Origin of the sequence: Sphingobacterium prati (genome assembly GCF_013167215.1) — a bacterium.
Lineage (GTDB): Bacteria > Bacteroidota > Bacteroidia > Sphingobacteriales > Sphingobacteriaceae > Sphingobacterium > Sphingobacterium prati.
In genome coordinates, this window is the sequence record NZ_JABJWY010000019.1 from 1 (window position 1) to 45,795 (window position 45,795).

Genomic DNA, 45,795 nt, shown 5'->3' on the forward strand with positions numbered 1-45,795 from the left:
TTATTCATCCCGAAGACTATCGACCGGATTGCTAAGTCCTGCCTTAATGGCTTGATAGCTTATGGTTGCCATACTGATTAATATGGCCATTAACCCCGCGATAACGAAATAATACCATTGAATCTGGATGCGGTAGCTATAATTCTGCAACCATTTATCCATTACCCACCAAGCGATCGGTGAGGCTATCAGAATGGCAATAAGCACTAATTTAATAAAGTCTACGGACAGCAATGAAGTTACTTGTGTCACACTTGCTCCGAGGACTTTGCGGACCGCAATTTCTTTCATACGTGTTTCAGCCATATATGCAATCAAAGCGAGCAGACCAAGACAGGAAATAAAGATGGTCAAGCCGGCAAAGACCATGGCCAGTGTGCCTATGGCTTTTGTTTCTTTGAATTTTTCTTCGTAAGTCTTATCAATAAATTGGTACTCAAAGGGATAATCAGGATTGAACTTTTTAAAGATTGATTCAATTGTTTTCAGGTTGTCCGAGATATTATTGTTCGTATTCAATCGGTAATGAATCGTTGTAAACCAGGCCTGCGGTCCTAATATTACCATTGGCTTATTATCGCCAAAAGGTGATCCAATGATAAAATCTTTGATTACTCCAACCACAGTCCATTTAGTACCATCACCATCGACAATGCTGTTTATCGGGTTTTTGAGATGCAGGCTTTTTACTGCAGATTCATTTAAAATCAAAGCGGTACTGTCCGTGGCAAATTTATAGATATCGATATCGCGACCTTGGATGAGCGTAAGACCAAGGTTTTTTACAGCATCAGCATCGGTACTAAAACGGTTGTAAGAAATTCGTTTGTCTTCTTCGGTCGGTGTGCCAGATGTGAATCCCCAACCATTGCTGTAAAAATCTGTTACGGGCGACATGTTCTTTGATACAGAAACAACCGCGTTGCTGGCCAATAATTCGTCTCGCAGAATTTTATAATTCTTTTCCAGATCGCCTTTTATGCTGCTGTAAAGCAGGCCATTTTCATTATAGCCACGGTCACGTTGTTTGGTATATTGGATCTGTTTTGCCACAATGACTGTGGCGATAATCAGTATTATAGCTAGGCTAAACTGGATAACCACTAAGATTGAGCGAATGCTGAGTCCCCTTGTCTTGGATACAAATTTTCCTTTCAAGGTTTTGATAGGCTGAAAAGAGGAAAGGAAAAAGGCTGGATAGGTACCTGCTAAAATCCCAGTAAATAACGCAAAGACGATTAAAAACAACCAAGTCTGTACATTTAATAAAGAAAGACTGAGCTGTTTTCCGACGAGCTCATTAAAGAATGGCAGCACAATGACAACGAGTATAGTTGCCAGAACCATCCCAATCATGCTGATGAGGATGCTTTCAATAAGGAACTGCGCCATTAGGCTTGTTTTATTTGCACCGATTACCTTGCGTACACCAACCTCTTTTGCCCGCCGTTCAGAACGTGCTGTACTCAGATTCATAAAATTGATGCTAGCAACCAATAGAATAAAAATGCCGATCCAGGCAAACAGCTTGACGATGTCAATACGCCCTGATGTATAATTTCCTCCCTTACCACTATTGTAAAGGAAAGAATCTGGATAAGGAAAGGCAAAAATCTCACCTGTATTCCTAGGAGAGAGGCGGCCCTCGGCCTTATTGCTTGTATTGATATGATCTCTCAGGTAAGTCCTGATTTTGTCGTTAAATGCTGTTAAAGAGGTGCTTTCTTTTAATAAAACATACGTGCTTATTGAGTTATTGCTCCAGTTGTCGTCTACGTAACCAATTGTTTTAGCATATTCAAAGGGAAGGAGGATGTCAAATTTAAAACTCGAATTGCTGGGAAGATCTTTGAGGACAGCCTGTACAGCGACTTGATTAACCGAATCTATTCTAACTGATTTTCCAATGGGATCCAGATCGCCAAACAGCGCCTTCGCATAACTTTCAGTGAGGACAAGTCCTTTTGGATTATCAAATCTAACATTCTGATCGCCTTTGATAAATGGGAAGGAGAACATCTTGAAGAAGCCGGGATCTACAAAAACAGTATTCGCAATCAATTTTTTTTCTTTAAATGTCGTTAAAAATTGATACCCCTCATTGTACCTTGTAAACTCTTCAATATCCGGAAAATCGGCAGCCAAGGAAGGAGCCAATATTTTTGGCGTATAAGACCAAGCCGATTTATCTCCCCGAAATTCATCGCGATTGTTTAAGGAGTAAATACGGTTGCCCTTTTCATGGAAACGGTCCATGGTCAACATATTTTGCAACCAAAGCGCAATAAGTAATGCTCCTGCCATTCCGATTGCCAACCCTATGATATTGATCAAAGAGAAGGATTTGCTTTTCATCAGGTTGCGCCATGCAATTTTGATATAGTTCCTTATCATGGTTTTCGTTTTGCGTCGTTCGTTTTGAAGCTTTGGTATCCCTCAATTTTATCAATTGGTTGTGCCGATGCCTCTTTATAATCGTTAATTATTCGTCCCTTAATGTTTTCACTGGATTGTGATTTGCCGCTCTAATCGCTTGCGAACTTACTGTCACGAAGGCGACCAATACAGCCGCAATACCTGCTAACGCAAAAATCCACCACTGTATTTCGATCCGATAGGAGAAATCTTGTAGCCACTTATTCATTGCCCACCAGGCGATCGGCGAAGCCAGGATGATGGAAATAATGACCAATTTGATAAAGTCTTTGGAGAGCATTGTGGTAATCCCGCTGACAGAGGCGCCGAGAACCTTACGTATACCAATTTCTTTGGTCCTTAGTTCGGCAATGTAAGAGGCTAGCCCGAATAAGCCTAAGCAGGAGATAAAAATGGCCAAGCCCGAAAAAATGAATGCTAGTTGGGCTGTTTGTTGTTGGTCTTTGAATTTAGCTGCAAATTTTTGATCGACAAACTGATACTCGAAAGGATATGCGGGATTGAATTTTTTAATAATTTGTTCGATTTTTTTGAGCTGATCGCTCATCGAATCTGTGGCATTTGTACGGATAATTAGATTAAATAGCGATGTCTTATTCGCGTATATAAGCATAGGTGTTACCGGATTATAAGGAGAACCGCTGATATAGTCTTTTATTACGCCGACGATGGTATAGGTGTTGTCTCCCCATTTGAGAAAGCTTCCGATAGGATTTTCCAATTTCATTTCTTTGACGGCAGCTTCATTCAGCAATGCAGCAGTACTATCAGCAGCTAATCTCGAATAGTTGATGTCACGTCCTGCGACGAGCTTTAATCCGAGAGTTTGGACAAAGTCACTTTCAGCTCTTCCCAGATTAAAGCCCATTTTTTTCTCTTGCTCAGGAGTAGCTCCAGCCCAAGAAAAACCACCCCAGGAATTTCCAGAACTACCTGTGATTGATGATCCTATCCTTGTGACGGCGATAGCAACTCCATTATTGATCAGTTCTGATTTGATCGCTTCATAATTTTTCCCCATATCACCTTCCATGCCGATCTCTATCAACTGGGCGGTATTATAGCCTACGTCACGCTGTCCTGCATGTTCAATTTGCCGTCTGACAACGATAGTGGCTATAATAAGTATAATAGCAATACCAAATTGAAAAATCACCAATAATTCACGAAAACTCAATGGGATCTTTTTTGAAGGACTAAATATTTTTAATGATTTTATTGGTTTAAAAGCTGACAATACGAATGCTGGGTATATGCCCGACAGCAAGCCTGTCACAAAAGTAAATCCGATCAAGGTGAGCCAGATTGTTGGGTCTGACAATGAAAATGTTAAAGGCTTATCAAAGATTTTATTGAATAACGGCAGGGCAAATGTTGCCAATGTAACAGCAAATACACCTGAGATCATGGCCAAGAGTAGGGACTCTGTAAGAAATTGTGTAATTAAGTTGAAACGCTGTGCCCCCACAACTTTGCGTATAGCGACCTCTTTTGCCCTTTTTTGGCTGCGTGCTGTGCTGAGATTGATAAAATTGATACAAGCAATCAATAGAATTAATAGGCCGATTCCGGCGACAAGTTTAACCTGATCGATCTTTCCGCCAACTGGAATACCTTGTTCAAATTTCGAATGCAGGTGCATTTTGGATACCGGATATAGAAATAGTGATCCTCCCAATTCACTGTTGGTCTTTTTCTTAATGATATCGATAAGCTTATTATTAAAAGCGTCGATATCTGTTCCTTTTTTTAATTGAACATATGTTGCGAATGAAATCGTATTCCAGTTTGGAGAATACTCTTCGGCTTTCACCAAGGGAATTAAATAGCTGAAATCGAAATTTGTATTGCTCGGAAGATCCTCCATAACGGCAGAGACTTTATAAGGCTCCTTATTATCGAGTGTGATCGTTTTATCTAAGGGATCTATGTCACCAAATATGCTTTTAGCCAAGCTTTCCGTAAGAATAATGTTTTTTGTTTCCTGTAAAGCTTGCTCATCATTTCCTTTAAGGAGTTTGAAATCAAACATCCGGATAAAATCTGGATCGACTTCATTTCCTTTGGATTTGATTTTTTTGTCATCAAATGATATCAGTCTAGTGGTACTCCAATACATACGCGCAGCATGTTCGACTTCTGGATAGTCTTCTACAAGAGCAGGCGCTGCTCGTCCTGAGGTAACGTCCATCAGATTTATTTTTCCGTCATCATTTTGATATTTATTCCAAATCTTATACAGGCTCTCTTTGTTGCCATAAAAATTGTCAAACTGCAGTTGATTTTTTACCCATATTCCGATAATCAGTACAGCAGTCATGCCGATGGAAAGTCCAATGATATTAATAATGGAATAGCTTTTGTTTTTCCAAAGATTTCGCCAGGCAATTTTAAGGTAATTCTTTATCATCCTATTAAGTTTTTGACTCTTCCATATTTATGGCTCGCAAAGGCATTTATCCAGATAGATTGCCATATGCTGGTCATGCCACAATAGCAATAGCTATTTCAATTCGTTTGCCATAAGTGTAAGTTACTGATTATTAGTTGTTAATTATTTTTTTAAATCTGATGCATGTTCGGAAACGGACAGTTTGCTGTCCGTCGCCGAACATCTGGTTACTCGTTTCTTAATGTTATCGCTGGATTGGCTAATGCTGCTTTGATAGCATGATAGCTGACCGTTATTAAAGTGATTCCAAGTGCAGTTAATCCGGTAAGGGTAAATACAGTCCAGGTAATTGTAATACGATAGACATAATTGTCGAGCCATGTTTCCATTAACAGATAGGCCAGGGGAGCTGCAACTAGAAAAGCAATCCATGTCAACCAGACATATTCGATGGATAATAATTTCCATAAGCCAATTTCTGAGGCCCCAAGCACCTTTCGGATACCGATTTCTTTTTCACGTTGCTCCGTTAGAAATGCGACCAGAGCATACAATCCAAGACAAGAAATTAATATCGCGAGACCTGTGAAGGTGCTAGTCAGGCTTTTAATCATTTCCATCTGTTCAAATTGTTTGGCATATTCTTTATCCGTAAATGCATAATCAAAAATCAGATCCGGATCAAAGCGATTGAATTGTTGTGCGATTGCTTTCATCGTCTGACTGATGTCTTGCTGTTCATTCAGTCGAAGTGTTATTTTATTTTTTGGCAGAAAATCAAGAAAATAGGCCGTTGGCGTAATAGACTTAAACGGCGATTCAGATAACGTATTCTGTATAATACCGATAATAGTATAGTTGACTCCTCTCTTGGACAATTGCTTGCTCGTCAGCTCGGTAACCCCCATAAATTTGGCCGCGGCTTCGTTGATAATCACTCCCGTAGAATCTGTTCTGAAATCCTTGGAGAAATTTCTTCCCTTCAGAAAATTCCAGTGTACAGTGCTGGCAAAGTTTTCGTCCACGGTGAAAATTCCCATAATTGACCCTTCCTTTGTTTCATTACCTTGCCAGTTAAAGCCACCACCAGTTAAGGAAAGGTGATTGACATAATTCGATGCGAGTGATGCGTCCTGAATCAGGCGTTGATCAATTAGTACTTTTCTCAGGACCTCAAAGTTTTTGGAAATTAATTCACTATTACTGTTGATGTTGACAAGATTTGAACTTTTGTAGCCAATGGGACGATCTTTTGTATAATGCAGTTGTTTTATAACTAGATATGTTGCAATCATCAAAAAAATAGAAATTGCAAACTGCACGACAACCATTCCTTTTCTGGCGCTGAATCTATTTTTGCCTATGTTCATCTTTCCTTTAAGGGCAAGGATTGGATTGAAAGAGGATAAAAAAAGTGCAGGATAGAGCCCGGCCAGAACTCCGATAGTGAGAATCCCCAAAAAGGAGTATAAGTAGAATTGTATGCGATCAAATGGAATGTGTAAAGTGGTATGGGTGATGGTATTTACCCAGGGAAGGAATAATGTCGCAAAGAGCACCGCGATCAAAAATGCGCAAGATACCGCTAGAGTCGATTCAACTAGAAAGCCAGCGATCAGTTGTCGACGATTTACACCAACAGATTTTAAAACGCCAATTTCTTTTCCTCTTTTCAAGCTTCTCGCTGTACTTAGATTGATAAAGTTGATACTGGCCAATAGGATAATAAATACACTGATCCAGGTAAACATCCAGACATACTGAATCCTTCCCCCGATGTTTTTGCCATTTTTGAAAGCATCATAAAGATGCCATTTGGACATGGGGTGTAATAGAACCTCGGGCTTTATATCCGTCAGTTTTTTATTGATAATATTTGTCAGTTTATTTTCCAGCGAAGGAACAAGTGTAGGATTGTCGATCCTTGCAAAAGTGCTAAAATAGCAGTTGGACCAGCTTTCTTCTATTCCCTTATTTCTATCAAGATAATCTACAAATGGAAGTACATAGTCCAGTCCATAAAACGTATTGTTTTCGGGAATATCTTTATAAACACCTTGAATATTATATTGTTCCTCCCCATTCAATTGGATAGTCTTTCCAATGACATCGGTCTTGTCGAATAGTCGTTTTGCCAAGGATTCGGAGATAATGATTGTGGATGGGCTGATGGGAGTAGCACTATCGCCTTGCAGGGATTCAAGAGAAAATAAGTCGGAAAATTTTCCCATAGCATAAAGTCCTGGAGCATTAAGCTTTTTATCGCCTACTTTGATGTTATTGCTTTCCATATTGCTGACCAAGGTCGCATCTGGCATCTCATTGTTGAAATCGGAAGCAATTGTTTTAGCCAATGGAATTGGGGTGGAGCGATCTGTAGACTTCTCGTCATTGAAAGTGCCCGTTATCATTACCTGGTAAATGTTTTTATAATTGCTGTAATGCTTATCAAATGAGAATTGTTTCAAGATCCATAATGTACTTACTAGGGCAACAGTAAAGCCTAATGCTAATCCCAAAATATTTATTGTCGTATTAAGGGGACTCCGCTTTAAATTTCTAAGAGCTGTTTTTAAAAATAATTTAATCATGGCCATGTTTGAGGTTTGTGTTTCTTATTTCGGTGTGTTGCTGAAATTACTTTGTTAGTGAAATCTATTCGTCCCTTAAACTATTTATTGGATTTGCTTTTGCTGCAAAGACACTTTTGGTTGAAAGGACGAGACTCGCAAATGCAATTAATCCTACGGCAGAAAGTCCAAAAATCCAGGGACTGATTGTTGTTCGGTAAACAAAGTCATTGAGCCAGCTTTGCATAAAATAATAAGCAATTGGAAAGGCAACCAAACAGGCTACTGCAACTAGCGAAAGTAGGTTTCTAAGCAGTAAAAATGTGATCTGGAAAACTGATGCTCCTAAAACCTTGCGTATTCCAATTTCTTTTGTCCGTTGGTTTGCTGTGAATATAGCAAGTCCAAATAAACCAAGTCCAGCAATAAGTATGGAAAGCCCCACCGCCCAGGATAAGAGCTTGGAGAGCTGCTTTTCTTGTGTATAGAAGTTTTGGATCACTTCATCCACAAACCTCAGATCTAATTCGTCGTCCGGAAAAACCGATTTGTAGCTTGAAGTTATCTTATCAATTGTGTTTTTCCAGTTTTCGGGATGCGATTGGTCCAATGCGATATGGAGTACATATCCTTCCTTGCTGCCCGTATAAAGAACAGGTTTAACCGCTTGTCGGGCAGAGGCTAAGTCAAAATCCTCCATTACACCAACGATGATGTTTTGTCCATTTTCGAAGGTTTTACCTAGGGCATCTTGTGGATCTTTAATATGTAGTAACTCCAGGCCTTTTCTATTGATCAACATTTCACTTGTTGAGTCCAATAAACGGACATTTCTTCCTGCTAAAAGCGGAATTTGATAGACATCTAAATAATTTTCATCACCCGATCGGCTATCGAATGTCAGCGATTCTTTATTTGGCGATTGATCATAAATTATTGCTGTGGTCATCCAGCCGTTCATCGCCGGAGCGATGTTCCCGAAACTAATGGCCTTGATATCGGTTAGCTTTTTTAGCTCATTTTTAAGTACGGCACCTTTAGCGGAGTTTTGGAAAGCCCCCGGAATATAGATATTGACAATAGCATCTTTCTGAAAACCCATATCTTTATGGGTAACGTAATTGATTTGGCGAACGACAATGAGTACACAAATTAGAAAAGCCTGAGCCATCACAAATTGGAAAATGGTCAGTGCTTTACGTATCCATGCACTTCGGGAAAGATTGGTGTTTTTTCCCAGTTGATTTTTGAGGGCCAATACCGGAGCATATCCCGTCAATACCCATGCGGGGTAAAAACCGGCCAACAAGGTGAGCACAATAAGCTGGGTAAAGAGGAATAATATGATTGCCTTTTTGTCTAATAATTCTAGGTTTAAATTTGGAGGGATAAATCCTTCAAAAACCCGTAAAAACAGAGGCAAAAGTAGTACTGCAAGTAATGTGGCTGTTAGTGTGATCAGGAATGTCTCCACTAAGAATTGTTTAATTAATGTGAATTTGGAACTGCCCAATGTTTTACGGATACCAACCTCCTTAGCTCTTTCAATAGACTGAGCTGTTGATAGATTGATGAAATTTACAGCACCTAAAGCTAGGAGAAAGATCGCAAGTAATATCAGATTACGGAGTGTCTCGGGTTTAGTAGCCCCAAAATTAAAAGTCGTGTCAAAATGGACCTCCGATAAAGGCTGTAAGAGAAGCTTATCCTTAAATGTCTTACCATTTTTGTTTTTATACTTGTTGAGTAGATTTGCAATGTTGCTTTCTACAGCCTTTTGGGTAGTACCCCGTTTGGTTTTGATCAATACCTGATAGGAGTCGGATATGCTGTTCCAAGCTTCCCAATTAAACATTTCCTTCAGCTTGTTGTTCTGTGGAATTGTTTCTTCGGAGATAAAACTATCAAAATTGAAATCTGAGTTATGCCGTGCATTTTCGACCACGCCGACAACCTGCAGGGGAATACTGTCTGCATAGACGATGGTTTTGCCAATGACATCGGCAGGTGACTCATTTCCATAGAATTTTTCCAGTGTCTTTTCCGTCAGCACAATATTGCCAGCTGTATTTAAGCTAAGTGGATTCCCGGATAGCCATTTGCGGGGTAAAATATTAAAATATTGGCTATTGGTTAATATAATACGTTGTTCTTTTGGAAAAATCTGAATTTTGTTGGTTGCAGACGTGATTTTTAACTTTTGAACCTGGCTTCGATAGATCGGAGCTACAGCATCGAGGTTAACCAGCTCGTCCTCCATGGTACGGACTAATGGTACATAAACACCTGCATTTTTGAATTCACCGTTATTGACAACACGATATACGTGCTCTTGATTGGGAACATGCCTGTCAAAACTGTAGTCGTATTGAACCATTAAGAAAATAACCAGTGTTGCAGTAATGCCAATGGCTAGGCTCATGACATTGATGCAAGTAATCAACTTATGTTTTTTCAAAAAACGATAGGCTGTTTTTAGTGAGGTTCCAATCATTGTCTTTTAGTTTTGGAATGGTTAAACAATCTGATGATATAGTTGAAGACCTATTCGTCCCTTAAACTATTTGTCGGGTTCAGTAGCGCGGCTTTAAATGTTTGAAATCCTATTGTGATAAATGCGACCAGCGCGACTGTTAATATCGCTATCAGGTATGCCCACCAAGGCATCTCAATATGATACACAAAATTATTTAACCAATTACTGAACAGATAATAGGCGATCGGTCCTGCAATAAGAAAAGCAAGAAGAATCAGTTTGATATAATTTGATGAAAGTAAATGGATAATGCTCGGGATACTGGCGCCCAAAACTTTGCGGATACCGATTTCTTTGCTTCGGGCTTCGGTGGTATAGGCTGCTAATCCCAATAGACCAAGACAGGCAATAAAAAGGGTAAGAAATGAAAACATACTCATGATATTGGATGAACGGATTTCATTTTCATATTGGTTTTGTACATGTTGATCTAAAAAAGAAAAATCGAATGCAGCTTCAGGTGCAATGGCCGTATATATTTTCTTTATTTGTTCGATATATCCTTGGACATCTGTTGTTTTATAACGAATCAATAAGCTCCGTGGCGATTCAGAGGGATCATTCATAGTATAATAGCTGTAGCCTCCGATTTCAGATTTCAGGTTTGAATAATTGAAATCCTTGACAACACCAGTGATGATCGAATTGCTCGGACTCATCTCGGTGACAATATGTTTTCCAATGGCTTCCTGGGGAGATTCATATCCTAAAAACTTCTGAACTTTTTCGTTGATCAATACGTAGCAGGTGGAGTCTCGACTTCCCCAGATATCGGGTAAATCTGTTCCGGCAAGTAGCTTTAAGCCTAATGTCTTTATTGTTTTTCCATAAGTGACACAGCTCAGGGTGGGTAACCCTTTTTTATCAGTAACTAGTTTATAGGTTGATTTTCCACTTTCGTTACTTCCCGGTATGGACTGTGCAAATGTAGTGGATACTGTATTTGACAAACTTTGAACCTGTTGATTGAGCGCGTTGAGTTTTTCTTGGCTTCGGAAAGAGCGGATAGGGATAGAGACCACATGTTCAGGTTGATAGCCTAGGTCTTTGTTTCGGATAAAATTCATCTGTGTAAGCATCACGCTAATGCCGATGATCAGGATAATCGAAATGGTAAATTGGCATATGACCAATATTTGTCTGACCAGAACTGTTTTTCCTTGTTTGTTATAGCCTTTATTCATCAATGCTATTGATTTGATTTTCGATAAAAATAAGGCGGGGTAACTGCCAGCAACAAGTGTAATGATAAACCAAGATAGCGCCAATATCCCTAACATATCCCAGTTCAAGAGATTTTGGATCGTAATATTTGCACTGCCAATGGCATTAAATACCGGAATCAGAATAACGGAGAGAACCACACCTAGTGTTAGGGCAAATAGACTAATCGTTGCGGTTTCAACAAAGAAACGGACAACGAGCTGGCTGCGGGTAGCACCAAGTACTTTGTTTACGCCTACTTCTTTTGCATTTTTTTGTGATTTTGCGGTAGCTAGGTTCATGTAATTGATACACGCAATCACGATAACAAGAAACGCAAGGATAGATAGCGTCCGAATGGTATCAATGTTTCCCATACGCTTGGTGACGCCCTCCCCGAGATTTGATGAGTAAAGATGTACCTTTAATAGTGGTTGTAAGAAAAATTCGGTAAAATATCGGTGATCTTTTTCGACATATTTGTCAATGAGTTTAGTTGCTTCTTGCGCAACAATAGTTGGATCAGCTCCTTTTTTTAGTAATATATAAGTCTCATAGCTGGCATTACTCCAATAGACATTTTGCCCCATCCATGAATCCATAATATTCATGACCATATTACAGTCCAGGGTGCTGTTGGCAGGGAGATCCCTGAATACTCCGGTTACCTGTACAGTATCTCTTTGGTTGATGGAAATGAGTTTGCCAAGTGCTTCCTGTGTACCAAATAATTTTTCTTTTGAAGATTGGGAAAGGACAATGCTCTTTTTGTTCGAAAAAGCCGTACGTGCATTTCCTTCAATAAACTGGAAATCGAATATGGAGAATAGAGTCGAATCTGCAAGGTATAATTGTTTTTCGGAGAAGTTATTATTCTCGGTGCGTATAGAAGCTGTTGCACCGTAGCCGTCTTTTACGAGACGAACCATATTATCCACCTGCGTAATATCTGATTTCAATGCGGGGCCTACTGCATTGGGCAGGTTGATCATCTTCTCCCGATTGTATTCTGCCGACAACTGCATGTGCAACCGGTATATATTATTGGCTTTTGTATACATGGTATCAAATCTCAATTCCTGTCGGATAAAGGCAAATAATAATAGCGATACACAGATCCCAATAGCCAGTCCACTAATATTAAGGATACTGAAAAATCGATTAGCTCCGATGGTTCGCCATGCTGTCTTTATGTAGTTCTTGATCATGATCGTATGTGTTTGTGTCTGGCTATATATGAAGTTGTTTCTGGATTATGCTATTTATTCGTCTCGCAGACTGTCTACTGGATTAGCTTTAGCGGCTTTAAATGTTTGATAGCTAACGGTGATCAGGGCAATGAATACAGCTGACAATCCGGAAAAAGCAAACATCCACCATTTTGGCTCAATATGGTACGCAAAATTGTCCAGCCATTTGTTCATCGCTATCCACGATAATGGCGTGGCAATACAGATTGCGATGACCAATAGTCGGATAAAATCGGAAGAAAGCAACATCACTAAATTATAGATGGATGCACCGAGAACCTTCCGCACCCCGATTTCTTTGGTGCGCTGTTGCGCCGTATAAGTCACAAGTCCCAGTAAACCTAAACAAGCAATGAAAAGGGCAAGACCTGAAAATGCGGTAAAGAGCCTTCTAAAATTAAAATCAGCTTCGTATTGACGGTTAAAATTATCATCTAAGAAACTATATAGAAAGGGACGGTGGGGGGCGAGTTCAGTCCATAATTTACCAATTCGGTCAATTGTTTGCTGATTGACATTTTGTAGATTCATGGCCAAATAACGGCTGCTACTTGGCTCAAGTCGTAGCGCTAATGGCTCAATTTTGCGATGCAGGGACAGGTAATTAAAATCTTTAACAACACCGATGACAGTACCTTCTTTACCCCATTGTCTGAATTGTTTTCCGATAACATCTTCTGGGTTTGAATAGCCCCATAATTTAGCTGCAGCTTCATTAATCACAAGTGAATGGGCGCTATCTGCTGGAAAATCACGTGAATAAGCTCTTCCCGCAGCCATCTTAATGCCCATGTTTGGGATAAAGTCTATATCTACTTCGTAGAGTGATGGAGCGAAATTGGTCATTTTTCCATCTGTTGACATAATCTCTGTTCCTGCATTTGGAAAAAATGCTCCCGGGACGGTGCGTGAAGCTGTTACCGACTGTACATCTTTATCCTTTGCGAGTGTATTTTTGATTGCCTCTAAGTTATTGTTGACTTTTTCGTCAAAATTGTAATCGATGACTAGCCGTTGTGCTTTTTGAAATCCAAGGTCTTGCTGTTGCAACTGATTCAATTGCGAAAATACGATCACAGTACCTGCAATCAGTGCAATGGAAAGGCAGAATTGAAAAACGACGAGACCCCGACGTAACAATGTCCCGCCTTTACTGTTGCTAAAAGCTCCTTTAAGGACTTGAATTGGTTTAAAGCTTGCCAAAATCAATGTTGGGTAACTTGCTGCTAAAAATCCGGTTAAGGTTGTTGCTAAAAGAAATATTGACCAAGTAGTACCGTTCAATAATGATGAATAGGTCAGGTGTTTTCCAGAAAATGCTTCTAAAAAAGGGAGAAAAGCAAGTACAAGAACAATTGCCAATAATCCACTGAAAAAGACAAGAGCCAGCGATTCAGACATAAATTGGAGAATCAGATTACTTTTATTAGCGCCGATTGCTTTTCGAACACCGACTTCCTTGGCACGTTCCATGGATCTGGAAGTGGCCAGATTCATAAAGTTCACACAGGCAATCAGCAGAATAAATCCGCCAATGATCGTGAAAATATACAAATTTTGATAGCTACCAGTTGCTCCGGGTTGACGATCTGCCGTAGAATGCATATAAGCCTGAAGCATGGGCTCCAGATGGAAACTGTATCTAGAATTGGCATTTTCTTGCACCGGGATATGTCGTTTGAGAAAATCAGGTATCTTCTGATTGAATTTTATAGGATCAAAGTCTTTTGAGGCGAGAAAATAGGTGTAAAAATCCACATAGCCCCAGCCTTCATTTTCAAAGATATCTGGCCTTGCTTTTCGGAATGTACTCATTGAGAGTAGAGCATCGAAGGTAAAGTGTGAGTTGGCCGGTACATCTGCCATCACAGCAGTTACGGTATAGAGACCTGCATCTGCGCGGCCGGCAGCGAGCCCACCTTCAATTGTTTTGCCGATAGGATTCTGGTCGCCGAAATATTTTTTAGCGGTGCTTTCTGTTAATACTACGGAATACGCATTTTTTAGTGCTGTGTGTGGATTTCCAGCAAGAATTTTCCAGCTGAACACGTCAAATGCAGTAGAATCCATGAAAAATACATTTTCTTCCTGGAACCTATTTTCTCCTTGCTTGAGTAGGATGGACGTTTGCCCAGAGAATTGAACGATCTTCTCTATCTCAGGGAAGTCGGCTTTCAGCGCCTCACCAATTGGGGCATTTCCCCAGATTTGATGTTGTTCTGTGCTGCCGACTTCTCTATAGTCATGTACGATGCGGAAAATGCGGTCTTTGTTGACATGATATTTATCGTAGGAAAGTTCATTCTGTACATAAATAACAATTAATAAACAGCAAGCCAAGCCAATGGCAAGGCCTACAATGTTTATGGTGGCATAACCTCTATTATTAAGGATATTACGCCAGGCTATTTTTATATAATTTTGTATCATGGATGCTGTTTTTTAATTTATTCAGTTATCTGTTTCTCGTAATTGCCTTATGAGTACTTCATTATTTTATGTATTCATCTTTAAACCATTTTGAGATTGGCCAATGCCCCTTGTTAGTTAATGAAATAATCGTGTAGAGATCGTAATGGGATCATTTCTGATACCCATCACTTTCTCTGATCACTATTGAGCTTCTTTTATTCATCTCTTAGACTTTCTACTGGATTGCTCAAAGCTGCGCGAACGGCCTGATAACTAACGGTGATAATTGCGATCAGCAAGGCCAAAATACTTCCCAGGACAAATGTTTGTACGTCCAGATCTGTTTTATAGGCAAAATTGCTCAACCATTGTTTCATTAGATAAACCGCGATAGGGCATGCTATCAAAATGGCAATGGAAACGAGTATCACGAAGTTTTTGCCTAATAATCGGACGACGCCAAAGGTGCTTGCTCCAAGTACCTTGCGGATTCCGATTTCCTTTATGCGCATTTGTGCTTCGTGAGTTGCCAGCGCAAACAAACCCAAAGCGGATATAAAAATTGCAATACCTGCAAAAATGTTGAATAGCAGGCCGGTGCGGCGCTCCGATTTATACAAATTGTCAAATTGCTGATCAATGAATGTATAGTTAAAAGGAGTATCGGAAGGATAACGATTATATATTTTTTCTAATGCCTTAATCGCCTCAGGAGCTTTTGTCGTACTTGTTTTGACATATAAAGTACCCGCTCCCCAACGTGTCCAGAAGACCATCGGGCCTATTTTGTCTTTGATGGATTTAAAGTGAAAGTCTTTTACTACACCGATAATCTGTCCCGGGACATCATGAAAACTCATATTGGACCCCACGTATGGCGGTTTTAACCCCATTTGTTTTGCCAAGGTCTCGTTGATGATATATCCAGACGAATCAGCCGGCATGCCGGTAAAGTTTTTTCCTTCCAGAAATTGCATATTCATCAAAGGAATAAAATCCTTATCGATGGTCGCCTGTGCAACAATCAGTTTGTTGTCTTTGGACTTGCCCGGCCACTCTATATCTCCAGTGGCATTTCCGAAATCCGTCATATTGTAAACGCCGGACAAGGAGACAGCTTGTATGGCGTTATTGTTTTTGAGTTCGGTTCGTATCGCATCCATATGTTTATAGGCTTCCTCTGGAAGACCAAGGGTCATGACATGATCTCTGTCATATCCAAGATTGATTTTTTGGATAAAGGCCAATTGGTTTCTGATTACCAACGTACATACAATCAGCGTCACGGAGAGCGTAAATTGGAAAACTACCAATATTTTACGCATCGTATTTGAGGAAATACCTTTTACGGATTTTCCTTTTAACGAATGGATTGGATTGAATGATGAAAGTTGTATCGCAGGATATATGCTGGACAGACCCAATGTCCCTATAATTGCAGCCCCAATGTACAGCCATATTGTGGTATTATGGAAAGAAAAGCTGATTGATTTTTGTGCGATCTGATTATATCCTGTATGAAGAATCAATATAAGAATGAAAGCTATTAGCAACGAGCAAAGGAATACAACAACCGTTTCTGTAAGGAACTGTAGGAATAGGTGGAGACGGTTGGCACCGATTATTTTTCGGATACCGACATCTTTCGCCCGATCCAATGCCCTGGCGGTGCTCAGATTGACATAATTTACCGCACCAATGACCAGCAGCAATATGGCAATAATCCCAAAGATCTGCACCATGCGGAGCGTCGATTTATTACCGTCAGGAGCAATTAAATGCATGTTTTTTAAGGGGTCTAAAACAAATACGGTCGAATTCTCACCGTCGCGAGCTTTGGTATAGGAGTCTGTGACAGATTTCCCGATGACTGCTGCTGAAGCGTAGGGTTTGACCTTAATATAGGTTGAAAAACTGTAACTGCCCATATCTTCATCGATTGTTTTCCATTTGCCATTACCGCCCCAGTTTGTAAATCGCTGTGCATGATAACCCAGTGGGATAACGACGTCGAACTGCATTGAGGAGTTTTGGGGGATATCTTTTAGGACACCCGCCACGGTGAATAGATCTTTCTGATAACGGAAAGTTTTTCCGATAGCCTGCTGAGTGCTAAAAAGTTTTTCGGCTGTCGATGGGGTGATAAGCGCCTGTTTGTAATTTGCTTGAAAACCTGAAAGGGAACCCTCTTGCAACGGGAAATGAAACATGTTGAAAAAATTACCATCAACATAATAGATGTTCATATCTGTTACGGGACGTTTCAGCTTATCATTGACCAGTGTGGTATTATAATCCTGCGAAACGCGCGTTGCGTACTCCACCTCGGGTACATTTTGTGCATAGTTTCCAATCGGACCTGGAGAAGTGCCCCATATAGAACCATTGTGCTCAGGATCTAAATGAGCATTGACTTTGTAGATATGCTCATAGTCCGGATGGAATTTATCAAAGCTTTGTTCATCCTGTACCCAGAGAATAATTAATATCGAGGCAGTAAGACTGACCGACAAACCTAATATATTGATAGCGGTATAGAATTTTCTTTTCCTTAATTCTCTGATTGCGGTTATTAAATAATTCTTTATCATAGAGATAGGCGTTTATTGTATTGATTACTATTGAGCTTCTTTACTGTTTTATTCATCCCTTAAACTATCTACTGGATTTGCGCGGGCAGCATTGACGGATTGATAACTCATAGCTAAAAATGCTACGCCAATAGTTACTATTGCTGGAATGATAAACATCCACCAGCTGAGTTCTATTTTAAATGCAAAGTCTGTTAGCCATTTATCAATCGCTAGCCAGGCAATCGGTGTGGCGATTAGGATCGAGATAACAATTAGTTTGATATAATCTTTTGAGAGCAGTAGCACAATTCCACTAACCGTGCTTCCCAAAATTTTTCGGATACCGATTTCTTTTGTCCGCTGGTGTGTAGTTAATGTCACTAATCCGATCAATCCCAAGCAGCTTAATAAAATGGTAATTGACGTTGACAAATTGATTATTTTATAAAAACGATAATCTTTCTCATAGAGTTCCTTGATCCGTTCGTCATAAAATTGATAGGTAAATGGTGCATTTGGATATACGTTTTCCCATTCATTTTTTATGGATGCGATTGCCTGATGCCATTTTTTAGGATCTCCATTTAATTTGATATTAATATTCTGTAGTGTGCCCTTGTTGGTTGAGACTTGCATAGCAAGGGGCTCTAATGGAGCATGAAGATTAAAGTTGTGGAAATCGGCCAATATGCCAACAATTGTCGTTGGACGATCGTTTACGGTAACAATTGTTCCGACAGCTTCAGCTGGCGATTTAAATCCAAACTTGCTAATGGCCTTTTGATTGATCAGTATTCCTGAGGTTGTATCCGAAAGTTTGAGGGCCCGTCCGGCCAGTAATTTCATCCTAAATACATCTAAATAATTCTCTTCGATATATTTAAAGGGCATATTGACCAAGATCTGGCCTGTATCGCTCTGCATCATGATATTATTTCCCCATTGATCATTATTCATCGGGAGATGACCTAAAGAAACCTGCTCGATTTCAGGATATTTTTGGAGAAGTTCTTTCAACAGAAACGGACTTTTGCCTGAATCTTCTGCTTTTTTATAGGGCAGTTTGAGGGTAACAACAGCACCATCCTGAAAGCCAACATCACTGTTTAAAGCATGTTGTAACTGTAAACCCATGATCACAGTCAGTACAACAAAAGCCTGGGCGATCACAAATTGAAAGACGATGAGAATCTTTCGGAGTGAAATACCACTAAAGGAAATTTTATCGGTCGCATGTATTTTGATGGCCTCAACGATGTGTACTTTGTTGATAAGATAAGTTGGATATAGACTGGAAATTAAAGTCAATAGTGTAATAAGTCCCAATAGAAAGATAAAGACAGGTAGACTATCTGAATAGGAGTTTATATTGTCCGGAAGATATGTACTAAATGTAAGTTCAAATATTTTGACCAATGGCCAGGAGGATAATAGCCCAACTAGACAGGTAAAAAAGGTTTCTTTAATAAATGACAGCGTCAGGTGTCGTGGTTGCTCTCCTAATGTTTTTCGAATGCCGATTTCCCTGGCCCGGGCGGGAACACGGGCCGTAGTCAAGTTGATGTAATTAATGCTAGCCAGTATGAGCAAAAATGCCGCAATGCCAATAAGTCCAAACATGACCTGCTTGTCGCTGCTGTTTAAAATAAATTTATTGAAATGTAGTCCAGTAAGCGGAGCTAATTCGTAACCAGCCGTTATATTGTGCTGTTTAAATTTGTCGCCCACCATCTCACTGAACTTTTTGGTTGCAGCGCTAGTGACTTGCGCGGGACTTCCGTTTTCAGTTAATTTAACATAAACATGGAAATTAGAACTTGAATTCTCCCAGTTGTCTGCTTCCTGAGGATTCGGGTTTACACGGATAAATTCCTTGTTGACAAAACTGCTCGGATAGTCTAAGTCGACGACAACTCCGGTCACAGTAAGGAGCTGATCATCGTATTGCATTGTCCTGCCGAGAAGAGATTTTAAATCTGCATCTGGGAAATATTGCTTTGCACGTGAGACCGTCAGGATGATCTCATTGTTGTTTTTGAGTGCGGTATTCGGATTACCAACAATCCATTTGTAGGGAACAAGTTTAAAATAGTCCGTAGTGGCTGCTACAATTTTGTCCTGCTCATTGAACTCCAAGGTTTCGTTATCGGAACGCCTAACCTTGATGCTTTCAAATGATCGATTAGCGATAGGTGCAACCAATTCCAATCCGGTCAGATCTTTCTTTAAGTTAGCACCGAGATAAGTACCTAGGGGGTAGGGGGTACCATCAAAACGATGGATATTTTCACCTTCCTTAAAGGACGAGTAAAGTTTATAAATCCGTTCCTTGCCGGGATGATTCCGGTCGAAACTGAATTCGTAGTTGACAATCCGAAATACAATCCAGCTTGCGCTGATCCCGATCGCCAGACCGATGATATTGAGGAAGGTAAACAGACGGTTACGTCCCCATTGTCTTAAAATTATTTTTAAACCTTTCATCGTTTTATACTTTAAACTCGTTTATTCAATAGCCCTTTTTCCTATAATTTACATGGACTTTAGATTAAAACATTTCTTATCCTTACAACGTATCTTTGCTAGGATCCTAATGATGTTGTTTCCATGATCACCTGTCCATCCAGCATGCGGATCACACGATCGGAGAATTTAGCGTCGTGTTCACTGTGGGTTACCATCACGATGGTTGTGCCAGCCTCATTCAATTCGGTCAGGAGCTGCATGACCTCATTACCGTTGTTGGAATCCAGGTTACCGGTAGGCTCATCGGCAAGAATTAATTTCGGATTATTGACGACAGCACGGGCGACAGCTACACGTTGTTGTTGACCACCTGACAGCTGCTGTGGAAAGTGGTTGCGACGGTGCATGATTTGTACTTTTTCCAGAACTTCTTCGACACGTTTTTTGCGTTCAGCCGCAGGGACATTGGTATAGACAAGAGGAAGTTCCACGTTTTCAAATACCGTCAGCTCATCAATTAGATTGAAACTCTGGAATACAAAACCAATATTATGCTTACGAAGATCCGAGCGACCGCGTTCTTTAAATTTGGCCACCTCGATTTCGTTAAATAGGTAGCTTCCCTCGTCCAAATCATCCAATAAACCGATAATATTCAGTAAGGTTGATTTGCCACAACCCGAAGGGCCCATTACGGCGACGAATTCACCCTCTTTCACGTGAATATTCAAATTGTTTAGTGCGACAGTTTCGACTTCCTCTGTGCGGTAATACTTTTGAAGATTGGTTATTTTAATCATATTTTTTGCGCTCATGGTTGTATGTTTTGGGCCTTGGCAATCGCTTTAGGCTGTTAATATGCTGTTTAATATATTCTTTTAAATTGTTTATTTGTCTGTTTATTCGTCTCTAAGTGTTTTGGTCGGATTGGCTACTGCTGCTTTAAAGGCCTGTGAACTTATTGTCAATAAAGCTATGATAGTCGCCGTCAGACCACTTATGACAAAGATAGTCCATGAAATCTGGATATGATGTGCATAGTTGGTTAACCATTTACTCATGATTATCCAAGCGATCGGAAAGGCAATAATGCAGGATATTGCCACAAGAATGACAAACTCACGATTGAGCATCTGGATAAGACCTGAGACAGAGGCACCCAATACTTTGCGAATACTGATTTCCTTGGCACGTTGTTCGGTTGCATATGCAGCTAGACCAAATAATCCCAAACAGGAAATAATGATGGACATTAAGGCAAATACACTGGATAACTGCTGTACAAAAAGTTCATCTTTAAATTTATTGTTGAAGCTATCATCCAAAAATTTATAGTCGAAGGGGAAGCCGGGATTATTTTTGACAATAATCTTTTCGATTTGTTGAATGGCATTTGGTAAGTCGATTCCAGCCTTTGTCTTGATGGTCATGATACCATTATCTTTATTCATCGGTAGAAATAGCATCGGCTCAGGATCGGCATATACATTGTTATAAACAAAGTTCTTGACGACGCCTGCAATGGTGAGTTTTTCTTCACCGTAACTGATGATGTCACCGGCAACAAGGCCATCTTTTCGGATAAGCTTTGCAAATGCTTCGTTGATGACAACTGACGTACTATCGCCCATAAAATTTTTATGAAAGTTTCTACCGTCAAATAGCTTTAAATCCAAAGCTGGGATAAGGCCCTCATCGGCGCGCAACATGCCAATTAAAATACTCGCATTTGGATCTTTTCCATCCCAGCTAAAGCCGGATGTATTGGAGTTGATATTAAGGATACTCATATCACTGACACCGACTTCTTGAACGACTCCCGTTGCCAATAATTGATTTTTAATCAGCGGTAGATGTGTAGCCATATCGCCTTGAAGCGCTGTCGTCAATACTTGACTCTTATCAAATCCGAGATCCCTATTTTTGTTGTGCTGAATCTGTTGATAGATAATAATGGTACAGATAATCAATACAACTGATGCTGTATATTGCAAGATTACTAGACCTTTGCGTATTAGACTTCCGCTACCTGCCTTCTGTTTAGCCCCTTTGATCGTTGAAAGCGGCTTGAATGCAGAAAGGAAAAATGCTGGATAACTACCTGCAAATAGTCCACATGCCAATGTTATTGTTGCCAGAAATAAGAGGTGTGAAGGAGCCAAAATGTTCACTTGAAGTTCTTGGCCGATCATGGTGTTAAAAGGACGGATAAAGATGTATATCAGCAATGTGGCCACGAGAGAGGAAATAATAGCCAATACAAGGGATTCTCCCAAGAATTGCGTAATGAGTGATTTGCGGCTTGCACCAACCACTTTGCGCATACCGACTTCTTTTGCTCTTTTTTCGGACCTTGCGGTTGCAAGATTCATGAAATTAATGCAGGCAATCAGCAAGACCACCCAAGCGATAAAGGTAAATAGCCGAATATTCTTGATACCACCTTCTTTTTCGATACCACTGTTATCAAACTGATTGTAGGTAATCCAACGTTCCATTGGATAAAGGTAATTTTGCGAGAAAGTGACTTCACCCTTGGTTTTGTTTTTGACGAAATCCAGCATCAACCTGTTGATTTGTTCAACGTTGGCATTTTCCTCGATTTGAACGAGTGTTTGTAGGCCGTTGTTTCCCCAGTTTTTCAGCCACTCTTGTCCAGCTTCGAACTTTTTAAAAGGGATGAGCCATTGAAAATCATAACTGCTATTTTTGGGTAAATCTTTAATTACTGCTGCTACAATAAATGGCTCGCTATTGTTTGTTTTGACAGTTTTTCCCAATGCAGGGCGATTACCAAATAATTTTTTTGCTGCTGTTTCTGATAATACGATATTATTGACTTGATCGAAGGCTGTTTTTCTGTCACCTTCCAGAAATTCCAAAGATAGTACATCAGCAATGCCGCCATCAGCATAAACCCCAGTTTGAAATATATTATTGTCGCCGACAGAAAACAGCATTGGCGAATTCCAGCTGATGCGCACGGCATGCTTGATACCGGGAATTTCTTTTTCTATGCTTTGGGCAAATGGTCCTGGGGTAGATTCAAATACATAAGTGGCACCATCATATGTCTGTTTTGATTTGACAACGTAGATGTCCTTTTTGTTGGCGAAATTATCGTTGTAGCTCAATTGATTTTCAACCCATAAAAAAATCAACGATGCCGCAGCAATCCCTACCGCCAGGCCAAAAATATTGAGAAAGCTGTAACCTTTGGTTTTCCAAAGATTGCGAAGCGCGGTTTTAATAAAGTTTTTAATCATCGTTCTTATGCTCTTATAATAGCGGCTATTGAAAGGATTGGATGTCTCTTCTATTTCATCTTTTCAATAACCGCTATGCGATTTTATTTTTTAATATTTAGCTCCTGTACCTTATCATAGGTCTCATAACTTGATACGATAACTTTATCGCCAGGTTGTAGACCTTTGATAACCTCATAATATTCGGGGTTTTGCCTTCCTAGCTGGATATCCACACGATATGCTGTGCTTCCATTTTTATCCAATTTGAAGATCCAGTTACCACCAGTCTGTTGATAAAATCCTCCTTTTGCCAATAATAAGGCCTTTGTTTCGTCGCTTAATGCTAAGCGTATCTGCAAGGTCTGACCGCGGCGGATCCCTTTGGGAACGTCATTGATAAATTCCATATCAACCTGGAATCGGCCATTGGTGACCTGCGTGTATACCTTCTTGATGCGAAGTTTATAGGTTTTATCACCGATAGAAAATTCTCCTTGCAAATCAGGAAAAATACGGTTAATGTAATGCTCATCTATATCGGCACGAACTTTAAAACCTGTCAAAACGTCGATTTGACCTAAACGCTCGCCTGCATTTTTATTTTGACCGATTTCGGCATCAAAAGCTGTTAACTGGCCATCGACAGGTGCCCGCACAATCAGGTCACCAATTTTCCTTTTCATTAACTCCAATGCACTCTGTGTACGCTGGTAAGTCTGCTTGTCTTGATTGGTCTTTTGCGCATTGGAGATCTCGTCTTGTTTTAAGATCTGTTTGGTCAAGTGGACACGTTCCTTTTGATAATTATATTCGTTCTTCGATTTCTCGAATTCTTGTGTACCTATCGCTTTTTCTGCAAGTAATTTTTTATTCAGGTTATAGACACGTTCAGCTTCTCGATAGGCCTGTTCTACATCAGCCATCTGATTACGATTGTTGATAGATGCCTGTTGCGCATTCGTCTGGGCGATCTGCGACTGTGTCAATAGGTTCAATACCTGAGTCTCCTGTTGAACCAGTGTGAGCTCTTGATCTGTATTGGATAGGCGCATAATAGGATCTCCTTTTTTTAAGACAGTACCATCCTCAACAAATTTTTCTTCTACGCGACCACCCACAGAAGCGTCTAAATAGATGCTGCTGATTGGAAGAACTGTACCATTTATCGGGATAAATTCTTGAAAGTTTCCATTTTTTATTTCGACTATGGAGATGCGGTCAGCCTCTACATTGAGTTTGCTTTTGCCTGAGGTAAAATAAAAGCTTGCACCGATTAATCCAACAATGCCAGCAACCCCTACAATGGTCATGATACGTTTGCTATTCCACTTCTTCTTTTCTAAAGGTCTGTCCATAATTTAATATCAATTTGGTATGTAACTATGAAAGCTGTGCCAATAATTTAAAAATCTGATTTTTAGTTGTTTATATTGTTTTCCTTTACATTCGGTGTTCGATAGCGGACACTTCTTGTACGGAGACGTACAGCCTACAGTTTTTTACAACTTCTTTAAATAGGATAGGGGGATATAATTAAGACTAATTTCTATATTTAAACGGAGCTTATTCGGTATTTCCCTGATCTTATTCGTAGTATACTATCGATCTTTAAGATGATTACTCGGGTGGATATCTATAACATCAAGTATTATAGGATCATAACGCAAGTCTTGGGGATAGTAATTTTTAATTACAGTAAGTTAGGATCAAGTAGTGATCAAATTCAGCATTTAGACAGTAATTATTCAGTGTTGGTTCAGTACTTGTTCAGTGATCACTCAGTGCAAACTGAACAACTAGTGACTGATTACTGTCTAAAAAATGAATGAAAATTGTTATTAGGTATAAATTGGTATTAGGATGTATCAGTTTTTGCGAGTATCATTGAATTTCAATTGTCCAACTACGCACACCGACTGTCCATTAATGAACATTTTTTTAAACTTATTTTTTGTATCAATTTGATATTTAATGTTTTATTTGTTTGGCATGGCAATGGTCAGCAAGAAAATAAAAAATGGATATGAAGAGAGTCTATATATATACTACGTTATGCTTTTTATTGAGTTATGCCAGCGCAGAAGCGCAACAGGTTGAGCAGGGACTATCGGAAAGGGAGACGGGGATAGCAACGGTTGTAGGGGGCGACGATAAACAAATGACTAAGCGAACTTTAGCTGAATGTATACAATTAGCTGTAAAAGCTAATCCTACTTTGTTGCAGAATGAACTCAATGTAAAACGCGCTGAAGTGAATCTTTCACAAGCAAAGGCGAATCGATTGCCCAATTTAAATGGACAACTAGGTCATAGCCTTACCTCGGGGCGTTCAGTCGATAACTCCACAAACCAGTACATTACCAGAAATAACTCTTCTGGGAATTTCTCATTAGATGCTAGCGTGCCGGTATTTAATGGATTTCGGATATTAAATGATATCCGAATGCGCGCTGATGCGAAGACGGCCGGAAAACTAGAGTTTGATTCTCAGGTTAATGCATTGAAACTTGATGTCATTACGGCTTACATCCAGGTATTGACAGCACAAGATGTTTTGAAGCAATCTGAATTGCAGACCGAAGTGACCCGTGAGCAGGTGCGTCGTGCCGAAGCAATGCAAAAAGAAGGCGCGATTAATCCTGGGGATTATTATGATCTGAAGGGACAACTTGCCAATGATATCAATTCGATCGAAAATAATAAGCAGATTCTTAATATGAATCGTGTGAAAATGGCTGGTTTTTTAAATATTGACGAAGCGCAGTTGGGCGATTTACAAGCATTGGAGTTGACAACTGACGCGCAGAAATTAGATGCCGCAACACTTTATAAATTGGCTACGGAAAACCTGCCGGATATTCCGGCGCTAGATTGGAAAATTAAAGCAGCCGAAAAGAATATCAAAATAGCACAATCATCCTATTGGCCTTCTTTATCGTTAAACGGTGGGTTGAATTCGAATTATTCCAAAAATGGAATGGACGGGGATTATTGGTATCAGATGAAAAATAATGTTGGGAAATACGTTTCGCTAAATCTTTCAATCCCTGTATTTAATAGGTTTAAGGTTAGGAATGATGTTAAATTAGCTAAACTGGATTTAGAAGCAACTAAATTCCAACGGGAGATAGCCCTAAATAATTTAAGAGCCGAGACTTCAAACGCCGTTTTTAACCTGAGGAATGCGAGCAATACGATAGTGCAATTGCATGAGCAAAACACAAATTACGCCGAATCGTTTCGCATCGCCAAGGTTGTATTCGAGCTGGGGAATAGTAATTCGGTCATATTTTTAACAGCGAAGAATAAATACGATAACAGTCAGATCCAATTGGTTGTCAAGCAATATGAATGGTTGCTACAAAAATATATCAATGATTATTACGCAGGCTCGTTAAATTTATAGTTATCTTAGTGTCTGAAAGAAGCCAGGGAATATGAAAAAAGCATCTATTTTAGTTGTCGACGATGACCAAGATTTACTTACTGCAGCAAGGATTTTGCTGAAACCTAAAGTTAGCCATGTTCAAGTCGAATCTAATCCAGAAAACCTGATTGGGCATTTGGAGAAAATGCCTTATGACCTTGTGCTTCTGGATATGAATTTCAAAAGCACGATCAATACAGGAAATGAAGGCTTATATTGGTTATCACGGATCAAAGAAAAGTTTCCGCAGGTTCATGTAATTATGATCACGGCCTATGGCGCCGTCGATCTAGCAGTAAAGTCACTGAAACAAGGCGCTGCTGACTTTGTGGTTAAACCTTGGGAAAATGAGCAGTTGTTGGCAACGATTGAAAGCACACTTGCGGAGTCAAAGAATAGGGAGCGGAAGAATAAAAGTTCGCTGTTACGCTCAAGTACTAGTCCGGATCTCATCGGTAATTCAGTGGTCATGGATGAACTGCAATATAAACTTGAAAAAATAGCACCGACTGATGCAAATATTCTGATACTGGGGGAAAATGGAACAGGTAAAGATCTGATTGCACAGGCTATCCAACGACGGTCATTACGCTCAGATCAAGTGTATGTGAAGGTTGATGTGGGGGCGCTGACAGAAACGTTATTTGAAAGCGAGCTTTTTGGCTATAAAAAAGGGGCATTCACGGATGCACGCGAAGATCGTCAAGGACGTTTCGAAGCAGCAAATGGTGGAACATTGTTCCTGGATGAAATTGGGAATATCTCCTTGCAACAACAAGCCAAACTATTGACTGTGCTGCAAAACCGACAGGTTACACCTCTGGGCTCCTACCAACCGATCCCTGTGGATATTCGTTTGATCTCCGCAACAAATGTATCGCTGAAACATCTGTCGGATGAAAGCCGCTTTCGAAAGGATTTGATTTATCGGATTAATACCGTGGAGATTCAGGTGCCACCATTACGTGAGAGGGGAGAGGATATTAAACTATTGGCTGTACATTTTCTGGATATCTATGCCAAGAAATATAATAAGCGGATCGAGGGATTTGAACCGGATGCTATCAAAAAACTTTTTGCATACCATTTTCCGGGTAATGTCCGTGAGCTGCAATACAGTATCGAACGGGCTGTAATCATGGCTGATCAGGTAAGCATTGCAGGAAATGACCTCTTTTTCTCACCTATTGAACAACAAGCGGAAAGGGTTGTTGTTGAATCTGTATCCAACAGTCAAAATCTGGAAGAATTGGAACGGAAGGCTATCAAATCAGCCATCGAACGTTATAACGGCAATATCAGTAAAGCTGCAAAGGAATTGGGCCTTACACGTGCTGCTCTCTACAGGCGTTTAGAGAAATACGATATCTAGTCTATGAGACATGGAAAGATTTTAAATGCAATTAAGGTTATTTTGCTTTTGGCGGCTTCGGTTGCCGGTGCCTATCTGCTGATGAAACATGAGTATGTGCAGGCCGCATTGGTCTTTTGCATGATGTTTTATCTAGGTTTCAATCTGTATGGTCAATATAATTTCTTAGAACGCCAGCTTGTCGAATTTGCAGAGGCTGTCAAATATAGGGACTTTACGAGGCGTTTTTTGGTGAAAAATCATAAATCAACTGAAGGGCAATTATTTACTGCTTTTAATCAAATTAACGAAACTTATAAGGAGATTAGCATTAAACAAGAAATTCAACATCAGTATCTTGACCGTGTGATCAATATGTTGAATTCAGCGATTATCTTCTATGAAATGGATACTGGAAAAGTGATGTGGGTGAACGATGCTTTCAAGCAGCTTTTCCATTTGCCCCATTTGGGGAATATCGCAGGACTAAAAAAGAAAAATCCTGACCTTTATGAAAAAACAATGCTATTGGACAATGGCCAACAGCAAATGGAACCTGTTCAATCGAGCAAAGGGAAGATCAAGTTGTTGATCCAAAGTTCTAGTTTTGAGACCCAGGATGCCGTATTTCGTATTGTCGTTTATCAAAATATCAATGAAGCCATCGACGAGACTGAGACAAAAGCCTGGCATAAATTATTACGTGTACTTACGCACGAGATCATGAACTCTATTGCCCCGATCAGCTCGCTAGCCGAAACACTCAATGGACGATTGGATCATTTTAGAGGATATGAGGATATTGATGATCTGAAGACAGGTATATCGACCATTAAACGTCGGAGCGAAGGACTCTTGCATTTTGCAAAAAGCTACCGCATGATTAACAAAGTGGATCAGCCACAGGTGGCACCTATTCAGATTTCCCAGCTATTTGAACATATCTATCAGCTGCTTGAGCCGACATTGATTCAAAAAAATATCGATGTCGATATTATCTTAAAGAATACGCGTTTGATACTTTATGCTGATGTCAATCTGATTGAACAAGTTATTATCAATTTGATGTTGAATGCCATAGATGCGGTAAAGACTAGGGAAGATGCATACATTAGTTTGTCTGCATTGGAAATAGATGGGAAGGTGCAGGTTCGCATTGAAGATAACGGGGCGGGAATCCCGGTTGATCTTCAGGAACAGATCTTCACACCATTTTTTACCACAAAGAAAACAGGTACCGGGGTTGGCCTGACGCTGAGCAAACAGATTATGTTGTTGCATAAGGGAACCATTTTTCTCAATAGTGTGGAGGGAGAAGGCAGCGCTTTTGTACTCCAGTTTTAAGTTAAAATGCAAGGTACAACATATCTTAATCCTCTTCCTTTTGTGCTCAAAGTAAAAGTTGCAGCGCTTGTACATTTACGTTGAAATTAAATGTTCCATGTGAAATAATCGCTGAAAGCGGTGTTGTATATACTTTTTTACCAGCTGAAGATGATTAATTATTCCATGACGGAACAAGAATTTAATTGTATATCAGGCTAAATTTTTCGATGTTTGCAGCAAAATGAACTACCACCTGAAGTACTGGCGCCATTATTTCATATCCCATAGCCGGCATGGGACACATTCTCCGTTTGTTTATAAATTGGTGGACGAAGTAATTTATCAGCAAAACGAAGCTGATGCGATTGCAAATTTGCCCCTTGGTATTCGGGAAAGAGGCAGGGTAGAGCAAAAAAAGTATCTGTTAGTCGGCCGTATATTAAAAGCTTTTGCCTATGATCAGTTTGCGTATCTGGCCGAAGCGCCAACAGCAGATTATGAAAAGCTATTGAAAGATGGAACTGGAAGCTATTCCACCCGTAAAATCTATTATATTGATCAGACACACCTTGACCTGAAATTACTGACTTACGTTGCTGAACACGATATATTGATTGTCAATGAACCGCATTTGTCAGGAGAACGGGAAAAATATTGGAACAAGTTAAAAGATGATGATCGCGTGGTTGTCACCGTAGACTTATACCGAATTGGTTTAGTTTATTTCAGAAAGGGACAGCACAAAGAAAATTTTTTGATTAGATTTTAAGGTGGACTGGGGTATTAAGTATTCAGTTTGGGCCTATTGAGGGAGCAAATTGAGGGAGCAAAATTATGAATTGCTCCCATTGTTATTTAGAAAGCCTCACTTAAGGAAAGGTAGAAGCCCGATTGTCGTTTTTCTCCAGCTCTTTGTTCCCCATAAGAATAATCAAATCGAATGCTGCTATTATGCTCCAAGCTAAAGAAGTAACGTACGCCACCGCCGTAACTAGGTACGTATCTACTGCTATTTTCTTTAGAAAAAGTTGAGCCAATTCCCGAGAAACCAACAATGCCGAAGCGAGGATGGAAACGGTAACGCAATTCCGCTTGTGAAGCAAGGTGATTTTTGTCACGATAACGGCCCAGGTAATATCCACGCATCATCATGTCGCCACCTAGCTCACGATAATTATAGAAAGGAATTGTTTTGCCGAATGTCGAACGAAAGATTCCCTGAACGGCAAGCGTAACCTGCTTGTGTATTGGAAAAAAACCGCGAAGGTCTATATCCAAGTTTGCCCCATTGAAGTCAGTGCTCGTCCATAACTTAGGCGCGTAAGCAAGCCGCAATTTGGCATAATAACCACGGGTGCTATAGGAAACATTATCCCGGTTGTCAAATAACTGAGATACACCAAGTAGCAATTGCTGGCCACCCTCTTTTCCAATAAGATTGGATTGATTGAATGCATGGTCGGTGCTGTCACTACGGATCGAAAAATTGTCGTATTGTATATTGATCCCCGAATATAGATTATTTCTAACCTTTTTTTCAGCTTCCAGTTTTACGCGAAATAGCTTTTGATCAACCCGTTCTTCGTCCGTCTTCCAGGTGTCCATGCCGATGCCATAATAATTAAATGGCCAGTTGCGGTATCGAATTTCGCTGACAAAATGATAGTCGTTATTTTTTGACCAAAGATCAGTTTGGAATTTAAAATTAGACTGATGTTTGGAGGTAAAAGTTCCCATAAGCATCATCGTAGAAGTACGGATATGGGGATCAGACTTGTCCAAATAGAAATTATAGGAGCTGGCTAACCCATATTCGACACCTGTTTCCTGTGCGTAGCCAACGGCGGGTAGAACCATAAAGCTGCCTGAACGTGTAGAGTCCTTTTCAGCCGAGAGGAATTTTTTACTCAATTTTTGAATAATATTTTGAGCTTTCAAATCGTTTTTCCCGACTATAAATAACGCAAGCAGCGCTGTATACCGGGTAAGTTTTGAAAGTGATTGCGGTAAAATTTGCATGCCCAAAGATAGTACATTAAGCAAATAACCAAAATAGGTAAATAACCAATTAAAAATTATTGTGCTGCATATCAGTATAATTGACAAAAAGTGGTGTTTTTTTTTGATAAATATTTTTGTAAAGTGAGTTTTGTGTCTATCTTTGCATCAGCAAACAAGGGAACAACGGTTCATTACAACTAAGTTTGCTTAGTTCTTTAAATGAAAAAAAAGTAAAAAATAAACTTGCAAAAATCAAAAGTAAATTCGATATTTGCACTCGCTGAAAAGATAAAGCTATCTGATTAGCGTTGATAGAACGTAAGTTTTTTTAAAAATATTAGAAGCCTCTTTAGCTCAGCTGGTAGAGCAACTGACTTGTAATCAGTAGGTCATTGGTTCGATCCCGATAAGAGGCTCTAAATGTAACGAAAGTTACAGGTCTGGAGGGGTTCCAGAGCGGTCAAATGGGACGGACTGTAAATCCGTTGCTTCGGCTTCGAAGGTTCGAATCCTTCTCCCTCCACACTTTTTTTAATTGGAGTTTAGATTTACTCTAGTTTCTAGTTATTAAGCGGAAGTAGCTCAGTTGGTAGAGCGATAGCCTTCCAAGCTATAGGTCGCGAGTTCGAACCTCGTCTTCCGCTCAAATTTTTCAAGTATTAAATTTAGTCTCTATCTTCTTTGATAATAATGTATCTAAAGGTGGGGGCATTAATACGTAAATAAGGTTTTTTAGTAAGCCGAAGTAGCTCAGGGGTAGAGCACTTCCTTGGTAAGGAAGAGGTCGTGGGTTCAAATCCCATCTTTGGCTCGTACTTGTGTAAAAGTTAAGCAAGAGTATATAACAAATAGAAATAATTTATAATTACTAATTCGCATAAACATGGCAAAAGAGAAATTTGACCGTAGTAAACCACACTTAAACATTGGTACTATCGGTCACGTTGACCACGGTAAAACTACAACTACAGCTGCTATTACTAAAGTATTGGCTGATAAAGGTTTGTCAGAAGCTCGTTCATTTGATTCAATTGACTCTGCTCCTGAAGAAAAAGAGCGTGGTATCACAATCAATACTGCACACGTAGAATATTCTACAGCTAACCGTCACTATGCACACGTTGACTGTCCAGGTCACGCTGACTACGTTAAGAACATGGTAACTGGTGCTGCTCAAATGGACGGTGCTATCATCGTAGTTGCTGCGACTGATGGTCCTATGCCTCAAACTCGTGAGCACATCTTGTTGGCTCGCCAAGTAGGTGTTCCTGCGTTAGTAGTATTCATGAACAAAACTGACTTAGTTGATGACCCTGAGTTGTTAGACTTAGTAGAAATGGAAGTTCGTGAGTTATTGTCATTCTACGAATTCCCAGGTGATGATATCCCTGTAATCAAAGGATCTGCTTTAGGTGCATTGAATGGTGAGCCTGAGTGGGTTGAGAAAATTATGGAATTAATGGATGCTGTAGATAACTACATTCCAATTCCTCCACGTTTGACTGATTTACCTTTCTTGATGCCTATCGAGGACGTATTCTCAATCACTGGTCGTGGTACAGTTGCTACAGGTCGTATCGAAAGAGGTGTAATCAACTCTGGTGATCCAGTTGAGATCTTAGGTATGGGTGCTGAGAACTTGAAATCTACAGTAACAGGTGTTGAGATGTTCCGTAAAATCTTAGATTACGGTGAAGCAGGTGATAACGTAGGTTTGTTGTTACGTGGTATTGAGAAAACTGATATCAAACGTGGTATGGTTATCTGTAAACCAGGTTCAGTAACTCCTCACGATCATTTCAAAGCTGAGGTTTACGTATTGTCAAAAGCTGAAGGTGGCCGTCACACTCCATTCTTCAACAAATACCGTCCTCAATTCTATTTCCGTACAACTGACGTAACTGGAGAAATCTCTTTACCAGAAGGTACTGAAATGGTTATGCCAGGTGATAACGTTACGATCTCTGTTAAATTGATCTCTCCTATCGCTATGGAAAAAGGTCTACGTTTCGCTATCCGTGAGGGTGGTCGTACAGTAGGTGCTGGTCAGGTAACTGAAATCATCTAGTCTGTAATTAGATCTAGAACAATATAAGATAAGCTAATCAATTGAGGTTGATTAGCTTATTTTTTCGGTAAGCGATTTATCGGATTAGAATAAAAAAAAAGAAAAAAAGATTTGCAGAAAGTGGTTTAAAACACTATATTTGCATCACAAAATAAGAAATACACGGGCATAGTTTAAAGGTAGAACGAAGGTCTCCAAAACCTTTGGTCTGGGTTCGAGTCCTGGTGCCCGTGCTTATAAAAACAGATAAACTAAAATGGCAAAAGTACTTGATTTTTTTAAAGACTCTTATGTAGAGATCACTGAGAAAGTGACTTGGCCTACATGGTCTCAGTTGCAAAGTTCAGCTGTTATTGTGCTTGTTGCTTCTCTTCTTATTGCATTGGTAGTCTTTGTAATGGATAAGGCTTCGAGTGTTGGGTTGGAGTTCTTGTACGGTATTGCTTCTTAATTTTCAATAGTATTTATTTATGGCAGATCAAGGTTTAAAATGGTACGTAGTTCGTGCTGTAAGTGGAAAAGAAAAGAAAGTAAAGCAATATATTGATGCCGAGGTTAGTCGTTTAGGTATTGAACACTTGGTTCCTCAAGTGTTAATTCCAATGGAAAAATATTACTTGATGCGCGATGGTAAAAAAGTCGCTAAAGAACGTAACTACTATCCTGGATATGTCTTGTTAGAAGCTGCATTAGATGGTGAGTTGGAGCACGTTATTAAGAACATCAATAGTGTAATTGGCTTCCTAGGAGATAAAGCTGGTAATGCTGTTCCTTTGCGTCAAGCAGAAGTTAACCGTATCTTAGGTAAGGTTGATGAGATGGCTGAGCAAGGAGAAACTATCAATGTTCCTTACTACGTTGGTGAAACGGTGAAAGTCAATGATGGTCCTTTTAATGGCTTTACAGGTGAAATTGAAGAGGTGCATGAGGATAAGAAGAAATTGATCGTGATGGTGAAGGTCTTCGGTCGTAAGACGCCACTTGAATTAAATTACATGCAGGTAGAAAAAGAGTAAGATTAGTAATTAACGATAGAAAAAAGCTTTACATGAAAATGTAAGGCTTTTTTGTTTTTTCCTCTTCCATGTTATCCTGGACTGCTGTAGAATATAACCGATACGTCATCTGGAAGAATGTTAAATGGTATCTCAGCTATTCCCTATGACCTGTACTTTGTGACGAACAGTACCATTCAAATATCGTTTTACTTACGTTTGAGATTTTAAACTCATTTAAACCGACCTTTGGATATCTCAACATGTAACAGATCATTCTTGGATATTTGACAGTGTTTTGGGCATGATCGGTTTTTGATTGCATTGATAAACAATTTTGATGCTTTTATGCACGGCGTAAATGCGGGAATAGATGATGTCTTTAGAAATAGCGAAGATAGGAGTTCGCGTTTGAAGAAAGTTATGAAACAAGGTTATTCAGTGATAGCAATTGAGTACAAATGGAAGTATGTCGGAATAGATTGAACCTTTAGCAAAGAAAAACATAAATTCCTGAAAAATTAAAAGTTATATACTTGCAGGATTCAAATCTTCTTATTAACTTTGCACCTCGGTTGGGGTGTTACGTCCCGATCGATGAATGTTACGTTATTTGCTTCCAACTTACTAACAGACATTTAACAAAATTAAATTCAAAACAAAATGGCAAAAGAAGTCAGTGCGTTAGTAAAATTACAAGTTAAGGGCGGAGCTGCGAATCCTTCACCTCCAGTAGGACCTGCTTTAGGTGCTAAAGGTGTGAATATCATGGATTTCTGTAAACAGTTCAACGCTCGTACGCAAGACAAACCAGGTCAAGTATTACCTGTTGTCATTACAGTTTACGCGGATAAGTCATTTGATTTTATCATCAAGACTCCACCGGTAGCAGTTCAATTAAAAGATGCTGCTAAATTAAAAAGTGGATCTGGCGAGCCTAACCGTAAAAAGGTTGCGGCTATCACTTGGGAACAAGTTGAGACTATCGCTAAAGATAAAATGCCTGATTTAAATGCATTTACTGTAGAGGCTGCTATGAGAATGGTAGCTGGTACAGCACGTAGTATGGGTATTACTGTATCCGGTAATGCTCCTTGGAACAATTAATTAAGAAATCAATTTAAGAAAAGTGGCTAGATTAACAAAAAATCAAAAAGCGGCACTATCCAAAATTGAAGCTGGTAAAGCATACTCTTTGAAAGAAGCTTCGGCTTTAGTTAAAGAAATCTCATTGACCAAATTTGATGCTTCTGTGGATATCGACGTTCGTTTGGGCGTAGATCCTCGTAAAGCAAATCAAATGGTGCGTGGTATTGCAACATTACCTCACGGTACTGGTAAAACTGTTCGCGTTTTAGTTTTGTGTACTCCTGATAAGGAAGAAGAAGCTAAGGCAGCAGGTGCAGACTATGTAGGTTTAGATGATTACATCAGCAAAATTGAAGGTGGTTGGACTGACGTTGATATCATTATTACTATGCCTAGTGTTATGGCTAAAGTTGGTAAATTGGGTCGTATTTTAGGTCCGAGAAACTTGATGCCTAACCCTAAAACTGGTACAGTTACAACAGAAGTTGGTAAAGCTGTAACAGATGTAAAAGGTGGTAAGATCGATTTCAAAGTTGACAAAACCGGTATCATCCATACTTCTATTGGTAAAGCGTCGTTCGATGCAGATAAAATATATGATAACGCATTAGAGGTATTACAAACTCTAGCTCGTTTGAAACCATCTGCAGCTAAAGGAACTTACTTTAAAAGTATTCACATTTCCTCAACTATGAGTCCTGGTATTCATATTGAGACTAAATCAGTAGCAGGTATTTAATCATGAGAAAAGAAGAAAAACAAGAAATTGTTCAAGCTTTGGCCGAACAGATTAAATCTTACGGTAACTTCTATATTACCGATACTGCTGAGTTGTCCGTTGAAAAAGTGAATAGCATTCGTCGTAAATGTTTTGAGCAAGGTATCGAAATTAAAGCTGTTAAAAACACTTTAATTAAGAAAGCATTAATCGAAGCTGGTGTTGAAGAAGAAGATATTTTTGGAACGCTTAAAGGTGCGTCTACAATGATGTTTTCTGAAGTCGCTAATGCACCTGCTAAATTAATCAAAGAATTGCGTAAAACAGGTGAGAAACCGTTGTTAAAAGCGGCTTTCATTGAGGCAACAGCATTCGTAGGAGATAATCAATTAACTGCATTAGTTAATCTTAAATCTAAAAACGAACTTATCGCTGACGTTATCGCTGCATTGCAGTCACCTGCGAAAAATGTTATTTCGGCTCTTCAATCAGGAGGAAATACTGTTGCAGGTTTAGTAAAAGCTTTAGAAGAAAGAGGTTAACGAATCCTCTAGAACAGAATCATTCGTTACAATTTAATTAACAATTTTTACAAAGTACATTCAAAAATTCAAAATAAAATGGCAGATTTAAAACAACTTGCTGAACAGTTAGTTAACTTAACAGTAAAAGAAGTTAAAGAATTAGCTGATATCTTAAAAGACGAGTATGGCATCGAGCCTGCTGCTGCTGCTGTTGCTGTAGCTGCTGCTCCAGCTGAAGGTGGTGCTGCTGCTGCAGAAGAGAAAACTTCATTTGACGTTATCTTGAAAGAAGCTGGTGGTCAAAAATTAGCTGTAGTTAAATTGGTTAAAGATTTAGCTGGATTAGGCTTGAAAGAAGCTAAAGATTTAGTTGACGGAGCACCTAAAGAATTGAAAGCTGGTGTATCTAAAGACGAAGCAGAAGCTTTGAAAAAACAATTAGAAGAAGCTGGTGCTGTTGTTGAGATTAAATAATCTCAACTAATTAGCCCGAAAAGGTTTAGACTCTGACGATTTTTTCGTCAGAGTCTATTCCTATTTATATCAATACGCCACTATGCTGTGTATATGCTGGGCACAGTGGACACGTGGTTTACAGCATACATGTAAGCGCAGTTTTTTTAAAACTAAAATTCATATTCCCTTGGCAAACAATAATATTCAACAAGAAAGAATAAACTTTGCAACAAGTAAGAAAGTTTTGGAATATCCAGATTTCTTAGATGTGCAATTGGAATCTTTCAAGGAGTTTTTTCAATTAGAAACTACTTCTGACAACCGCCATCAGGAAGGGCTGTTCAAGGTATTCTCGGAAAACTTCCCTATTTCTGATTCAAGAAACATTTTTGTGCTAGAGTTTTTGGATTATTTCATTGATCCACCACGTTATGATATCCAAGAGTGTATCGAGCGCGGCTTGACTTATAGCGTTCCTCTAAAGGCTAAGTTAAAGTTATCTTGTAATGATGAAGAACACGAAGATTTCGAAACTATTGTTCAGGATGTATATTTAGGGACTATCCCTTATATGACTCCTAAAGGTACTTTCGTGGTAAATGGTGCTGAGCGTGTCATCGTATCGCAATTACACCGTTCGCCGGGCGTTTTCTTTGGTCAAAGTAGACACACAAATGGTACTAAACTTTATTCGGCAAGGGTAATTCCTTTCAAAGGATCTTGGATCGAATTCGCAACAGACGTAAACAACGTCATGTATGCTTATATCGACCGTAAAAAGAAATTTCCAGTTACTACCTTATTGCGTGCTATCGGTTACGATTCGGATAAAGATATCTTAGAATTGTTTGACCTAGCTGATGAAGTAAAAGTTAGTAAATCTGGTCTTAAAAAATATGTTGGTCGTCGTCTTGCGGCTAGGGTATTGAAAAAATGGGTAGAAGATTTCGTGGATGAGGATACTGGTGAAGTAGTATCTATCGACCGTAACGAAATTATCCTTGAGCGTGAAACTGTTCTAGAAGAGGATCACATTGATTTGATTATCGAAGCTGGCGTCAAGTCCATTATCTTGGCAAAAGACGATGAGTCAAACAATGCGGACTATTCTATTATATATAACACTTTACAAAAAGATACATCCAACTCAGAAAAAGAAGCGGTAGAACATATCTATCGTCAATTGCGTAACGCTGAACCACCAGATGAGGAAACTGCTCGTGGTATCATCGATCGTTTGTTCTTCTCTGATAAACGTTATGATTTGGGTGACGTAGGTCGTTACCGTATCAACCGTAAATTGAAGTTGGGTACTCCGGATGATACAAAGGTATTAACACGTGAGGACATCATCGCAATTGTAAAGTATTTGATCAATTTGATCAACTCCAAAGCTGAGGTGGATGATATTGACCACTTGTCGAACCGTCGTGTACGTACTGTAGGTGAACAATTATATGCTCAATTTGGTGTAGGTCTATCTCGTATGGCACGTACAATCCGTGAGCGTATGAACATCCGCGATAATGAAGTGTTTACGCCAACGGATTTGATTAACGCTCGTACACTTTCGTCGGTAATCAATTCGTTCTTCGGTACAAACCAGTTGTCTCAGTTCATGGACCAAACCAATCCTCTTGCTGAAATTACGCACAAGCGTCGTTTGTCAGCTTTAGGTCCAGGTGGTCTTTCTCGTGAGCGTGCAGGCTTCGAAGTTCGTGACGTTCACTATACTCACTATGGTCGTCTTTGTACAATCGAAACGCCAGAGGGTCCAAACATTGGTTTGATCTCTTCTTTGGCTGTACACGCCAAAATCAACCACTTAGGTTTTATCGAAACTCCTTACCGTAAGGTAAAAGACGGGGTTGTTGTGGTTGACGAACCTGTAGTATACTTATCTGCTGAGGATGAAGATGGTAAAACAATTGCGCAAGCGAACGCTTTATATGATGATAAAGGTAATTTCGAAGATGCAAAAGTGAAAGCCAGATACGAAGGTGACTTCCCAATTATCGAGCCTGAAATGCTTGATTATATGGACGTCGCTCCAAACCAAATCACATCTATTGCGGCTTCGTTAATTCCTTTCTTGGAACACGATGATGCCAACCGTGCATTGATGGGATCAAACATGCAACGTCAGGCTGTGCCTGTATTGCGTCCACAAGCTCCTATCGTAGGTACTGGTCTTGAAGGTCGTGTAGCGAAAGATTCACGCACCTTGATCAATGCTGAAGGTCATGGTGTGGTAGAATATGTAGATGCTGATGAAATTAAAATCCGTTATGACAGAAACGATGATGATCGTCTTGTATCATTTGATGATGATGTCAGAACATATAGATTGATCAAATTCAAGAAAACCAATCAAAATACTTGTATGAACTTGAAGCCTATCGTTAGAAAAGGCCAACGGGTGGAACCAGGACAAGTATTATGTGAAGGTTATGCTACTGAAAATGGTGAATTGGCATTGGGGCGTAACTTGAAAGTAGCATTCATGCCTTGGCAAGGATATAACTTTGAGGATGCGATCGTGATTTCTGAGCGTGTAGCGAAAGAAGACTGGTTTACTTCTCTTCACATTGAAGAATTCGAACTTGAAGTTCGTGATACAAAACGTGGTGAGGAAGAATTGACAGCTGATATTCCTAACGTATCTGAGGAAGCGACGAAAGACCTTGACGAAAACGGTATTATCCGTATTGGTGCAGAAGTTGGTGGTGGCGATATCTTGATCGGTAAAATCACCCCTAAGGGTGAGTCTGATCCTTCTCCAGAGGAAAAATTATTACGCGCAATCTTTGGTGACAAAGCGGGTGATGTAAAAGATGCTTCATTGAAAACTCCACCTTCATTAAAAGGTGTTGTCATCGATACGAAGTTATTCTCCCGTGCGAAGAAAATGTCTAAAGAGGTTGAACGTAAAACTTTAGAGAAATTAGAAGTAGCTCATGATAGAGCTGTTAAATCATTGAAAGACCGTTTGGTAGAAAAGTTATTCACTATTGTGAATGGTAAAACAAGCCAAGGTGTATACAATGTATATAAAGAGTTGTTAGTAGCTAAAGGCGCTAAATTTACACAAAAAATCTTAGCTGAATTAGATTACAACAACATCAACCCAATGGGATGGACAACTGATGAAGATAAAAACGAGTTGATCAAAATGGCCCTTCATAATTACAATATCAAAATTAATGAAGAGTTAGGTTCGTTCAAACGTGATAAATTTGCGGTATCTGTCGGGGATGAGCTTCCATCAGGAATCGTGCAGATGGCTAAAGTTTACGTTGCTAAAAAACGTAAATTGAAAGTAGGGGATAAGATGGCTGGTCGTCACGGTAATAAAGGTATCGTTGCACGTATCGTACGTGATGAGGATATGCCATTCTTAGAAGATGGTACACCAGTTGATATCGTGTTGAACCCATTAGGGGTACCTTCACGGATGAACTTGGGCCAGATCTACGAAACCGTATTGGGTTGGGCTGGTCAAAAATTAGGTGTTAAATTTGCTACGCCAATCTTTGACGGTGCTGAAATGGATCAGGTACAAGACTGGGTGGCGAAAGCTGGTTTACCAAAATCTGGACGTACATATTTGTATAACGGATTGACGGGTGACCGGTTTGATCAACCAACAACTGTAGGAGTAATTTACATGTTGAAATTAGGTCACATGGTTGATGATAAAATGCACGCTCGTTCGATCGGTCCGTACTCATTGATTACACAACAGCCGCTGGGTGGTAAAGCACAATTCGGTGGTCAGCGTTTTGGTGAGATGGAGGTTTGGGCATTGGAAGCATTCGGCGCATCTAACATCCTTCAAGAAATCTTGACCGTGAAATCGGATGACGTAGTAGGTCGTGCGAAAACTTACGAGGCTATCGTTAAGGGCAACAACCTTCCGACACCATCTGTACCAGAATCGTTCAACGTATTGGTACATGAGTTGCGCGGATTGGGTCTAGATATCACATTGGATTAATTAAGCAAATAGAGCTTTGAAGGGCTCCAGTCCTTCAAAGCTTCTTTATAAAGCTTTAACTTTTGAATAAGTATGTCTTACAAAAAAGATAATAAAATTAAAAGCAACTTCACTTCGATCACGATCAGCTTGGCTTCTCCAGAAACTATTTTGGAACGCTCAAGTGGTGAAGTTACCAAACCGGAAACGATTAACTATCGTACCTACAAACCAGAACGTGATGGTTTATTCTGTGAGCGTATTTTTGGTCCTGTAAAGGATTACGAATGTCACTGTGGTAAATACAAACGTATCCGTTATAAAGGTATCGTATGTGACCGTTGTGGTGTTGAAGTAACAGAGAAAAAGGTACGTCGTGAGCGTATGGGACACATCAACTTGGTGGTTCCTGTAGCACACATTTGGTACTTCCGTTCTCTTCCTAATAAAATCGGTTATTTATTGGGACTTCCTACCAAGAAATTGGATATGATCATTTACTACGAACGTTATGTGGTTATCCAAGCTGGTATTAAGGAAGAAGATGGTATCAACTTTATGGACTTCTTGACTGAAGAAGAATATTTAGATATTTTAGATACTTTACCAAAAGAAAATCAATATTTAGACGATAACGATCCTCAAAAATTTGTCGCTAAGATGGGTGCTGAGGCGTTGGAAGATTTGTTGAAACGTATTGATTTGGACCAATTATCTTACGATTTACGTCACCAAGCTGCTAACGAGACTTCTCAACAACGTAAAAATGAGGCGCTAAAGCGTCTTCATGTTGTTGAAGCTTTCCGTAGCTCACGTGAAAATATCGAGAATCGTCCAGAATGGATGATCGTGAAGATTGTTCCAATCATTCCGCCTGAATTGCGTCCTTTGGTACCTTTGGATGGTGGCCGTTTTGCAACTTCGGATTTGAACGACTTATACCGTCGTGTGATTATCCGTAACAACCGTCTAAAACGTTTGATCGAAATCAAAGCTCCTGAGGTAATCTTACGTAACGAAAAACGTATGCTTCAAGAAGCGGTAGATTCATTGTTTGACAATTCACGTAAAGTGAATGCCGTTAAGACTGAAGGTAACCGTGCTTTGAAGTCATTATCTGACATTTTGAAAGGTAAACAAGGTCGTTTCCGTCAAAACTTATTAGGTAAGCGTGTAGATTATTCGGCTCGTTCGGTAATTGTTGTAGGTCCTCACTTGAAATTACACGAGTGTGGTCTTCCTAAAGATATGGCTGCTGAACTTTACAAACCATTTATCATTCGTAAGATGATCGAGCGTGGTATTGTAAAAACAGTAAAATCGGCTAAGAAAATTGTAGATCGTAAAGATCCTGTTGTATGGGATATCCTTGAAAACGTATTGAAAGGTCACCCTGTATTACTAAACCGTGCACCTACGCTTCACCGTTTGGGTATTCAAGCTTTCCAACCTACTTTGGTAGAGGGTAAAGCGATTCAATTACACCCATTAGTGTGTACAGCGTTTAACGCCGATTTTGACGGTGACCAGATGGCGGTTCACTTACCTTTGGGTAATGCCGCGGTTTTGGAAGCCCAAATCTTAATGTTGGCCGCACACAATATCTTAAACCCTGCGAACGGTTCTCCGATTACTGTACCATCTCAAGACATGGTATTGGGTCTTTACTATATTACTAAAGGCCGTAAAACTGCTGGTGACCATATCGTGAGAGGTCAAGATATGACTTTCTATTCAGCTGAAGAGGTTATCATTGCTTTAAATGAGAAGCAAATTGATCTTCACGCTTGGATTAAAGTAAAAACAAAAGTTAGACAAAAAGATGGTAGCATCGTTGATACCCTATTAGAAACAACTGTGGGTCGTGTGATCTTCAACCAAGTTGTTCCTGAAGAAATGGGATTTGTCAATGAATTGCTTACCAAGAAATCCTTGCGTAATATCATCGGTGAGATTGTGAAGACTACGGGTATGGCTCGTGCAGCGCAATTCTTGGATGATATGAAAGAATTGGGATATCAGACAGCCTTCAAAGGTGGTCTTTCTTTCAACTTGGAAGATTTGAACATTCCTGCTGCGAAAGCTGAATTGATCCAACTAGCTACGAACGAAGTTGAAGAGGTAATGAATAACTATAACATGGGTTTCATTACCAACAACGAACGTTACAACCAGATCATCGATATCTGGACGCGTATCAACAACAGATTGACGGCGCACGTAATGGATATTCTTTCTAACGATAATCAAGGTTTCAACTCAGTTTATATGATGTTGGATTCTGGAGCCCGTGGTTCGAAAGAGCAGATTCGTCAGTTATGTGGTATGCGTGGTTTGATGGCAAAACCTCAAAAATCCGGTACTTCAGGTGGTGAGATTATTGAAAACCCGATCTTGTCAAACTTTAAAGAAGGTTTGTCCGTATTGGAGTACTTTATCTCTACCCACGGTGCGCGTAAAGGTCTTGCGGATACAGCATTGAAAACGGCGGATGCGGGTTACTTGACTCGTCGTTTACATGACGTTGCTCAGGATATGATCGTTGTGGAGCAAGATTGTGGTGGTTTACGTGGTATTTACACAACAGCATTAAAAGATAATGATGATGTAGTTGAACCATTGTTCGATCGTATTTTAGGTCGTACACCATTACACGATGTATTCCATCCGGAAACAGATGAGTTGATTGTTTCTGCAAACGAAGATATCACTGAAGAAATCGCTGAAGTTATCGAGAAATCAGGTATTGAGGGTATTGAAATTCGTACTGTATTAACTTGTGAATCGAAACGCGGTGTGTGTGCTTGTTGTTACGGTCGTAACTTGGCATCTGGTAAACGTGTTCAATTGGGTGAAGCTGTCGGTGTTATCGCGGCTCAATCAATCGGTGAGCCGGGTACACAGTTAACACTTCGTACGTTCCACGTTGGTGGTACGGCATCAAATATCGCTGCTGACTCAAGCATCATTTCTAAATACGATGGTAAGATCGAATTTGAAAATGTGCGTACCGTTTCGCAAACAAATGACAATGGTACACATCAGGTTGTCTTAGGACGTTCTGGTGAGGTTAAGATCATTGATGCACATAATAAAATTGTATTCCAACAAAATATCCCTTATGGTTCGCAGTTGTTCGTTGAGGACGGCGGTACAGTAGCTAAAGGTGATAAATTGGTAGAGTGGGATCCATATAATGCTGTAATTATCTCTGAATTTGCAGGTAAAGTTGAATTTGATGCAATCATCGAAGGTGTTACCTTCCGCGAGGAATCAGATGAGCAAACTGGTCACAAAGAGAAAGTAATTATTGAAACACGTGATAAAACGAAAAACCCATCCATCAAGATTCTTGATAAATCCGGAGAGGTTATCCGTACGTACAATATTCCAGTAGGCGCCCACGTTGCTGTTGCTAACGGGGTGACTGTTAAAGAAGGTGGTATCTTAGTTAAGATTCCTCGTTCTACTGGTAAAACACGAGATATCACGGGTGGTCTTCCACGTGTAACCGAGCTATTCGAAGCACGTAACCCTTCTAACCCAGCTGTTGTAACAGAAATCGATGGTGTGGTAACATTAGGTGGTGTGAAACGTGGTAACCGTGAGATGTCGATAGAATCACGTGATGGTCAGATCAAGAAATACTTGGTGCCACTTTCTAAACATATCCTTGTTCAGGATAATGACTTCGTGAAAGCAGGTATGCCATTATCGGATGGTTCGATTTCTCCAGCAGATATCTTATCGATTAAAGGACCATCGGCGGTGCAACATTACATCGTGAATGGTATCCAAGAAGTATACCGTCTTCAAGGTGTGAAGATCAACGATAAACACTTTGAAACGATCGTTCACCAGATGATGCAAAAAGTTAACATCGAGGATCCAGGGGATACACGTTTCTTAGAAAAAGAAGCTGTAAACAAATGGGACTTCATGGAAGAGAATGATTCTTTGTTTGACAAGAAAGTTGTTGTCGATGCGGGAGATTCCAATAGCTTACGTCCAGGACAAATTGTTTCTTTACGTAAGTTGAGAGAGGAGAATTCAAGCTTGAAACGTCGTGACTTAAAACTTGTAGAAGTGCGTGAAGCAATTCCAGCGACTTCAAGTCCATTGTTGCAAGGTATCACTAGAGCGTCGTTAGGTACGAAATCGTTTATCTCAGCGGCCTCTTTCCAAGAGACTACTAAAGTGTTGAACGAAGCTGCTATCGCAGGTAAACGTGACAACTTATTAGGTTTGAAAGAAAACGTAATCGTTGGTCACTTGATCCCTTCAGGTACAGGTATCCGTCAATACAGCAACTTGATTGTCGGTTCTCGTGAAGAATACGATCAATTGTTAGCTTCGAAAGAAGAAGATTAATCTAGCATAGATTATTTCATATAGAAAGGTCCAGGCGTATGTCTGGACTTTTTTTGCTTTATGGAACTAGGTTTTTATGAATTCTTATTCTTAAGGATGTTAATTAGCTATATATTGTCTTGTTCAAAATAATGTAGGATCACTTCTATTTAAGTTCGGATAAGAGAAAAATTATGAGAATTGCTGTTTTCTTATCCATTTTTAGCCAACGGATTGTTTGTTAATAAGTGGGATTCGGGTTGGTTCTTAGATGAAGTTATTGGTCATTTAATTTATGATTTGATCTGTTTGAATTGTTTGGCGGAGGCGTTTTTAAAAATAAATCGATCAATGTTACAGTAAGTTAACGCTAATATTAAAAAATAATAAACAAAAGGCTTGGAACTTTGTTAATAAACTCCCTATCT

Annotated in this window: 25 protein-coding genes and 5 tRNA genes; 18 read left to right on the forward strand and 12 right to left on the reverse strand. The window is 39.7% G+C overall.

All coding sequences use genetic code 11. The features are described from left to right. The 11 genes from HPC41_RS05730 to HPC41_RS05780 all read right to left on the reverse strand — a co-directional run bounded on the left by HPC41_RS05730 (window position 1) and on the right by HPC41_RS05780 (window position 24,441). Window positions 1-2,394 carry an ABC transporter permease gene (locus HPC41_RS05730; RefSeq protein ID WP_172393093.1) on the reverse strand — a complete coding sequence of 798 codons (2,394 nt, stop codon included), beginning with the start codon at window positions 2,392-2,394 and terminating at the stop codon, window positions 1-3. Between the two features lie 88 nt (window positions 2,395-2,482). Next, window positions 2,483-4,846 (reverse strand): ABC transporter permease, encoded by a 2,364-nt coding sequence (locus HPC41_RS05735; protein ID WP_172393094.1) that lies wholly within the window; start codon window positions 4,844-4,846, stop codon window positions 2,483-2,485. A gap of 209 nt (window positions 4,847-5,055) precedes the next feature. Further along, window positions 5,056-7,419 carry an ABC transporter permease gene (locus HPC41_RS05740; protein WP_172393095.1) on the reverse strand — a complete coding sequence of 788 codons (2,364 nt, stop codon included), beginning with the start codon at window positions 7,417-7,419 and terminating at the stop codon, window positions 5,056-5,058. Between the two features lie 64 nt (window positions 7,420-7,483). Continuing rightward, complete coding sequence (locus HPC41_RS05745) at window positions 7,484-9,892, reverse strand: ABC transporter permease (RefSeq protein ID WP_172393096.1); 2,409 nt, start codon at window positions 9,890-9,892, stop codon at window positions 7,484-7,486. A 50-nt stretch (window positions 9,893-9,942) separates the two neighbouring features. After that, entirely contained in the window at window positions 9,943-12,345 is a 2,403-nt protein-coding gene (locus HPC41_RS05750; protein ID WP_172393097.1) for an ABC transporter permease, read from the reverse strand. Between the two features lie 54 nt (window positions 12,346-12,399). Further along, window positions 12,400-14,817, reverse strand: a complete 2,418-nt coding sequence (locus HPC41_RS05755) for an ABC transporter permease (protein ID WP_172393098.1) — start codon at window positions 14,815-14,817, stop codon at window positions 12,400-12,402. A 197-nt stretch (window positions 14,818-15,014) separates the two neighbouring features. Continuing rightward, window positions 15,015-17,390, reverse strand: coding sequence for an ABC transporter permease (locus HPC41_RS05760; RefSeq protein ID WP_172393099.1), 2,376 nt, complete (start codon window positions 17,388-17,390; stop codon window positions 15,015-15,017). Window positions 17,391-17,438: 48 nt separating this feature from the next. Next, the gene (locus tag HPC41_RS05765) at window positions 17,439-19,856 is read right to left on the reverse strand and encodes an ABC transporter permease (RefSeq protein WP_172393100.1); all 2,418 of its coding nucleotides are present in this window, start codon (window positions 19,854-19,856) and stop codon (window positions 17,439-17,441) included. Window positions 19,857-19,954: 98 nt separating this feature from the next. Continuing rightward, the gene (locus HPC41_RS05770) at window positions 19,955-20,638 is read right to left on the reverse strand and encodes an ABC transporter ATP-binding protein (RefSeq protein ID WP_104385115.1); all 684 of its coding nucleotides are present in this window, start codon (window positions 20,636-20,638) and stop codon (window positions 19,955-19,957) included. A gap of 99 nt (window positions 20,639-20,737) precedes the next feature. Next, window positions 20,738-23,104, reverse strand: a complete 2,367-nt coding sequence (locus HPC41_RS05775) for an ABC transporter permease (RefSeq protein WP_172393101.1) — start codon at window positions 23,102-23,104, stop codon at window positions 20,738-20,740. A gap of 83 nt (window positions 23,105-23,187) precedes the next feature. Further along, window positions 23,188-24,441 carry an efflux RND transporter periplasmic adaptor subunit gene (locus HPC41_RS05780; RefSeq protein ID WP_172393102.1) on the reverse strand — a complete coding sequence of 418 codons (1,254 nt, stop codon included), beginning with the start codon at window positions 24,439-24,441 and terminating at the stop codon, window positions 23,188-23,190. 668 nt (window positions 24,442-25,109) lie between these two features. Between HPC41_RS05780 and HPC41_RS05785 the strand changes: the two genes are divergently transcribed. The 4 genes from HPC41_RS05785 (at window position 25,110) to HPC41_RS25035 (ending at window position 29,959) form a co-directional block, all read left to right on the forward strand. Continuing rightward, complete coding sequence (locus HPC41_RS05785; RefSeq protein ID WP_172393103.1) at window positions 25,110-26,492, forward strand: TolC family protein; 1,383 nt, start codon at window positions 25,110-25,112, stop codon at window positions 26,490-26,492. A 31-nt stretch (window positions 26,493-26,523) separates the two neighbouring features. Next, entirely contained in the window at window positions 26,524-27,885 is a 1,362-nt protein-coding gene (locus tag HPC41_RS05790; RefSeq protein ID WP_172393104.1) for a sigma-54-dependent transcriptional regulator, read from the forward strand. 3 nt (window positions 27,886-27,888) lie between these two features. After that, window positions 27,889-29,208, forward strand: a complete 1,320-nt coding sequence (locus HPC41_RS05795) for a sensor histidine kinase (protein WP_172393105.1) — start codon at window positions 27,889-27,891, stop codon at window positions 29,206-29,208. Between the two features lie 223 nt (window positions 29,209-29,431). Further along, window positions 29,432-29,959: a hypothetical protein gene (locus tag HPC41_RS25035; protein ID WP_216660674.1), complete on the forward strand. Its 528-nt coding sequence runs from the start codon at window positions 29,432-29,434 to the stop codon at window positions 29,957-29,959. Between the two features lie 86 nt (window positions 29,960-30,045). Here HPC41_RS25035 and HPC41_RS05805 read toward each other — a convergent pair whose 3' ends face one another. Beyond that, window positions 30,046-31,101, reverse strand: a complete 1,056-nt coding sequence (locus HPC41_RS05805; protein ID WP_172393106.1) for a BamA/TamA family outer membrane protein — start codon at window positions 31,099-31,101, stop codon at window positions 30,046-30,048. 433 nt (window positions 31,102-31,534) lie between these two features. Between HPC41_RS05805 and HPC41_RS05810 the strand changes: the two genes are divergently transcribed. The 14 genes from HPC41_RS05810 to rpoC all read left to right on the forward strand — a co-directional run bounded on the left by HPC41_RS05810 (window position 31,535) and on the right by rpoC (window position 45,388). Beyond that, window positions 31,535-31,607, forward strand: a tRNA-Thr gene (locus tag HPC41_RS05810). A gap of 26 nt (window positions 31,608-31,633) precedes the next feature. Then, window positions 31,634-31,714, forward strand: a tRNA-Tyr gene (locus HPC41_RS05815). Window positions 31,715-31,762: 48 nt separating this feature from the next. Next, a tRNA-Gly gene (locus HPC41_RS05820) sits at window positions 31,763-31,835 on the forward strand. Window positions 31,836-31,930: 95 nt separating this feature from the next. Next, window positions 31,931-32,002: transfer RNA gene (locus HPC41_RS05825), tRNA-Thr, on the forward strand. Window positions 32,003-32,074: 72 nt separating this feature from the next. Further along, the gene (tuf, locus tag HPC41_RS05830) at window positions 32,075-33,259 is read left to right on the forward strand and encodes an elongation factor Tu (RefSeq protein WP_077437774.1); all 1,185 of its coding nucleotides are present in this window, start codon (window positions 32,075-32,077) and stop codon (window positions 33,257-33,259) included. Window positions 33,260-33,421: 162 nt separating this feature from the next. Then, window positions 33,422-33,492: transfer RNA gene (locus tag HPC41_RS05835), tRNA-Trp, on the forward strand. Between the two features lie 23 nt (window positions 33,493-33,515). Beyond that, on the forward strand, window positions 33,516-33,710 hold the full coding sequence (secE, locus tag HPC41_RS05840) for a preprotein translocase subunit SecE (protein ID WP_028072657.1): 195 nt from the start codon (window positions 33,516-33,518) through the stop codon (window positions 33,708-33,710). Window positions 33,711-33,729: 19 nt separating this feature from the next. Further along, window positions 33,730-34,275, forward strand: coding sequence for a transcription termination/antitermination protein NusG (nusG, locus tag HPC41_RS05845; protein ID WP_104384853.1), 546 nt, complete (start codon window positions 33,730-33,732; stop codon window positions 34,273-34,275). A 642-nt stretch (window positions 34,276-34,917) separates the two neighbouring features. Further along, entirely contained in the window at window positions 34,918-35,361 is a 444-nt protein-coding gene (rplK, locus tag HPC41_RS05850; RefSeq protein WP_028072660.1) for a 50S ribosomal protein L11, read from the forward strand. Between the two features lie 22 nt (window positions 35,362-35,383). After that, a complete protein-coding gene (rplA, locus tag HPC41_RS05855; RefSeq protein WP_046672240.1) occupies window positions 35,384-36,082 on the forward strand; it encodes a 50S ribosomal protein L1 in 699 nt (232 codons plus the stop codon). A 2-nt stretch (window positions 36,083-36,084) separates the two neighbouring features. After that, the gene (gene rplJ / locus HPC41_RS05860) at window positions 36,085-36,603 is read left to right on the forward strand and encodes a 50S ribosomal protein L10 (protein WP_108635839.1); all 519 of its coding nucleotides are present in this window, start codon (window positions 36,085-36,087) and stop codon (window positions 36,601-36,603) included. Between the two features lie 78 nt (window positions 36,604-36,681). Further along, window positions 36,682-37,059: a 50S ribosomal protein L7/L12 gene (gene rplL / locus HPC41_RS05865; RefSeq protein WP_002992785.1), complete on the forward strand. Its 378-nt coding sequence runs from the start codon at window positions 36,682-36,684 to the stop codon at window positions 37,057-37,059. 169 nt (window positions 37,060-37,228) lie between these two features. Continuing rightward, window positions 37,229-41,038, forward strand: a complete 3,810-nt coding sequence (gene rpoB, locus HPC41_RS05870) for a DNA-directed RNA polymerase subunit beta (RefSeq protein ID WP_172393107.1) — start codon at window positions 37,229-37,231, stop codon at window positions 41,036-41,038. Between the two features lie 72 nt (window positions 41,039-41,110). Then, window positions 41,111-45,388, forward strand: coding sequence for a DNA-directed RNA polymerase subunit beta' (gene rpoC / locus HPC41_RS05875; RefSeq protein ID WP_172393108.1), 4,278 nt, complete (start codon window positions 41,111-41,113; stop codon window positions 45,386-45,388). The last annotated feature ends 407 nt before the right edge of the window (window positions 45,389-45,795 follow it).

Bases quoted from the DNA above. Each gene is read 5' to 3' on its own strand.
- rpoC (WP_172393108.1), top strand. From the start codon at position 41,111: ATGTCTTACAAAAAAGATAATAAAATTAAAAGCAACTTCACTTCGATC.
- HPC41_RS25035 (WP_216660674.1), top strand. From the start codon at position 29,432: ATGAACTACCACCTGAAGTACTGGCGCCATTATTTCATATCCCATAGC.
- HPC41_RS05775 (WP_172393101.1), bottom strand. From the start codon at position 23,104: ATGATTAAAAACTTTATTAAAACCGCGCTTCGCAATCTTTGGAAAACC.
- rplL (WP_002992785.1), top strand. From the start codon at position 36,682: ATGGCAGATTTAAAACAACTTGCTGAACAGTTAGTTAACTTAACAGTA.
- tuf (WP_077437774.1), top strand. From the start codon at position 32,075: ATGGCAAAAGAGAAATTTGACCGTAGTAAACCACACTTAAACATTGGT.
- HPC41_RS05745 (WP_172393096.1), bottom strand. From the start codon at position 9,892: ATGATTGGAACCTCACTAAAAACAGCCTATCGTTTTTTGAAAAAACAT.
- rplK (WP_028072660.1), top strand. From the start codon at position 34,918: ATGGCAAAAGAAGTCAGTGCGTTAGTAAAATTACAAGTTAAGGGCGGA.
- HPC41_RS05735 (WP_172393094.1), bottom strand. From the start codon at position 4,846: ATGATAAAGAATTACCTTAAAATTGCCTGGCGAAATCTTTGGAAAAAC.
- HPC41_RS05785 (WP_172393103.1), top strand. From the start codon at position 25,110: ATGAAGAGAGTCTATATATATACTACGTTATGCTTTTTATTGAGTTAT.
- HPC41_RS05760 (WP_172393099.1), bottom strand. From the start codon at position 17,390: ATGATAAAGAATTATTTAATAACCGCAATCAGAGAATTAAGGAAAAGA.
- HPC41_RS05790 (WP_172393104.1), top strand. From the start codon at position 26,524: ATGAAAAAAGCATCTATTTTAGTTGTCGACGATGACCAAGATTTACTT.
- secE (WP_028072657.1), top strand. From the start codon at position 33,516: ATGGCAAAAGTACTTGATTTTTTTAAAGACTCTTATGTAGAGATCACT.
- nusG (WP_104384853.1), top strand. From the start codon at position 33,730: ATGGCAGATCAAGGTTTAAAATGGTACGTAGTTCGTGCTGTAAGTGGA.
- HPC41_RS05780 (WP_172393102.1), bottom strand. From the start codon at position 24,441: ATGGACAGACCTTTAGAAAAGAAGAAGTGGAATAGCAAACGTATCATG.
- HPC41_RS05750 (WP_172393097.1), bottom strand. From the start codon at position 12,345: ATGATCAAGAACTACATAAAGACAGCATGGCGAACCATCGGAGCTAAT.
- rplJ (WP_108635839.1), top strand. From the start codon at position 36,085: ATGAGAAAAGAAGAAAAACAAGAAATTGTTCAAGCTTTGGCCGAACAG.
- HPC41_RS05765 (WP_172393100.1), bottom strand. From the start codon at position 19,856: ATGAAAGGTTTAAAAATAATTTTAAGACAATGGGGACGTAACCGTCTG.
- HPC41_RS05730 (WP_172393093.1), bottom strand. From the start codon at position 2,394: ATGATAAGGAACTATATCAAAATTGCATGGCGCAACCTGATGAAAAGC.
- HPC41_RS05755 (WP_172393098.1), bottom strand. From the start codon at position 14,817: ATGATACAAAATTATATAAAAATAGCCTGGCGTAATATCCTTAATAAT.
- HPC41_RS05795 (WP_172393105.1), top strand. From the start codon at position 27,889: ATGAGACATGGAAAGATTTTAAATGCAATTAAGGTTATTTTGCTTTTG.
- HPC41_RS05770 (WP_104385115.1), bottom strand. From the start codon at position 20,638: ATGATTAAAATAACCAATCTTCAAAAGTATTACCGCACAGAGGAAGTC.
- HPC41_RS05740 (WP_172393095.1), bottom strand. From the start codon at position 7,419: ATGATTAAATTATTTTTAAAAACAGCTCTTAGAAATTTAAAGCGGAGT.